Raw genomic sequence first — 54,190 nt, forward strand, 5'->3', positions numbered from 1 at the left:
CTCCCCATGTGAGAGTAGGTCATCGTCAAGCACCTACACCAAAACCCCCGATCAGGAAACTGGTCGGGGGTTTTACTTTGGGCACAGAAAATTAAGTCGCGCGGCCAAGCCTTGATAGGCAACCAAACTGTGCGTCGTTATCATGCGTGCCTTATTGCGTGGCGGAACTCAAATGCTTGCATTGTTAAGGCTTCTTCAAGATGGGCGCTTCCACTCTGGTGAGGCGCTCGGCGCGGCTTTGGGTGTTAGTCGTTCGGCAGTTTGGAAGCAGCTGCAGGTGCTTCAGGCCGAGTTGTCGCTGCCGGTACACAAGGTGCGTGGGCGCGGCTACCGGCTAGAAACTCCCTTGCAGTTGCTCGATGAGGATTGGCTGAATGCTCAAGTAGGTGCGCCGCAGTGGCACGCTTGCGTGATGCCAAGCGTCGATTCGACTAATGCAGAGGCGTTGCGTCTTCTTCCTTCGGCCGCCTCGCTACCGTTCTATGTGTTGGCTGAGCGGCAAACGAGTGGGCGAGGGCGGCGAGGGCGTAGTTGGATCAGTCCTTTCGGTGAAAACCTCTATTACAGCCTGGTCGTTCGTGTTGAGGGCGGTGTTCGTCAGCTTGATGGCATGAGTTTGGCTGTTGGCTTGGCGCTGCTCAATGTTATCCATTGCTTTGGTGTGACTGAGGCTGGGCTCAAATGGCCAAATGATGTGCTGGTTGGTGATCGTAAGCTGGCCGGTATTTTGTTGGAGCTCTCAGGGGACCCGGCTGATATTTGTCATGTGGTCATCGGCATCGGTTTGAATGTGAATATGCTTGTGTCTGAAGCGGGGGCTATTGGGCAGCCGTGGACGTCGATGCGTGCTGAGTTGGCGTGTCTGTTAAACCGAAATGAGCTAGTGACTGAGTTAAACAAGCAGCTGTCACGCTATCTAGACATACAGCGTCGGGATGGTTTCGCCGCATTACAGGATGAGTGGCACGCTAATCATCTATGGCAGGGTCGATCTGTTGCGTTAACGGCAGGCGCTGCTCCTGTGGAAGGAAAGGTTTTAGGGGTGGATCACTCGGGTGCCATTCGTCTAAGTGTTGATGGTGTTGAGCGTGTCTTTAGTGGTGGTGAGCTCAGTTTGAGGTTGCGTGATGATTCTTGAGCTCGACTGCGGTAATACGCTTATAAAGTGGCGTTTGCTTTGTGGCGACAGTGCTATGGCGATTGCCGGTGGGGTTTTTGAGTCGGATCAAGCGCTGATAGCTGTTGTGCGCGAGCAAAACGTGTTGTTGCGTGCCTGCCGTTTAGTGAGTGTGCGCAGTGATGAAGAAACGGCGCAGTTAATTGCGCTCATTGAGCAGGCCTTTGCTGTTGAGTGTCGGGTTGCGCGCTCCGCAACGTTTTTGGCGGGGGTGCGTAACGGTTATGGTCAATACCAGCGCCTTGGGCTTGATCGTTGGCTTGCTGTGGTGGGGGCCTATCAGCTGTCGCGCAAGGCTGCGTTGGTTATCGATCTAGGTACTGCGGTTACTTCCGATTTTGTAAGTATGGAAGGCGAGCACTTGGGTGGCTTTATTTGTCCAGGCTTGCCTTTGATGCGCACGCAGCTGCGTACCCATACGCGGCGGACTCGCTATAACAGTGAAGAAGCTACGCGTGCGCTCAAAGACCTGGTGCCGGGGCGCGCAACTGCAGAGGCTGTTGAGCGTGGTTGTGTGCTGATGCTGCGTGGGTTCGTCAGCACTCAAGTAGCTATGGCTGCAGAGTTCCTGGGGGAGGATTTTGATGTTTTCCTCACCGGAGGGGATGCGCCCTTGGTCGTCGATGTCGTGCCGGGTGTGCGGGTTGTACCGGATCTGGTTTTTATAGGCTTGGCGATCGCTTGCCCGGTCAATTGAGGTCATGCATGCGCTGGATGTTCTTGTGGTTCATTGTGCTGAATTTATTCTATTACGTTTGGCATCAGCAGCAGGCCCCGCTAAGGGTTACAGAGGTTGCTCCGCTCAATTTGGCGCAAGGCAGTAAGCGGGATATTCGTCTGCTGAGTGAGTCGAGTGCGCCGATACGACGAAATGTTGCCGAGGTTCAGCCGGTTGAGGCGGTGTGCTTGTTTCTTGGCGGTTTTGAGTCGAGAGCGGATGCGTCAGCGGTCGAGCAGCGGTTGCTGAGCCTGGATATTCAGTCGCGGGTGCAAAGTATGGATGCGGCGGGTGGTGTCGACTACTGGGTCTACCTGCCACCTTTGGCTTCACGGCAAGCTTCGCTGCGCCAGTTGCGTGAGCTGCAGGCGCGAAAAATTGACAGCTACATTATTACTCAGGGTGATCTGGCCAACGGCATATCGCTGGGCATCTTTCCGCGCAGTGATTCCGCGCAAAGTGTTATTCAGCGCTTGCAAAGCGCTGGTTATGAGCCATCGCTTCGCGAACTGACTCGTGCGCATCGCAGTTTTTGGGTGCGTATCTCCCCGCAAAGTAGGCGTTTGGCGGATGATTCCGTGCTGCAGCGTTTAGCTTTTGACTTCAATGGCTTAGAACAGCAAATAATGCCGTGCGAGGGGGTTGCAAGGGGGCTTTAGAATGCATAGAATGGCGCCCGCTCAGCAGGGTGGCGCTTACAAGTGCTCTGCAGAGTTGCTGTCAATGTAGCTAACCTCAGGTTTTATAATGAGAAATTGCTTGACAGTAGGTCGGCATCGAATGAGAATGCCGCCCCGTTTGGAGGGATTCCCGAGTGGCCAAAGGGATCAGACTGTAAATCTGACGTCATCGACTTCGAAGGTTCGAATCCTTCTCCCTCCACCAGATTTAGCAAGAGTTGTAGATTGAGCGGGTATAGTTTAGTGGTAGAACCTCAGCCTTCCAAGCTGATGATGCGGGTTCGATTCCCGCTACCCGCTCCAGTTTTACTGCTCTTGCGTCGTGTTTTGCTCATGTAGCTCAGTTGGTAGAGCACACCCTTGGTAAGGGTGAGGTCAGCGGTTCAAGTCCGCTCATGAGCTCCATAATAATAAAGGCAGATATGCAAGTATCTGCCTTTGTTTTATGGCGGTGATGCTGGGTCAATTCTTCTCTCGGAGGCAGTCAAAATGGCTAAAGAAAAGTTTGAGCGTAACAAGCCGCACGTCAACGTAGGCACAATCGGTCACGTTGACCACGGTAAGACCACGCTGACTGCTGCTTTGACTCGTGTCTGCTCTGAGGTTTTTGGCTCGGCGCGCGTTGATTTCGATAAGATCGACAGCGCTCCTGAAGAAAAGGCTCGCGGTATCACTATCAATACTGCGCACGTAGAGTATGACTCTCTGATTCGTCACTACGCGCACGTCGATTGCCCGGGCCACGCTGACTATGTGAAGAACATGATCACTGGTGCGGCGCAGATGGATGGCGCTATCCTGGTTTGCTCGGCCGCTGATGGTCCGATGCCGCAAACTCGTGAGCACATCTTGCTGTCCCGTCAGGTTGGTGTTCCGTACATCGTTGTCTTCCTGAATAAGGCTGACATGGTTGACGATGTCGAGTTGCTGGAGTTGGTTGAGATGGAGGTGCGTGACCTGCTCAGCACTTACGACTTCCCGGGTGACGATACGCCAATCATTATCGGTTCTGCGCTGATGGCGCTGAACGGTCAAGATGATAATGAAATGGGTACTACCGCTGTTAAGAAGCTGGTAGAGACGCTGGATACTTATATTCCTGAGCCGGTTCGTGCGATCGATAAGCCGTTCCTGATGCCGATTGAGGATGTGTTCTCGATCTCTGGTCGCGGCACTGTTGTGACTGGTCGTATCGAGCGCGGTATCGTCAAGATCCAGGAAGAAATCGAGATCGTTGGTCTGCGTGACACTATCAAGACGACCTGTACGGGTGTTGAGATGTTCCGCAAGCTGCTTGATGAAGGTCGTGCTGGTGAGAACTGTGGTGTACTGCTTCGTGGTACTAAGCGTGACGACGTTGAGCGTGGTCAGGTTCTGGTTAAGCCGGGTTCTGTTAAGCCGCACACTACCTTCACTGCTGAAGTATATGTGTTGGGTAAGGAGGAGGGTGGTCGTCATACTCCCTTCTTCAAGGGTTATCGTCCTCAGTTCTACTTCCGTACAACTGACGTGACGGGTAACTGCGAGTTGCCGGAAGGCGTTGAGATGGTAATGCCAGGTGACAATGTGCAGATGACAGTCACGCTGATCAAAACCATCGCAATGGAAGAAGGTCTGCGTTTCGCCATTCGTGAGGGCGGTCGTACCGTCGGCGCTGGCGTCGTAGCAAAGATCATCGCTTAATCGATTGATCTGTTTTAGTCAGGCCGGCATAATGGTCGGCCTGATTCAGTTTTTAGGTCAGTAGCTCAATTGGCAGAGCGACGGTCTCCAAAACCGTAGGTTGGGGGTTCGATTCCCTCCTGACCTGCCATATTCAAATGAATTTGGCGCGTCTTTTTACAGGATACTAGTAGATGAATGTTAAGGCTGAAGCCAAAGACTCGCGCTTTGATCTAGTGAAGTGGCTCCTGGTCGCTGCTCTAGTGATTGCAGGTGTGGTCGGTAATCAGTACTTCTCTGCTGAGCCTATCTTGTATCGTGTTCTGGCGCTGCTGGTGGTTGCCGCGGTTGCTGGTGTGATTGCTTTGCAGACATCAAAAGGCCAAGCCTTTTGGGTGCTGGCAAAAGAAGCGCGCGTTGAAATTCGTAAGGTCGTTTGGCCTACTCGTCAGGAAACCACGCAGACAACATTGATTGTTGTGGCTGTTGTTCTGGTTATGGCGTTGATGTTGTGGGGGCTTGATTCCCTGCTTGGTTGGCTTGTTTCGTTGATTGTCGGTTAAAGGTGTCCCGTGGCTAAGCGTTGGTACGTTGTGCATGCTTACTCGGGTTACGAGAAGCATGTGATGCGCTCGTTGGTCGAGCGTGTGAAGCTCGCTGGTATGGAAGATGTTTTTGGCGAAATTCTGGTCCCTACTGAAGAAGTAGTCGAGATGCGGAATGGTCAGAAGCGCAAGAGCGAGCGCAAGTTTTTCCCAGGTTATGTCCTGGTGCAGATGGAAATGAGTGAGGCGACTTGGCATTTGATCAAGAATACGCCTCGCGTCATGGGCTTCATCGGTGGTACCGCTGATAAGCCGGCGCCAATCACTGAGAAAGAAGCTGAGGCTATCTTGCGTCGTGTGGCTGATAGTGGTGATAAGCCGAAGCCTAAGACGTTGTTCGAGCCGGGTGAGATGGTGCGCGTGACTGATGGTCCGTTTGCCGATTTCAGTGGTGTGGTTGAAGAAGTTAATTACGAGAAAAGCCGTATCCAGGTAGCTGTGACTATTTTTGGTCGCTCTACCCCGGTAGAGCTGGAGTTCAGTCAGGTCGAAAAGGCGTAACTGAAATAAGCATCCCTTACCCCGCAGCCCTGGGCTGCGGGGTTTTGTCGTCACTGGGATAAACAGGTAATAACTGGGGAGCCGCAAGGCGTTAGAACCCAATATTGGAGTAGCTCATGGCTAAGAAAATTACGGCTTATATCAAGCTGCAAGTAAAGGCTGCGCAAGCCAACCCGTCGCCACCCGTCGGTCCAGCTCTGGGTCAGCACGGCGTGAACATCATGGAGTTCTGTAAGGCGTTCAATGCCCGTACTCAGGGTATCGAGCCAGGCCTGCCGACTCCAGTGATCATCACTGTATATAGCGACCGTAGCTTCACCTTTGAAACCAAAAGCACCCCGGCTGCCGTTCTGTTGAAGAAGGCTGCTGGTCTGACTAGCGGTTCGGCTCGTCCGAACACCGTTAAGGTCGGCACTGTGACTCGTGCTCAGCTGGAAGAGATCGCCAAGACTAAGCAGTCTGATCTAACTGCCGCTGATATGGACGCGGCTGTGCGTACTATCGCCGGCTCCGCTCGCAGCATGGGCCTCAACGTGGAGGGTGTGTAATGGCTAAGTTGACTAAGCGTCAAAAGGCGATCGCTGAGAAAGTTGAAGCTGGTAAGGCTTATAACTTTGTTGAAGCAGCTGCTCTGCTGGCTGAGCTGTCGGCCGTCAAGTTCTCTGAGTCGGTAGATATCGCCGTCAACCTTGGTGTTGATCCGCGTAAATCTGACCAGGTTGTTCGTGGCGCTACTGTGCTGCCGAATGGCTCGGGCAAAAGCGTTCGCGTTGCCGTGTTCACCCAGGGTCCAGCTGCTGAAGCCGCTCTGGCTGCCGGCGCTGACCGCGTAGGTATGGACGATCTGGCTGCCGAAATGAAAGGCGGCGACCTGAACTATGACGTAGTAATTGCTTCCCCGGATGCAATGCGCGTTGTTGGTCAGCTGGGTCAAGTGCTCGGCCCGCGTGGTCTGATGCCAAACCCGAAAGTCGGTACCGTGACGCCTGACGTTGCGACTGCTGTGAAGAATGCCAAAGCTGGTCAAGTGCGTTTCCGTACTGACAAGAACGGCATCATCCACGGTTCTGTTGGCAAGGTTGGCTTTGACGCTGAGAAGCTCAAGCAGAACGTTGAAGCGCTGATTTCTGACCTTAAGCGTCTGAAGCCATCGACTTCGAAAGGTATCTACGTTAAGCGCGTAACCCTGAGCACCACTATGGGCCCAGGTTTGATCATTGATCAAGGCTCGCTGGACGCGTAACACATAGAGGTGGCGCGAGTGATTGCGCCGTTTCGACATTTTGGGGTCCCTGCTTTGCGGGGGCTATCCAAGACCGTAGGTGGCGCAAGTCTTAAACTTAAAGCCTACGCAGATGGTGCTCCCGGTTCCTTACCGAATCAGACACCAAAACGACATCGGGCTTCGGCCAGATGAAACGGTAACAAGCAGGAGTTAAACCCGTGGCAATTAAACTCGAAGACAAGAAGGCCATCGTCGCTGAAGTCAACGAGGCTGCCAAAGTCGCTCTGTCCGCTGTTGTGGTTGATGCCCGCGGTGTGACTGTAAGCGCTATGACCGGACTCCGTAAAGAGGCCCGCGAGGCTGGTGTATACGTGCGTGTTGTACGTAATACCCTGCTCAAGCGCGCTGTTGAGGGCACTGATTATGCTGTCCTCAATGACGTGTTCAAAGGCCCGACCCTGATTGCATTCTCCAAGGAACATCCGGGCGCTGCTGCTCGTATTTTCAAAGAGTTCGCAAAGGGTCAGGATAAGTTCGAGATTAAGGCAGCTGCGTTTGAGGGCAAGTTCCTCGCAGCAAACGAGATCGACGTGTTGGCTTCGCTGCCAACTCGCGACGAAGCCATTGCGAAGCTGATGAGCGTGATTCAAGGCGCTACCAGCAAGCTGGCTCGTACTCTGGCGGCCATTCGCGACCAGAAAGAAGCTGCTGCTGCCTAAGGCATCGTCAGCTCTTTCAAAATCATATGTTTAATTTGATGGCTGCGTAGGCTGTCACCCCAATACAGGATTTAAAGTCATGTCTCTGACTAACGAGCAAATCATCGAAGCAATCGGCCAGAAAACTGTTCTGGAAGTTGTTGAGCTGATCAAAGCAATGGAAGAAACCTTCGGCGTTACCGCTGCTGTTGCCTCTGCTGGCCCAGCTGCTGCTGCCGCTGTTGTTGAAGAGCAAACCGAATTCAACGTGATGTTGCTTGAAGCCGGCGAGAAGAAAGTAAACGTGATCAAGGCAGTTCGTGAGCTGACCGGTCTGGGCCTGAAAGAAGCCAAGGCTGTTGTTGACGGCGCTCCTGCCATGGTTCTGGAAGCTGTTGCGAAAGACGCAGCTGACAAAGCCAAGGCTACCTTGGAAGAAGCTGGCGCCAAAGTCGAGCTCAAGTAAGCGACGACCTTGCGTCTACAGCCCGAGCGACTCGCGTAAGGCTGATGGCTGGTGGCTTTTGCCACCGGCCTTTTTCCGTTCTAGGTCGGCTAATCGTAGGCTGGCCTGGGGCGTGAAAACCCCGCCCGAAGTGGCGGCGCAAACTTAGGGTTTGCAAGAGTTTCTGGCAACTCCCGTCGGAGGGGCCAAATAAGCAGGTGACCAAGCTGGGGAACGCTGATGGCTTACTCATATACTGAGAAAAAACGTATCCGCAAGGACTTTAGCAAGTTGCCGGATGTCATGGATGTGCCTTATCTCCTGGCCATCCAGCTGGATTCGTATCGCGAATTCCTGCAGGCAGGAGCGACCAAGGACCAGTTCCGCGACATTGGCCTGCATGCGGCCTTCAAGTCTGTTTTCCCGATCATCAGCTATTCCGGCAATGCTGCTCTGGAGTATGTCGGTTATCGCCTGGGCGAGCCGGCTTTTGATGTCAAGGAATGTACGCTGCGTGGCGTAACCTACGCCGTGCCGTTGCGAGTCAAAGTCCGTCTGATCATTTTCGACAAAGAGTCGTCGAATAAAGCGATCAAGGACATCAAAGAACAAGAAGTGTACATGGGCGAAATTCCGCTCATGACCGAGAACGGTACCTTTGTTATTAACGGTACCGAGCGCGTTATCGTTTCCCAGCTGCACCGTTCCCCAGGCGTGTTCTTCGACCACGACCGTGGTAAGACGCACAGCTCGGGCAAGCTGCTGTACTCGGCGCGCATCATTCCTTACCGCGGCTCCTGGTTGGACTTTGAGTTCGATCCGAAGGACGCCGTGTTCGTGCGTATCGACCGTCGTCGCAAGCTCCCAGCTTCCGTGCTGTTGCGTGCACTGGGCTACAGCACAGAAGAAGTGCTGGACGCGTTCTATGCGACCAACGTGTTCCACGTTAAGGGCGAAACCCTCAACCTGGAATTGGTCCCGCATCGCCTGCGCGGTGAGATTGCTGTCTTGGATATCCTGGACGACAAAGGCAAGGTCATCGTTGAGCAAGGCCGTCGGATTACCGCGCGCCACATTAACCAGTTGGATAAGGCAGGTATTACCGAGCTGCAAGTACCGATTGATTACCTGATCGGTCGTACCTCGGCTAAGGCTATCGTGCATCCGGCTACCGGCGAAATCATCGCTGAGTGCAACACCGAATTGAGCGTCGAGATCCTGGCCCATGTGGTTAAGGCTCAGGTTGTACGCATCGAAACGCTGTACACCAACGACATCGATTGCGGTCCGTTCATCTCCGATACCTTGAAGATCGACAGCACCACCAATCAGTTGGAAGCGCTGGTCGAGATTTACCGCATGATGCGTCCTGGCGAGCCGCCAACCAAGGATGCAGCCGAGACCCTGTTCAACAACCTGTTCTTCAGCCCAGAGCGTTACGATCTGTCGGCTGTAGGTCGGATGAAGTTCAATCGTCGTATCGGTCGTACCGAGATCGAAGGTTCGGGCGTGCTGAGCAAAGAAGATATCGTTGCGGTCCTCAAGACCCTGGTCGATATCCGTAACGGCAAAGGCATCGTCGATGACATCGACCACCTGGGTAACCGTCGTGTTCGCTGCGTTGGCGAGATGGCCGAGAACCAGTTCCGCGTTGGCCTGGTACGTGTAGAGCGTGCGGTCAAAGAGCGTCTGTCGATGGCTGAAAGCGAAGGCTTGATGCCGCAGGACCTGATCAACGCCAAGCCGGTCGCGGCTGCCGTTAAAGAGTTCTTCGGTTCCAGCCAGCTTTCGCAGTTTATGGACCAGAACAACCCGCTCTCCGAAATCACCCACAAGCGCCGTGTTTCGGCTCTTGGCCCGGGCGGTCTGACACGTGAGCGTGCTGGCTTCGAAGTCCGTGACGTACACCCGACTCATTACGGCCGCGTGTGCCCGATCGAGACGCCTGAAGGTCCGAACATTGGTCTGATCAACTCGTTGGCAGCCTATGCGCGCACCAACCAGTACGGCTTTCTTGAGAGCCCGTACCGTGTGGTGAAAGACACCCTGGTGACTGACGAAATCGTCTTCCTGTCCGCCATTGAAGAGGCCGATCACGTGATCGCCCAGGCTTCGGCGACCATGAACGACAGCGGTCAGCTGGTTGATGAGTTGGTGGCCGTACGTCACCTCAACGAATTCACCGTTAAAGCGCCTGAAGACGTCACCCTGATGGACGTATCGCCCAAGCAGGTAGTTTCGGTTGCTGCTTCGTTGATTCCGTTCCTCGAGCACGACGACGCCAACCGTGCGTTGATGGGTTCGAACATGCAGCGCCAAGCTGTACCGACACTGCGTGCTGACAAGCCGCTGGTAGGTACCGGTATGGAGCGCAACGTAGCGCGTGACTCCGGCGTTTGCGTCGTGGCACGTCGTGGCGGTGTGATTGATTCGGTTGATGCCAGCCGTGTGGTAGTTCGCGTCAATGACGACGAAGTTGAAACTGGCGAAGCCGGTGTCGACATCTACAACCTGACCAAATACACCCGTTCCAACCAAAACACCTGCATCAACCAGCGTCCGCTGGTGAGCAAAGGTGACAAGGTTGAGCGCAGCGACATCCTGGCCGACGGCCCGTCCACCGATATGGGTGAACTGGCTCTGGGTCAGAACATGCGCGTCGCGTTCATGCCGTGGAACGGTTACAACTTCGAAGACTCCATCTGCCTCTCTGAGCGCGTGGTGCAAGAAGATCGTTTCACCACCATCCACATTCAGGAACTGACCTGTGTGGCGCGTGATACCAAGCTTGGTTCGGAAGAAATCACTTCCGACATCCCGAACGTTGGTGAGTCCGCACTGAACAAGCTGGACGAAGCAGGCATCGTGTATGTCGGTGCTGAAGTCGGCCCTGGCGACATTCTGGTAGGTAAAGTGACGCCGAAAGGCGAAACCCAGCTGACCCCAGAAGAGAAGCTGTTGCGTGCGATCTTCGGTGAGAAGGCGTCTGACGTTAAAGACACTTCCCTGCGTGTGCCGACTGGCACCAAAGGTACCGTTATCGACGTGCAGGTCTTCACCCGCGACGGCGTTGAGCGTGATGCGCGCGCCCTGTCGATCGAGAAGAGCCAGCTCGATGAGATCCGTAAGGACCTCAATGAAGAGTTCCGCATCGTTGAAGGTGCCACCTTCGAGCGTCTGCGTTCTGCTCTGGTGGGTAAGAAAGCCGAAGGCGGCGCTGGCCTGAAGAAGGGCGCAGAAGTCACCGACGAGTTCCTCGACGGCCTCGAGCACGGCCAGTGGTTCAAACTGCGTATGGCTGATGATGCGCTGAACGAGCAGTTGGAAAAGGCTCAGGCCTATATCTCCGACCGCCGTCACTTGCTCGACGACAAGTTCGAAGACAAGAAGCGCAAGCTGCAGCAGGGCGATGACCTGGCACCAGGCGTACTGAAGATCGTCAAGGTTTACCTGGCTATCCGTCGTCGCATCCAGCCGGGTGACAAGATGGCTGGTCGTCACGGTAACAAGGGTGTGGTCTCGGTGATCATGCCGGTTGAAGACATGCCGCACGACGTCAACGGTACGCCGGTCGACATCGTTCTCAACCCGCTGGGCGTACCGTCGCGTATGAACGTTGGGCAGATCCTCGAAACTCACCTTGGCCTCGCGGCTAAAGGCCTGGGCGAGAAGATCAACCGCATGCTCGAAGAGCAGCGCAAGGTCGCCGAGCTGCGTAAGTTTATGCAGCAGATCTACAACGAGATTGGCGGTCGTCAGGAAAGCCTGGATGAACTGAGTGATCAGGAAATCCTGCGTCTGGCGCACAACCTCAAAGGCGGTGTGCCGATGGCCACGCCGGTGTTTGACGGCGCCAAGGAAACTGAGATCAAGGCCATGCTCAAGCTGGCAGATCTGCCAGAGAGCGGTCAGATGCAGCTGGTTGACGGTCGTACCGGCAACTTGTTCGAGCGTCCGACCACCGTTGGCTACATGTACATGCTGAAACTGAACCACCTGGTGGACGACAAGATGCACGCGCGTTCCACGGGTTCCTACAGCCTGGTTACTCAGCAGCCGCTGGGTGGTAAGGCGCAGTTCGGTGGTCAGCGCTTCGGGGAGATGGAGGTCTGGGCATTGGAAGCCTATGGCGCCGCCTACACCCTGCAGGAAATGCTGACCGTGAAGTCGGACGACGTGAACGGCCGTACCAAGATGTACAAAAACATCGTGGACGGTGATCACCGTATGGAGCCGGGCATGCCCGAGTCCTTCAACGTACTGATCAAAGAGATCCGTTCGCTGGGTATCGACATCGATCTGGAAACCGAATAACACGTGACGCGAATCGAGAGCGTGGCTGTATAGCCCGCTCTCTGCTCCGCCAGGAGGAAAGGCCTTGAAAGACCTACTGAATTTGCTGAAAAACCAGGGTCAAGTCGAAGAGTTCGACGCAATCCGTATTGCGTTGGCGTCGCCTGAGATGATCCGTTCGTGGTCGTTCGGTGAAGTTAAAAAGCCGGAAACCATCAACTACCGTACGTTCAAGCCTGAGCGTGACGGCCTGTTCTGCGCCAAGATCTTTGGCCCAGTAAAGGATTACGAGTGCCTGTGCGGTAAGTACAAGCGCTTGAAGCATCGCGGCGTAATCTGCGAGAAGTGCGGCGTTGAAGTGGCCCTGGCCAAGGTTCGTCGTGAGCGCATGGCGCACATCGAACTGGCTTCGCCGGTTGCCCACATCTGGTTCCTCAAGTCGCTGCCAAGCCGTATCGGTTTGCTGATGGACATGACCCTGCGTGATATCGAACGCGTTCTCTACTTCGAGAGCTATGTCGTTATCGATCCGGGCATGACCACCCTTGAAAAAGGCCAGCTGCTGAACGACGAGCAGTACTTCGAAGCCCTCGAAGAGTTCGGTGATGACTTCGACGCCCGCATGGGTGCTGAAGCCGTTCGCGAACTGCTGCACGCGATCGACCTGGAGCACGAGATTGGCCGTCTGCGCGAAGAAATTCCGCAAACCAACTCGGAAACCAAGATCAAGAAGCTGTCCAAGCGTCTGAAACTGATGGAATCTTTCCTCGGTTCGGGCAACCTGCCTGAGTGGATGGTGTTGACCGTTCTGCCGGTTCTGCCGCCAGATCTGCGTCCGCTGGTTCCGCTCGACGGTGGCCGCTTCGCGACTTCGGATCTCAACGATCTGTATCGCCGCGTGATCAACCGTAACAACCGCTTGAAGCGCCTGCTGGATCTGTCCGCGCCGGACATCATCGTGCGCAACGAAAAGCGCATGCTGCAAGAAGCGGTCGACGCCCTGCTCGACAACGGCCGTCGCGGTCGCGCCATCACTGGCTCGAACAAGCGTCCGCTGAAGTCGCTGGCCGACATGATCAAAGGTAAGCAAGGTCGCTTCCGTCAGAACCTGCTCGGTAAGCGCGTGGACTACTCCGGTCGTTCCGTTATTACCGTGGGTCCGACCCTGCGTCTGCACCAGTGCGGTCTGCCGAAGAAGATGGCTCTCGAGCTGTTCAAGCCGTTCATTTTCGGCAAGCTGGAAATGCGTGGTCTGGCGACCACCATCAAGGCTGCCAAGAAGATGGTCGAGCGTGAGCTGCCAGAGGTTTGGGACGTTCTCGCCGAAGTGATTCGCGAACACCCCGTGCTGCTCAACCGTGCGCCGACCCTTCACCGTCTGGGCATCCAGGCGTTTGAGCCGGTTCTGATCGAAGGTAAAGCGATTCAGCTGCACCCGCTGGTCTGCGCCGCGTACAACGCCGACTTCGACGGTGACCAGATGGCCGTGCACGTTCCGCTGACCCTCGAGGCTCAGCTCGAAGCGCGCGCGCTGATGATGTCGACCAACAACATCCTGTCGCCTGCCAACGGTGAGCCGATCATCGTACCGTCCCAGGACGTGGTTCTGGGTCTGTACTACATGACCCGTGAAGCCGTGAACGCCAAGGGCGAAGGTCGTGTATTTGCCGACCTGCAGGAAGTTGACCGGGTGTTCCGTGGCGGTGAAGCCTCGCTGCATGCGCGGGTAAAAGTGCGCATCAACGAAACCATCAAGGAAAAAGACGGCTCGATCACCAAGAACACCCGCATCGTCGACACCACTGTCGGCCGCGCGCTGCTGTTCCAGATCGTACCGGCCGGCCTGTCGTATGACGTGGTCAACCAGTCGATGAAGAAGAAGGCGATCTCCAAGCTGATCAACCAGTGCTACCGCACCGTTGGCTTGAAAGACACCGTGATCTTCGCTGACCAATTGATGTACACCGGTTTTGCCTATTCGACCATCTCGGGTGTGTCGATCGGTGTGAACGACTTCGTCATCCCGGATGAGAAGGCGCGCATCATTGACGCCGCCACCGACGAAGTTAAAGAGATCGAATCGCAGTACGCCTCCGGCCTGGTCACCCAGGGCGAGAAGTACAACAAGGTGATCGACCTCTGGTCCAAGGCCAACGATGAAGTCTCCAAGGCGATGATGGCCAACCTCTCGAAAGAGGCGGTTGTTGATCGCGAAGGCAAGACTGTCGAGCAAGAGTCCTTCAACTCGATGTACATGATGGCTGACTCCGGTGCGCGGGGTTCTGCTGCGCAGATCCGTCAGCTCGCCGGTATGCGTGGTCTGATGGCCAAGCCGGACGGCTCGATCATCGAAACGCCGATCACCGCGAACTTCCGAGAAGGTCTGTCGGTTCTGCAGTACTTCATCTCTACTCACGGTGCGCGTAAAGGTCTGGCGGATACCGCACTGAAGACCGCGAACTCCGGTTACCTGACTCGTCGTCTGGTGGACGTGGCGCAGGATCTGGTCGTGACTGCAATCGATTGCGGTACCGAGCATGGTCTGCTGATGACGCCGCACATTGAAGGCGGTGACGTTGTAGAGCCGCTGGGTGAGCGTGTACTGGGTCGTGTTATCGCCAAGGATGTATCGAAGCCGGGCAGCGATGAGGTCATCGTTCCGGCCGGTACCCTGGTTGACGAGCAGTGGGTTGAGTTCATCGAGCGCAACAGCATCGACGAGGTGATCGTGCGTTCGCCGATCACCTGTGAAACCCGCTACGGCATCTGCGCCAAGTGCTACGGTCGCGACCTGGCTCGTGGTCACCAGATCAACATCGGTGAAGCGGTCGGTGTTATCGCTGCCCAGTCGATCGGTGAGCCGGGTACCCAGCTGACCATGCGTACGTTCCACATCGGTGGTGCGGCAAGCCGTACTTCGGCTGCCGACAGCGTCCAGGTGAAAAATGGTGGTGCTGTGCGTCTGCACAACCTCAAGCACGTCGAGCGTCTGGACGGCAACCTGGTCGCGGTATCGCGTTCCGGCGAGCTGGCGATTGCCGACGAGTTCGGTCGTGAGCGTGAGCGCTACAAGTTGCCTTACGGTGCTGTTATCTCCGTGAAGGAAGGTGACAAGGTCGACGCTGGCGCCATCGTTGCCAAGTGGGACCCGCACACCCACCCGATCGTGACCGAAATGAAAGGTACCGTGACCTATGTGGGCATGGAAGAAGGCATCACCATCAAGCGCCAGACCGACGAACTGACCGGTCTGACCAACATCGAAGTCCTCGATCCGAAGGATCGTCCGGCTGCCGGCAAGGACATCCGTCCTGCGGTGAAGATGGTTGGCGAAGATGGCAAGGATCTACTGCTGCCAGGTACTGACGTAATGGCTCAGTACTTCCTGCCGGCTAACGCCCTGGTGGGTGTGGCGAACGGTGCGAAGATCGCGATCGGTGATGTTATCGCGCGTATCCCGCAAGAAACGTCGAAGACCCGTGACATCACCGGTGGTCTGCCGCGTGTTGCCGACTTGTTCGAAGCCCGTCGTCCGAAAGAAGCGTCGATCCTGGCGGAAATCAGCGGCACCATCTCGTTCGGTAAAGAGACCAAAGGCAAGCGCCGTCTAGTCATCACGCCGACCGATGGTAGCGATCCGTACGAAGAGCTGATCCCGAAATGGCGTCACCTGAACGTGTTCGAGGGTGAGCAGGTCAACAAGGGTGAGGTTATCTCCGACGGTCCGAGCGATCCGCACGACATCCTGCGTCTGCTGGGCGTCAGCGCGCTGGCCAAGTACATCGTCAACGAGATCCAGGACGTATACCGCCTGCAGGGCGTGAAGATCAACGACAAGCACATTGAGACCATCCTGCGCCAGATGCTGCGTAAGGTCGAAGTGGCTGAGTCGGGCGACTCCAGCTTCATCAAGGGCGATCAGATGGAACTGACCGCGGTGCTGGGCGAAAACGAGCGTCTGGCTTCAGAAGACAAGTTCGTCGCCAAGTACACCCGCGTATTGCTGGGTATCACCAAGGCGTCGCTGTCCACCGAGTCGTTCATCTCGGCGGCCTCCTTCCAGGAAACCACTCGCGTTCTTACCGAGGCGGCGGTGACTGGCAAGCGCGACTACCTGCGTGGCCTGAAAGAAAACGTGGTCGTGGGTCGTCTGATCCCAGCCGGTACCGGTCTGGCTTACCACGCTGAGCGTAAGCGCAAGCGTGAAGCTGACAAGCCGGTACGGGTTAGCGCCAGTGAAGTGGAAGCGGCACTGACCGAAGCGCTGAACTTTAGCGGCAATTAAGTACAAAGCCTCGCTACTTCGGTAGCTGGGCTTTGTCTTGACTGGGGCGGTGAGTCTCATTAGACTCATGCACCCCTAAATTTGGCAGGGCACGTGCTCTGCCATTTTGTTTAGTAGGGTAATAGCGTCGCAAGACAACAGTGGAGCTTAAGATGGCAACTATCAACCAGCTGGTACGTCAGCCGCGTAAGCGTATCGTCGAGAAATCCGACGTGCCTGCGCTGCAGAACTGCCCGCAGCGTCGTGGTGTGTGCACTCGCGTGTATACCACTACGCCGAAAAAACCTAACTCGGCACTGCGTAAAGTATGCCGTGTGCGCCTGACCAACGGTTTCGAGGTTTCCTCGTACATCGGTGGTGAAGGTCACAACCTGCAAGAGCACAGCGTCGTACTGATCCGTGGCGGTCGTGTAAAAGACTTGCCAGGTGTTCGTTACCACACTGTGCGCGGTTCGCTGGATACCTCCGGCGTTAAAGACCGTAAGCAGGGTCGTTCGAAGTACGGTACCAAGCGTCCGAAGTAATCGGTGCTTGTACTGAAAAACGAGTTTCTATTTTTCTGAGTCGATAAGAGTAAGGTCGGGCATCCATCCTTAGCGGGTGCAGTCCCGGGCTAACCTGAAGACCGTTTGAGGGCTTATCAAATGCCAAGACGTCGTGTAGCAGCCAAGCGCGAAGTGCTTGATGATCCAAAGTACGGAAGCCAAATCCTGGCCAAGTTCATGAACCACGTGATGGAGAGCGGTAAGAAAGCCGTTGCCGAGCGTATCGTTTATGGCGCCCTGGACAAGGTTAAAGAGCGTAAGAACAGCGATCCCCTGGAAATCTTCGAGAAAGCTCTCGACGCCATCGCTCCGCTGGTCGAAGTGAAGTCGCGCCGTGTAGGCGGTGCTACTTACCAGGTTCCGGTCGAAGTTCGTCCGTCCCGTCGTAATGCGCTTGCCATGCGTTGGTTGGTAGATTACGCCCGTAAGCGTGGCGAGAAGTCTATGGCTCTGCGCTTGGCTGGCGAGTTGCTGGATGCCGCTGAAGGCAAAGGTGCTGCAGTTAAGAAGCGTGAAGACGTGCACCGTATGGCTGAGGCCAACAAGGCTTTCTCGCACTACCGCTTCTAATTTTTGCGCTTCTAAATTTGCGAGGGCTTTATGGCTCGTATTACCCCGATTAGCCGCTACCGTAATATTGGTATCTGCGCCCACGTGGACGCCGGTAAGACCACTACTACAGAGCGTGTCCTGTTCTATACAGGCAAAAGCCACAAAATGGGCGAGGTGCATGACGGCGCCGCGACCACAGACTGGATGGTGCAGGAGCAGGAGCGTGGTATTACCATTACTTCTGCTGCTATCACCGCCTTCTGGAAAGGTTCCGAGAAGCAGTACAAAGACGAGCATCGCTTCAACGTTATCGATACCCCTGGCCACGTAGACTTCACCATTGAAGTTGAGCGTTCGCTGCGTGTACTCGACGGTGCTGTCGTTGTGTTCTGCGGTACTTCGGGCGTTGAGCCTCAGTCGGAAACCGTATGGCGTCAGGCCAACAAATACGGCGTTCCGCGTCTTGTTTACGTAAATAAGATGGACCGTGCCGGTGCTGACTTCCTGCGTGTAGTTGAGCAGATCAAAAAGCGTCTGGGTCACACCCCAGTGCCGATCCAGCTGGCTATCGGTTCTGAGGACAACTTCCAAGGCCAGATCGATCTGATCAACATGCAGGCTGTTTACTGGGACGACGCTAACAAGGGTACCGTCCCTGTTCGCAAGGATATCCCGGCTGAGCTGTTGGCAGACGCTGAGAAGTGGCGCAGCAACATGGTTGAGGCTGCGGCCGAAGCCAATGAAGAACTGATGAACAAGTACCTCGAGGGTGAAGAGCTCACCATCGCGGAAATCAAGGGCGCTCTACGTCAGCGTACTATCGCTGGTGAAATCGTTCTGGCTGTTTGCGGTTCTTCGTTCAAGAACAAGGGTGTTCCCCTGGTTCTCGACGCTGTTATCGACTTCCTGCCTGCGCCTAGCGATATTCCAGCCATCAAGGGTACTGACCCGGATGACGAGACTATCGAGTTGGAGCGTCATGCTACCGACGACGAGCCGTTCTCGGCGCTGGCGTTCAAGATCGCTACTGACCCATTCGTGGGTACTTTGACCTTCGTCCGTGTTTACTCGGGCGTGTTGAACTCCGGTGACGGCGTGATCAACTCGGTTAAGGGCAAGAAAGAGCGTGTGGGTCGTATGGTGCAAATGCACGCAAACGCCCGTGAAGAGATCAAAGAAGTTCGCGCTGGTGACATCGCGGCGTTGATCGGCATGAAGGACGTCACCACCGGTGAGACTTTGTGCAACGCTGACAAGCCAATCATCCTGGTTCGCATGGACTTCCCGGAGCCGGTTATTTCGGTTGCCGTAGAGCCTAAGACCAAGGACGATCAGGAAAAAATGGGTATTGCACTGGGCAAGCTTGCTCAGGAAGATCCATCTTTCCGCGTCAAAACCGATGAAGAGACAGGTCAGACGATCATCTCCGGCATGGGTGAGTTGCACCTGGATATCCTGGTCGACCGCATGCGCCGCGAGTTCAACGTTGAAGCCAACATCGGTAAGCCTCAGGTTTCCTATCGTGAGCGCATCACGAAGAATTGCGAAATCGAAGGCAAGTTCGTTCGTCAGTCCGGCGGTCGTGGTCAGTTTGGTCATTGCTGGGTGCGCTTCTCGCCTGCCGATGAAGGCCAGGAAGGTCTGCAGTTCGTCAACGAGGTTGTGGGCGGTGTGATTCCTAAGGAATACATCCCGGCTATCCAGAAGGGTATCGAAGAGCAGATGAAGAACGGTGTTGTTGCCGGCTATCCGCTGATCGGCCTGAAGGCTACCGTGTTCGATGGTTCTTACCATGACGTCGACTCTAACGAGATGGCGTTCAAGGTGGCGGCTTCGATGGCAACCAAGCAGCTGGCCCAGAAGGGCGGCGGTGAGTTGCTCGAGCCGATCATGGCGGTAGAAGTTGTTACCCCTGAAGACTATATGGGTGACGTGATGGGCGACCTTAACCGCCGTCGCGGCATGATCTTGGGTATGGAAGACACGGTCTCCGGTAAGGTTATTCGCGCCGAAGTTCCGCTGGGTGAGATGTTCGGTTATGCAACCGACGTTCGTTCCATGTCTCAGGGTCGCGCAAGCTACTCTATGGAATTCAAAAAATACAATACAGCTCCGTCGCATATCGTCGAATCTGTAACCAAAAAACAAGGCTGATTCAGCCCTTTAGGCAAGGAGTTAATTGTCGTGGCTAAAGAAAAATTTGATCGTTCCCTACCGCACGTCAACGTTGGCACCATCGGTCACGTTGACCATGGTAAAACCACGCTGACTGCAGCGTTGACCCGTGTTTGCTCCGAGGTTTTCGGCTCGGCTGTTGTTGACTTCGACAAGATCGACAGCGCGCCAGAAGAAAAAGCTCGTGGTATCACCATCAACACCGCGCACGTTGAGTACAACTCGAACATCCGTCACTACGCTCACGTTGACTGCCCAGGTCACGCTGACTATGTGAAGAACATGATCACCGGTGCTGCGCAGATGGATGGCGCTATCCTGGTTTGCTCGGCCGCTGATGGTCCGATGCCGCAAACCCGTGAGCACATCCTGCTGTCCCGTCAGGTTGGCGTTCCGTACATCGTGGTCTTCCTGAACAAGGCTGACCTGGTAGACGACGCTGAGCTGTTGGAGCTGGTGGAAATGGAAGTGCGCGACCTGCTCAGCACTTACGATTTCCCAGGTGATGACACTCCGATCATCATCGGTTCCGCGCGTATGGCGCTGGAAGGTAAAGACGACAACGAAATGGGCACCACTGCCGTTCGTAAGCTGGTTGAAACTCTGGACAGCTACATCCCAGAGCCAGTTCGTCTGACCGACAAGCCATTCCTGATGCCAATCGAAGACGTATTCTCGATTTCGGGTCGTGGTACCGTTGTGACTGGCCGTATCGAGCGTGGCATTGTTCGCGTTCAAGATCCGCTGGAAATCGTTGGTCTGCGTGACACCACCGTCACCACCTGTACTGGTGTTGAGATGTTCCGCAAGCTGCTCGACGAAGGTCGTGCTGGTGAGAACTGCGGCGTTTTGCTGCGTGGCACCAAGCGTGACGACGTTGAGCGTGGCCAGGTTCTGGTCAAGCCAGGTTCGGTTAAGCCGCACACCACCTTCACTGCCGAAGTGTATGTGTTGAGCAAAGAAGAAGGCGGCCGTCACACTCCGTTCTTCAAAGGCTACCGTCCTCAGTTCTACTTCCGTACAACTGACGTAACTGGTAACTGCGAACTGCCGGAAGGCGTTGAAATGGTAATGCCAGGTGACAACATTCAGATGACTGTCACTCTGATCAAGACCATCGCAATGGAAGAAGGTCTGCGTTTCGCCATTCGTGAAGGCGGTCGTACCGTCGGCGCCGGCGTCGTAGCCAAAATCATCGCGTAAGTGATGATTTAAGAAAAGCCTCCGCTTGCGGGGGCTTTTTTATTGGGTTGACACCTGCTAGGGGCGTCTATAGAATAACGCCTCCTTTTAACGGGCGTATTGCGCTCGTTGGGAATAGCAGCTTGGAATCTGAGGTCAAAATGCAAAACCAACAAATCCGTATTCGGTTGAAGGCTTTTGACCATCGCCTGATCGATCAATCTACCCAGGAAATCGTGGAAACCGCGAAACGTACTGGTGCTCAGGTGCGTGGTCCTATTCCTCTGCCTACCCGCAAAGAGCGGTTCACCGTACTGACCTCGCCACACGTCAACAAAGACGCGCGTGATCAGTTCGAGATCCGTACTCATAAGCGTGTTCTGGACATCGTCCAGCCAACGGATAAAACCGTTGACGCGCTGATGAAGCTTGATCTTGCGGCTGGTGTGGAAGTGCAGATCAGCCTCGGCTAAGACCGCTTTAGGTTTTAGTCGTGTAACGCTCTGAAATGGGCGGCCATAGCGGGTGAAAGCCCCGTACACTCATGAGGTTACAACATGACTATTGGTGCAGTCGGACGTAAGTGCGGTATGACCCGCATTTTCACCGAAGAAGGTGTCTCCATTCCGGTTACGGTCATTGAGATCGAACCGAATCGCGTCACTCAGTTTAAAACTGAAGAGACCGATGGCTATCGTGCAGTGCAAGTCACTGTCGGTGAGCGTCGCGCTTCTCGTGTCAGCAAGGCGCAAGCCGGTCACTTCGCTAAGGCGAATGTCGCGGCAGGTCGTACTGTTATGGAGTTCCGTCTTGAAGAAGGCGAGTACCAGGCAGGTGATCTGATCAACGCTGAAATATTCCAAGCTGGTCAACTGGTGGATGTCACCGGTCAGTCCAAAGGTAAAGGCTTTGCCGGTACCATCAAGCGTTGGAACTTCCGCGGCCAAGACAACACTCACGGTAACTCCGTGTCCCACCGTGTTCCGGGTTCCATTGGCCAGTGCCAGACTCCGGGTCGCGTATTCAAGGGCAAGAAAATGTCCGGTCACATGGGTGCTGAGCGCGTGACTGTGCAGTCCCTAGAAGTAGTGCGCGTCGATGCTGAACGCAACCTGCTGCTGGTCAAGGGTGCCGTTCCTGGCGCTACTGGCGGCAACCTGGTTGTCCGTCCGGCAGCCAAGGCTCGCGGTTAAGGGGAAGCTGACATGCAATTAAATGTAAATGGCGCTCAAGCAATCGAAGTATCCGAAGCCACTTTTGGCGGCGCATACAACGAGACCCTGGTTCACCAAGCAGTTGTGGCCTACATGGCCGGCGGCCGTCAGGGCAGCAAGCAGCAGAAGACTCGTTCCGACGTATCCGGTGGCGGTAAGCGCCCATGGCGTCAGAAGGGTACCGGTCGTGCTCGTGCAGGTACCACTCGTGGTCCGATCTGGCGTGGCGGTGGTGTAACCTTCGCGGCTCGTCCGCAGAATCACGATCAAAAGCTGAACAAGAAGATGTATCGCGCGGCTATCCGCTCGATTCTTGCTGAGCTGGTTCGCACTGATCGTATGATCGTTGTCGAGGACTTCAGTGTTGAAGCGCCGAAGACTAAAGATCTGCTGAACAAGTTGAATGGCATGGGCCTGACCGACGTACTGATCGTGTCCGATGCTATCGATGAAAATCTGTACCTGGCTGCACGTAACCTGCCGCACGTTGAAGTTCGCGATGTGCAGGGTTCCGATCCAGTCAGTCTGATCGCGTACGAGAAGGTGTTGGTTACCGTATCTGCCGTGAAGAAATTCGAGGAGCTGCTGGGATGAACCAGGAACGCGTATTTAAAGTGCTGCTTGGCCCGCACATCTCCGAGAAGGCAACACTTCTGGCTGATAAAAAAAGCCAATTCGTTTTCAAGGTTGCAATTGATGCAACCAAGCTGGAAATCAAGAAGGCCGTCGAAAGCCTGTTCAGTGTGAACGTTGCTGCTGTCAATACCGTGAATGTTCTCGGTAAGACTAAGCGCACCGCTCGTGGTCTGGGCAAGCGTAACGACTGGAAGAAAGCGATCATTTCGCTTGAGCCAGGCCAAGATCTCGATTTCGCCAGCAGTGCTGAGTAAGGAAGGGGTGCATCATGGCAATCGTTAAATGCAAACCGACTTCCCCTGGCCGCCGTTTTGTGGTCAAGGTGGTCAATCAGGAGCTGCATAAAGGCGCTCCTTACGCTCCGCTGCTTGAAAAGAAGTCGAAGACTGGCGGTCGTAACAACAATGGTCGTATTACCACCCGTCATATCGGTGGTGGCCACAAGCAGCATTACCGTCTGGTCGATTTCCGTCGCAACGACAAAGATGGCATTCCAGCCACTGTCGAGCGTATTGAATACGATCCAAACCGTACTGCGCACATCGCGCTGATGCTTTATGCAGATGGCGAGCGTCGCTACATCATCGCCCCTAAAGGCGTGAGCGCTGGCGATCAGCTGATTGCGGGCATCATGGCTCCGATCAAGCCGGGCAACAGCATGCAACTGCGTAATATTCCAGTTGGTAGCACGGTGCACGGTATCGAGTTGAAGCCGGGTAAAGGCGCACAAATCGCACGTTCCGCTGGTGCTTCGGCTCAGCTGATTGCGCGTGAGGGTGTCTACGTGACCCTGCGTCTGCGTTCCGGTGAAGTGCGTAAAGTCCTGGCTGAATGCCGTGCGACCTTGGGCGAAGTCTCGAACTCCGAGCACAGCCTGCGTTCGCTGGGTAAAGCTGGTGCTAAGCGCTGGCGTGGCGTTCGCCCAACCGTTCGTGGTGTTGCCATGAACCCGGTTGACCACCCACACGGTGGTGGTGAAGGTCGTACCTCTGGTGGTCGTCATCCGGTGTCTCCATGGGGCTTCCCGACGAAGGGCGCGAAGACTCGTGGTAACAAACGCACCGACAACATGATCGTCCGTCGTCGCAAGTAAATAGAGGGATACGACAGTGCCACGTTCTCTGAAAAAAGGTCCTTTTATTGATCTTCACCTACTGAAGAAGATCGAAGTGGCGGTGGAAAAGAACGATCGCAAGCCGGTGAAAACCTGGTCGCGCCGTTCGATGATCCTGCCGCAAATGGTCGGTCTGACCATCGCTGTACATAACGGTCGTCAACATGTCCCAGTTCTTGTGAACGAAGACATGGTCGGTCACAAACTGGGCGAATTTGCCGGCACTCGTACCTATCGTGGGCACGTGGCTGACAAGAAAGCCAAGCGTTAAGGGGTAGGGAAATGGAAGTAGCCGCTAAGTTGTCGGGCGCTCGCATCTCCGCCCAGAAAGCCCGCTTGGTCGCCGACCAGATCCGCGGGAAGAAGGTGGGCGAAGCGCTCAACCTCCTGGCTTTCAGCAGTAAGAAAGCCGCCGAGATCATCAAGAAAGTGCTGGAGTCGGCTGTAGCCAACGCCGAGCACAACGAAGGCGCAGACGTTGATGACTTGAAGGTCAGTACCGTTTTCGTCAACGAAGGGCGTTCGCTGAAGCGCATCATGCCGCGTGCCAAAGGCCGCGCTGATCGCATCGTCAAGCGGTCTTGCCATATCACTGTCAAGGTTGCGGACAAGTAACGGAGTCGATCAGATGGGTCAGAAAGTACATCCCATTGGCATTCGCCTGGGAATCGTCAAGGAGCACACCTCCGTCTGGTACGCCAGCGGTCGGACTTATGCGGACTATTTGTTCGCTGATCTGAAGGTGCGTGAGTATCTCCAAGACAAACTAAAAAGCGCGTCCGTAAGCCGTATCGACATTGCTCGCCCGGCTCAGACTGCACGTATCACCATACACACTGCTCGTCCCGGTATCGTTATCGGTAAGAAAGGTGAAGATGTTGAGAAGCTGCGTCAGGACCTGACCAAGCAAATGGGTGTGCCTGTGCACATCAATATCGAAGAGATCCGTAAGCCGGAACTCGACGGTATGCTGGTTGCGCAGAGCGTAGCTCAGCAGCTGGAGCGTCGTGTGATGTTCCGTCGCGCTATGAAGCGCGCTGTACAGAACGCCATGCGTATTGGTGCCAAGGGCATCAAAATCCAAGTGAGCGGTCGTCTCGGCGGTGCTGAAATTGCACGTACCGAATGGTATCGCGAAGGTCGTGTGCCGTTGCACACCCTGCGTGCTGATATCGACTATGCCACGTACGAAGCGCACACCACTTATGGTGTGATCGGTGTCAAGGTTTGGATCTTCAAAGGCGAAGTAATTGGTGGCCTTAAAGAAGAACTGAAACCACAAGCACCTGCGCCTCGTAAAAAAGCTGCTAAGTAAGGGGTACGCCAAATGTTGCAACCAAAGCGTACGAAGTTCCGTAAGCAGATGACCGGCCACAACCGTGGTCTGGCTCAGCGCGGTAGCAAAGTCAGCTTCGGCGAGTTCGCGCTGAAGTCTGTTGCCCGCGGTCGTCTCACCGCCCGTCAGATTGAGTCCGCTCGTCGTGCTCTGACTCGTCACGTTAAGCGTGGCGGGAAAATCTGGATTCGCGTTTTCCCGGACAAGCCTGTTACCAAGAAGCCTCTCGAAGTGCGGATGGGTAAAGGTAAGGGTAGCGTTGAATATTGGGTAGCTCAGATCCAGCCAGGCAAAGTCCTGTATGAGATCGAAGGCGTTTCCGAAGAGTTGGCGCGTGAGGCTTTTGCCCTGGCTGCTGCAAAGCTGCCGCTCGCCACCACTTTTGTTAAGCGGACGGTGATGTGATGAAGGCGAATGAACTTCGTGAAAAATCAGCACAGCAGCTGAACGAGCAACTGCTCGGCCTGCTGCGCGACCAGTTCAATCTGCGTATGCAGAAAGCAACTGGCCAGTTGGGGCAGTCTCACCTGCTCTCGCAAGTTAAGCGCGACATCGCTCGTGTGAAAACTGTGCTCAACCAGCAGGCAGGTAAGTGATCATGGCTGAAGCCGAAAAAACAGTCCGTACGCTGACCGGCCGTGTCGTCAGCGACAAGATGGACAAGACCATCACCGTATTGATCGAGCGTCGCGTTAAGCACCCGATCTACGGCAAATATGTCAAGCGTTCGACCAAGCTGCACGCGCACGACGAAACCAATCAGAGCAAGATCGGCGACAAAGTTTCCATTCGTGAAACGCGTCCCGTAGCCAAGACTAAGTCTTGGGCGCTGGTTGAGATCCTCGAACGCGCAGTGGAAGTCTAAGGGCTAAGGGTCGGAGAAATTATATGATTCAGACTCAATCCATGCTCGACGTCGCTGACAACAGCGGTGCTCGTCGCGTTATGTGTATCAAGGTGCTTGGTGGTTCCCACCGTCGTTACGCTGGCATCGGCGATATCATCAAGGTGACCGTTAAGGAAGCAATTCCTCGCGGTAAAGTGAAGAAAGGCCAAGTGATGACTGCTGTAGTAGTCCGCACTCGTCACGGTGTTCGTCGCCCTGATGGCTCGATCATTCGCTTCGATGGCAACGCTGCTGTTCTGCTGAACAACAAGCAAGAGCCAATTGGCACTCGTATTTTTGGGCCAGTGACTCGTGAGCTTCGTAATGAGAAGTTCATGAAGATCGTCTCGCTCGCCCCTGAAGTGCTCTAAGGAGATCCGACATGCAAAAGATTCGTCGTGACGACGAGATCATCGTGATCGCCGGTAAAGACAAAGGTAAGCGTGGCAAGGTGCTGAAGGTGCTCGCTGACGACCGTTTGGTCGTTGGTGGGATCAACCTGGTGAAGCGCCATACCAAGCCGAACCCGATGTCGGGCGTTCAGGGCGGTATCATCGAGAAAGAAGCGCCTCTGCACGCTTCTAACGTTGCCATTTTCAATGGCGAAACCAGCAAGGCTGACCGCGTTGGTTTCAAAGTTGAAGACGGTAAGAAAATTCGTGTCTTCAAGTCGACCCAAAAAGCGGTTGATGCTTGAACACTGCTAGGTAGAAGACCATGGCACGACTAAAAGAGATTTACCGGAAAGAAATCGCGCCGAAGCTTAAGGAAGAACTTAAGCTCGCGAACGTGATGGAAGTTCCGCGCATCACCAAGATCACCCTTAACATGGGCCTGGGCGAAGCAATCGGTGACAAGAAAATCATCGAGCACGCTGTAGCCGACCTGGAAAAGATCACCGGTCAGAAAGTCGTTGTGACTTATGCCCGTAAGTCGATTGCAGGCTTCAAGGTTCGTGAGGGCTGGCCGATTGGCGTCAAAGTTACTCTGCGTCGCGAAAAGATGTATGAGTTCCTGGATCGTCTGCTGTCTATCTCCCTGCCGCGCGTGCGTGACTTCCGCGGCCTGAATGCCAAGTCCTTCGATGGTCGTGGCAACTACAGCATGGGCGTTAAAGAGCAGATCATTTTCCCGGAAATTGACTACGACAAGATCGACGCTCTGCGTGGTTTGGACATTACCCTGACCACCACCGCTCGTTCGGATGATGAAGGTCGCGCCTTGTTGCGTGCTTTCAAATTCCCGTTCCGCAACTGATTGGAGTTGGATCATGGCCAAAACCAGCATGAAAAACCGTGAGCTGAAGCGTCAGCAAACGGTAGCAAAGTACGCTAAGAAGCGTGCTGAGCTGAAAGCTACCATCGCCGATCTGAACGCCAGTCCAGAAGCGCGTTGGGAAGCTCAGGTGGCGCTGCAGAAGCAGCCGCGTGACGCGAGCGCTTCGCGCCTGCGTAATCGCTGCCGCATTACCGGTCGTCCGCACGGCGTTTATCGCAAGTTCGGTCTGTCGCGTATCAAGCTGCGTGAAGCTGCAATGCGTGGTGATGTACCAGGTCTGGTTAAAGCCAGCTGGTAAAAAGCAGAGCCGGCCTAGTGCCGGCTTTGTCTTATCTGTGAATCAAGCCCCTTTGGGGCTTGATTCATTTTTGATCAGTCTCTAGAATGCTCGGCTCGCCTGAGCCTGGCTTGATTTTTTCAAGAATTCTCAGCGACTGTAGCCGCAAGGCTAATTCTTTTTGTATCAGGAGCGTCTAGCCCATGAGTATGCAGGACCCGTTAGCGGACATGCTAACTCGTATCCGTAATGCCCAGATGGCTGAAAAGTCCGTCGTAAGCATGCCGTCTTCCACGTTGAAGGTGGCTGTAGCCAAAGTTTTGAAAGACGAAGGTTATATTGCGGGTTATCAGATCAGCGGTGAAGTTAAGCCGCAGCTGTCCATCGAGCTGAAGTACTTCGAAGGCCGTCCGGTTATCGAAGAAGTTAAGCGCGTAAGCCGCCCAGGCCTTCGCCAATATAAATCCTCTGATGATCTGCCGAAAGTTCGTGGCGGTCTCGGGGTTTCCATCGTCTCCACCAATAAAGGTGTGATGACGGACCGCGCTGCGCGCGCTGCCGGTGTCGGCGGCGAAGTGCTTTGCACAGTGTTCTAAGGGGGGAATAAGCATGTCTCGCGTTGCTAAGAACCCCGTTACGCTGCCAGCTGGTGTTGAGGTCAAACTCGCCGGCCAACAGCTTTCGGTAAAGGGTGCCAAGGGCACTCTCGAACTGAATGTTCACTCGTCCGTTGAAGTCCTGCATGAGGCCGGTGAGCTGCGTTTCGCTGCTCGCAATGGTGATCAGCAGACTCGCGCCATGGCCGGCACTACTCGTGCTCTGGTCAACAATATGGTGATCGGCGTCCACGCTGGCTTTGAGCGTAAGCTTCAATTGGTCGGCGTTGGTTACAAGGCGCAAGCCAAAGGTCAGGTGTTGAGCCTCTCTCTGGGCTACTCCCATCCGATTGAGTACGAATTGCCGGAAGGCATCGTGGCTGAGACTCCCAACCAGACCGAGATCCTGATCAAGGGTACGGACAAGCAAGTGGTTGGTCAGGTCGCTGCGGAGATTCGTGACTTCCGTCGTCCTGAACCTTATAAGGGCAAAGGTGTTCGTTACGCTGACGAAGTCGTCCGCCGTAAAGAAGCCAAGAAGAAGTAGGGCATAGCAAATGACCGACAAAAAAGTTACTCGACTGCGTCGCGCTCGCAAAGCACGCCTGAAAATGCACGAGCTAGAAGCTGTGCGTCTCTGCGTGTATCGCTCTTCGCAGCACATCTATGCCCAGGTCATTTCGGCCGACGGCAGCAAGGTTCTGGCCAGTGCCTCTACCTTGGACAAAGCACTGCGTGACGGCGCCACTGGCAACGTTGACGCGGCCAAGAAAGTTGGCGAGCTGGTTGCCGAGCGTGCGAAAGCCGCTGGTGTAACTCAGGTTGCATTCGACCGTTCTGGCTTCAAGTACCACGGCCGCGTCCAGGCGCTGGCTGATGCTGCTCGTGAAGGCGGGCTGGAGTTCTAAGTTATGGCAAATAACGACCAAAAGCGCGACGAAGGCTATATCGAGAAGCTGGTACAGGTAAACCGCGTTGCTAAAACCGTTAAAGGTGGCCGTATCTTCACTTTCACCGCGTTGACCGTGGTGGGTGATGGTAAGGGTCGCGTCGGTTTTGGCCGTGGCAAGTCCCGTGAAGTGCCAGCTGCCATCCAGAAGGCGATGGAAGCTGCTCGTCGCAACATGATCCAGGTAGACCTGAACGGTACCACCTTGCAGTACGCCATTAAGTCTAACCATGGCGCTTCTAAGGTGTACATGCAGCCTGCTTCTGAAGGTACCGGTATCATTGCCGGCGGCGCTATGCGTGCTGTTCTGGAAGTGGCTGGTGTGCAGAACGTTTTGGCTAAGTGCTACGGCTCGACTAACCAAGTAAACGTGGTTTACGCCACTTTCAAAGGTTTGAAAGCAATGCAGTCGCCAGGTTCTATTGCGGCTAAGCGTGGCAAGAGCGTCGAGGAGATTCTCTAATCATGGCTACCGTAAAAGTTACGCTGATCAAAAGCATGACCGGCCGTATCCCCAACCATAAACTTTGCGTTAAAGGTTTGGGTCTGCGTCGCATCGGTCACACCGTAGAAGTTTTGGATACTCCCGAGAATCGCGGGATGATCAACAAGGCTTACTACATGCTGCGAGTCGAGGGTTAATACATGTACCTGAACGATCTGAGTCCTGCGCCGGGTTCCCGTCGCGAGAAGCACCGTCCGGGCCGTGGTATCGGTAGCGGTTTGGGTAAGACTGGTGGCCGTGGCCACAAAGGTCAAACCTCCCGTTCCGGTGGCACCATTGCTCCGGGTTTCGAAGGCGGTCAGCAGCCTCTGCACCGTCGTCTGCCAAAGTTCGGTTTCGTTTCTTTGAAAGCTATGGACCGTGCGCAAGTGCGTACTTCCGAGCTGAATAAAATCGAAGGCGGCATTGTTACTCTGCAGTCGCTGAAGGATGCCAACCTGATCAACCAAAACGTACAGCGTGTGAAAGTCATGCTGTCCGGTGAAGTTACTCAGGCAGTCACCCTTAAAGGTATCGCCGTCACCAAAGGTGCGCGCGCGGCTATCGAAGCAGCTGGCGGTAAGTTCGAGGAATAAATGGCTAAGCAAGGTGCTCTCTCAGCGCTCAGCAATGGCGGGTTATCCGAGCTCTGGGCTCGTCTGCGCTTTCTGTTAATGGCGATTATCGTCTATCGGATAGGTGCACACATCCCGGTTCCCGGTATTAATCCTGATCGGCTGGCGGACCTGTTTCGACAGAATGAGGGGACCATTCTTAGCTTGTTCAACATGTTTTCCGGCGGCGCGTTGGAGCGCATGAGCATATTTGCACTGGGGATCATGCCGTATATTTCGGCGTCGATCATCATGCAGCTCATGACAGCTGTTAGCCCGCAGTTGGAGCAGTTGAAGAAGGAAGGTGAAGCTGGCCGTCGTAAGATTAGCCAGTACACCCGCTACGGCACCCTCGTCCTGGCTATTGTCCAAGCAGTCGGCATGTCCGTCGGGTTGGCCAGTCAGGGCGTAGCGTTTACGGTCGATTTCGGCTTCCACTTCGTTGCAGTCACCACGTTTGTGGCGGGTGCGATGTTTATGATGTGGCTGGGCGAGCAAATCACTGAGCGTGGTGTTGGCAACGGTATTTCGATGCTGATCTTTGCAGGCATCGTGGCCGGTCTGCCGTCGGCGATTGGGCAGTCTTTCGAGTCTGCTCGTCAGGGTGATATCAATATCTTTGCCTTGATCGCCATCGGTTTGCTGGCAGTAGCGATTATCGGTTTCGTGGTGTTCATTGAGCGTGGTCAGCGTCGCATTGCGGTGCATTACGCCAAGCGTCAGCAGGGCCGCAAGGTCTTTGCTGCGCAGACAAGCCACTTGCCGTTGAAGGTGAATATGGCAGGGGTTATCCCGGCTATTTTCGCCAGCAGCCTTCTGTTATTCCCGGCTTCGCTGGGTGCCTGGTTTGGTCAGTCTGAGGGTATGGGCTGGCTGCAGGATATTTCACAGGCTATCGCTCCTGGTCAGCCGTTGAACATTTTGCTGTTTAGTGCAGGGATCGTATTTTTCTGCTTCTTCTATACAGCGCTGATGTTCAACCCGAAAGACGTAGCGGAGAACCTGAAGAAGTCCGGTGCCTTTATTCCCGGTATCCGTCCAGGCGAGCAGTCGGCGCGCTATATCGATGGCGTGTTGACGCGTTTGACCATGTTCGGTGCTCTGTACATGACGGCCGTATGCTTGTTGCCCCAGTTTCTGGTGGTGGCTGCCAACGTACCGTTCTATCTTGGCGGGACTTCGTTGCTGATCGTGGTAGTGGTTGTGATGGACTTCATGTCGCAAGTACAATCGCACCTCGTTTCGCACCAGTACGAATCCCTGATGAAGAAAGCCAACCTGAAGGGCTACGGCAGCGGCATGCTGCGCTGAAGTCCATAAGGTTCGAGGAGTTGGTGATGAAAGTTCGTGCATCGGTGAAAAAGCTGTGCCGTAACTGCAAAATTGTTCGTCGCGAAGGTGTTGTTCGCGTTATTTGCAGTGCGGAGCCGCGTCACAAGCAGCGCCAAGGCTGATTGTGAAGAAGTGATAAGCCCGGCAGCTAGTGCGCTGCCGGGTTGATTATTTGTTTTTACAGCGTTAATATCTCGCGCCCTATTTCTTGGCTTCCGGGGCGTAGGTAGCTGTCAATTGGAGTTCCACTGAATGGCCCGTATTGCAGGCGTTAACATTCCGGATAACAAGCACACTGTTATCTCGTTGACCTACATCTATGGTGTTGGTCGCACTACTGCACAGAAAGTCTGTGCTGCCGCCGGCGTTAATCCGGCTGCAAAAATCAAAGATCTCTCTGATGAGCAGATCGAGCAGCTGCGTGGCGAAGTAGCCAAGGTGAATACCGAAGGCGACCTGCGTCGTGAAGTGAACATGAAAATCAAGCGTTTGATGGACCTGGGTTGCTTCCGTGGTCTGCGTCATCGTCGCGGTCTGCCGGTTCGCGGTCAGCGTACCAAGACCAACGCGCGTACCCGTAAGGGCCCGCGTAAGCCGATCCGCAAGTAATCGCATTCGCGCATCGACAGGAATTTAGTCATGGCAAAACCTGCTGCTCGTACTCGTAAGAAAGTCAAAAAGACAGTGGTTGATGGCATCGCCCACATCCACGCTTCGTTCAACAACACAATCGTGACCATTACTGACCGTCAGGGCAATGCTCTGTCCTGGGCTACCTCTGGTGGTTCGGGTTTCCGCGGCTCGCGTAAAAGCACCCCGTTCGCCGCCCAGGTGGCTGCAGAACGTGCTGGTCAAGCTGCGCTGGAATACGGCCTGAAGAACCTCGACGTTAACGTTAAGGGTCCCGGTCCGGGTCGTGAGTCCGCTGTCCGTGCTTTGAACGGCTGTGGTTATAAGATCGCCAGCATCACCGATGTGACGCCTATCCCGCACAACGGGTGCCGTCCTTCGAAGAAGCGTCGCGTGTAATCAGGAGACAGTGAGAAATGGCTCGTTACATTGGTCCCAAATGCAAACTGTCTCGTCGTGAAGGCACAGATCTTTTCCTGAAAAGCGGTGTACGCGCTCTGGAATCGAAGTGCAACATCGAAGCAGCCCCAGGTATTCACGGTCAGCGTCGTGGTCGTCAGTCCGACTACGGTACTCAGCTGCGTGAAAAGCAAAAAGTTCGTCGTATCTACGGTGTGCTTGAGCGTCAATTCAGCGGTTATTACAAAGCAGCTGCCGGCAAGAAAGGCGCTACTGGTGAGAACCTGCTGCAACTGCTCGAGTGCCGTCTGGATAACGTGGTTTATCGTATGGGCTACGGCTCTACTCGCGCTGAATCCCGTCAGCTGGTATCGCATAAGTCGATCAGCGTAAACGGCAATACTGTAAACGTTCCGTCCTACCAGGTTAAAGCTGGCGACGTCGTTGCAGTTCGCGAGAAGGCGAAGAATCAGCTGCGCATTGTTCAAGCTCTCGAGCTGTGTGCTCAGCGTGGCCGCGTTGAATGGGTAGATGTAGACACTGAGAAAAAGTCTGGCGTTTTCAAAAGCGTTCCGGCTCGCAGTGATCTCTCCGCCGACATCAACGAAAGCCTGATTGTCGAGCTCTACTCCAAGTAAGGGCTAGAAAATAGGTGCATCCATGCAGATTTCGGTAAATGAGTTCCTGACCCCCCGTCACATTGATGTGCAGGTGGTCAGTCCGACCCGCGCCAAGATCACTCTCGAGCCTCTCGAGCGTGGCTTTGGCCACACCCTGGGCAACGCGCTGCGACGCATCTTGTTGTCCTCTATGCCTGGCTGTGCAGTAGTTGAGGCCGAGATTGACGGTGTACTCCATGAGTACAGCGCCATCGAAGGTGTTCAGGAAGATGTCATTGAAATCCTGCTCAACCTGAAAGGTCTGGCTGTCAAACTGCACGGTCGTGACGAAGTGACACTGACTCTGGCGAAGAAGGGCTCGGGCGTAGTTACCGCTGCCGATATTCAGCTGGATCACGATGTCGAAATCGTCAATGGCGACCACGTAATCGCCAATATGGCTTCCACTGGCGCGCTGAACATGAAGCTGACCATCGCTCGTGGTCGCGGCTATGAGCCGGCTGACGCTCGTCAGAGCGATGAAGATGAAAGCCGCAGCATTGGTCGCTTGCAGCTGGATGCTTCGTTCAGCCCGGTACGCCGTGTGTCGTATGTGGTGGAAAACGCTCGTGTTGAGCAGCGTACTAACTTGGACAAGCTGGTTATCGACCTAGAGACCAACGGTACTCTGGATCCTGAAGAGGCTATTCGCCGCGCTGCAACCATCCTGCAACAGCAGCTGGCTGCGTTCGTCGACCTCAAAGGTGACAGTGAGCCTGTTGTTATCGAGCAGGAAGACGAGATCGATCCGATCCTTCTGCGTCCGGTTGATGACCTGGAATTGACTGTTCGTTCGGCTAACTGCCTCAAGGCAGAAAACATTTACTACATCGGTGATCTGATTCAGCGCACCGAAGTGGAACTGTTGAAAACGCCGAACTTGGGCAAGAAGTCCCTGACTGAAATCAAGGATGTTCTGGCTTCTCGCGGTCTTTCCCTCGGTATGCGCCTCGACAACTGGCCGCCGGCAAGTCTGAAGAAAGACGATAAGGCGACTGCCTGATCGTCATCATCACCGAACGTGAGTTTGGTAAGGAATTGAACCATGCGTCATCGTAAAAGTGGCCGTCACCTCAGCCGCACCAGCGCACACCGCAAGGCCATGTTCCAGAACATGGCGGTATCGTTGTTCGAGCATGAGCTGATCAAAACTACTCTGCCGAAAGCCAAAGAGCTGCGTCGCGTTGCCGAGCCGCTGATTACTCTGGCTAAAGAAGACAGCGTTGCCAATCGTCGTCTGGCCTTCGACCGTACACGTTCGAAAGCTATCGTTGGTAAGCTGTTCAACGACCTGGGCAAGCGCTATGCCACCCGTCAGGGCGGTTACCTGCGTATTCTCAAGTGCGGTTTCCGCGCTGGCGACAATGCTCCAATGGCTTATGTTGAGCTGGTTGACCGTCCGGTCGCTGGTGCAGCTGTAGACGCTGAGTAAGTTGTAGGTTGCATAAAAAAACCGGGCCTTGGCCCGGTTTTTTTATGTGTGAAATAAGCGTCGCCCACCTGCTGTACTGAGCGCCGCTAAGCACCTGTGGTCGTCTAGATTCTAGCTTTGTGCTTGACCCATGCGCTGCGTGAGGCCAGCATTAACGCCTGTACCGCTCGTTTAAGGAAATGCCCCGTGAAAGGCCATGTAGAAGTCATCGATTACCTGAAAATGCTGCTTAAAGGTGAGCTGGCGGCACGTGATCAATATTTCGTGCATTCGCGCCTGTATGAGGATTGGGGCTTCAAAAAGTTGTACGAGCGCATCAACCATGAAATGGAAGAGGAGACCCAGCACGCCGATGCCATCCTCAAGCGGATTCTGTTTCTCGAAGGTACGCCGGACATGGTTCCGGATAGCTTCCGTTTTGGCCAAGCAGTGCCTGAGATGCTCAATCTCGACTTGGCGCTGGAATATCACGTGCGCGCCGCACTGAGCAAAGGTATTGCTCTGTGCGAGCACCATCAGGATTATCAGACCCGCGACATCCTGCTGGTGCAACTCAAGGACACGGAAGAAGATCATGCGTACTGGCTGGAAGTGCAGCTAGGACTGATCGACAGGATTGGTCTAGAGAACTACCTGCAGGCGCAGATGTAAGGTTGCAACTGATAATAAAAAGCCCCGCTTGTGCGGGGCTTTTTTGTAGTGTGCGAGGTTAGTCGCGATCACGCTCCAGTAGCGGTTTGAGGAAGTAACCCGTATGCGACTGCGCCATTTCGGCGATTTCCTCGGGTGTACCGACCGCAATAATCTGACCGCCCTTGGAGCCGCCTTCTGGGCCGAGATCCACCAGCCAGTCGGCGGTCTTGATCACGTCCAAATTGTGCTCGATCACCACCACGGTGTTGCCGTGGTCGCGCAGGCGGTGCAGCACGTCGAGTAGTTGCTGGATATCGGCGAAGTGCAGGCCGGTGGTTGGCTCATCAAGGATGTACAGCGTCTTGCCGGTGTCGCGCTTGCTTAGCTCGCGACTCAGCTTGACGCGCTGCGCCTCGCCGCCGGACAGGGTGGTCGCGCTCTGCCCCAGCTTGATATAGGACAGGCCAACATCCATGAGGGTTTGCAGCTTGCGCGCCAGCGCCGGCACAGCATCGAAGAACAGTCGCGCTTCCTCAATAGTCATGTCGAGTACTTCGGTGATGCTTTTACCCTTGTACTTCACTTCCAGGGTTTCACGGTTGTAGCGTTTGCTCTTGCACACATCGCAAGGCACATAGATGTCCGGCAGGAAGTGCATCTCCACCTTGATCAAGCCGTCGCCCTGGCAGGCCTCGCAGCGCCCGCCCTTGACGTTGAAGCTGAAGCGCCCAGGCCCGTAACCGCGCGAGCGCGACTCCGGCACGCCCGCGAACAGTTCGCGGATCGGTGTGAACAGGCCGGTATAGGTCGCCGGGTTCGAGCGTGGCGTGCGGCCGATCGGGCTTTGGTCGATGTCGACCACTTTATCTAAATGCTGCAAGCCATCGATGCTGTCGTGGGCGGCGGCTTCTAGGGTAGTGGCGCCGTTGAGCGCAGTGGCACTCAGCGGATAAAGGGTGTTGTTGATCAGTGTCGATTTGCCCGAGCCGGATACACCTGTCACGCAGGTCAGCAAGCCAATCGGGATCTCCAGGTCGACATTGCGCAGGTTGTTGCCGCGCGCGCCCTTAATCTTCAGCGAAAGGGTGTTGTCTCGTGGCGTGCGTTTGGCCGGTACGGCAATTTTTACGCGGCCCGAGAGATACTTGCCGGTCAGCGAGTCCGGGTGGGCCATGACTTCAGCGGCGGTGCCCTGGGCGACGATCTGGCCGCCGTGCACGCCAGCGCCTGGGCCAATATCGACCACGTAATCGGCCATGCGAATGGCGTCTTCGTCGTGCTCGACCACGATCACCGTGTTGCCGATGTCACGTAGGTGGCGCAGTGTGCCGAGCAGGCGCTCATTGTCGCGCTGATGCAGGCCAATAGAGGGTTCGTCGAGGATGTACATGACCCCGACCAGGCCGGCGCCGATCTGGCTCGCCAGGCGAATGCGTTGCGCTTCGCCGCCGGACAGGGTGTCGGCGCTGCGGTCCAGGGTCAGGTAATCGAGGCCGACGTTGACCAGAAACTGCAGGCGCTCGCGAATTTCCTTGAGGATTTTTTCGGCAATTTCACCGCGCCGGCCAGGCAAGGCCAGGCTGCCGAAGTACTCGGTGGCGTCACCGATCGGCATGCCGCTCACGGAGGGCAAGGTTTTCTCGCCGACCCACACGTGCCGCGCTTCGCGGCGCAGGCGCGTACCGCGGCAGTCCTGGCAGGCTTGAGTGCTGAGGAACTTGGCCAGCTCCTCGCGCACGCTGGTGGATTCGGTTTCGCGGTAGCGCCGCTCCAGGTTCGGCACGATGCCTTCGAATGGGTGCGAGCGTTTGACGATATCGCCACGGTCGTTGAGGTACTTGAAGTCGACGTTATGCGCGCCGCTGCCGAACAGGATGCACTTCTGGTGTTCGGCGCTGAGCTCATCAAACGGTACTTCCAGGCTGAATCCGTAATGCGCAGCGAGGGAGCCGAGCATTTGGAAGTAATAGACGTTACGTCGGTCCCAGCCGCGGATTGCACCCTCGGCCAGGGTCATCTCGCCGTTCACCAGGCGTTTGATGTCGAAGAATTGCTTAACGCCCAGGCCGTCACAGGTCGGGCAGGCGCCAGCCGGGTTGTTGAACGAGAACAGCTTGGGTTCAAGCTCACTGATTGAGTGGCCACAGGTCGGGCAGGCGAAGCGCGCAGAGAAAATGATTTCTTCACCGCTCTCGCCTTCCATTGGGGCGATCAACGCCAGACCGTCGGCCAGCTTCAGTGCCGTCTCGAACGACTCGGCGAGACGCTGCTGCAAGTCGCCGCGCGCTTTGAAGCGGTCGACCACCGCATCAATGCTGTGCTTCTTTTGCTTGTCGAGTTTCGGCAGCTCGTCCAGCTCATAAATTTTGCCGTTGACCCGCACACGCACGAACCCCTGTGCGCGCAGTTCATCGAATACCGCCAAGTGTTCGCCCTTGCGCTCGCGAATAATCGGCGCCAGCAGCATCAGCTTGCTGCCTTCGGGCAGGGCCAGCACTTGATCGACCATCTGGCTGACGGTTTGTGCCTCAAGCGGCAGGTCATGGTCCGGGCAGCGCGGAACACCGGCGCGGGCGTAGAGCAGGCGCAGGTAGTCGTAGATCTCGGTGATGGTGCCGACGGTGGAGCGCGGGTTGTGTGAGGTGGATTTCTGCTCGATGGAAATCGCCGGCGAGAGGCCTTCGATGGTGTCGACATCGGGCTTTTCCATCATCGACAAAAATTGCCGAGCGTAGGCCGAGAGTGATTCGACATAGCGGCGCTGGCCCTCGGCGTAGAGGGTGTCAAAAGCCAGTGATGACTTGCCGGAGCCAGACAGGCCGGTAATCACGATCAGCTTGTCGCGCGGCAGGGTCAGGTCGATATTCTTCAGGTTATGGGTGCGGGCACCCCGGATCAGAATCTTGTCCACAAACAGCGGCCTCGCATGGCGGGCGGAAAACCACCGAGTATACGGGGCCAAAGGCGAACGCGGCAAAGCGTCACTGCTGTGCCGCATCGATTGAGTGCTGGTAGAATCGCCGCCTCTTTATTCAGGGTCTTTCCCATGCATGATCCGCACAGCGAGCGTATGAGCGGCAGTGAAACCCGCGCGGCCGGTGGCCTTGCGCTGGTGTTCGCGTTCCGCATGCTCGGTATGTTTATGGTGCTGCCCGTGCTGGCGACCTATGGCATGGAATTGCAGGGCAGTACGCCGGCGCTAATCGGCCTGGCCATCGGTGCCTATGGGCTGACACAGGCGTTTTTGCAGATTCCTTTTGGCATGCTCAGTGACCGTATCGGTCGCCGTCCGGTGATCTATGCGGGGCTGGTGATATTTGCCGCCGGTAGCCTGCTGGCGGCCAATGCCGATTCGATCTACGGGGTGATTGCCGGGCGTGTGCTGCAGGGAGCTGGCGCGATTTCTGCGGCGGTGATGGCGTTGCTCTCCGACCTTACCCGCGAGCAGCACAGGACTAAGGCCATGGCGATGATCGGCATGAGCATCGGCCTGTCCTTTGCCGTGGCGATGGTGGTGGGGCCGCTGCTAACCCGCGCCTTTGGTTTGTCGGGGTTGTTTCTTGCCACCGCCGCCATGGCGCTGCTGGGTATTGTTATTGTCGCGGGGCTCGTGCCTTCTTCCGCCGGGCCGTTGCAGCATCGCGAGTCCGGGGTGAATAAGCGGGCGTTAGTGCCGACCCTTAAAAATGCGGACTTGTTGCGCCTGGACTTCGGCATTCTGGTGCTGCATGCAATCTTGATGGCTAGTTTTATCGCCTTGCCCTTGGCATTGGTGGAGCAGGGCGGGTTGGCCAAGGAAGAGCACTGGTGGGTCTATCTGACGGCGCTGCTGGTGGGTTTCTTCGGCATGGTGCCGTTTATCATTTATGGCGAGAAAAAACGCCGGATGAAGCATGTGCTACTCGGTGCGGTGATGGTGCTGCTGCTGTGTGAGCTGTTCTTCTGGTGGTTCGGCACCAGTCTGCGCGCGCTGGTGCTCGGTACGGTGGTGTTCTTCACGGCATTCAACCTGCTGGAAGCTTCGTTGCCGTCGCTGATCAGCAAGGTTGCACCGGCTGGCGGCAAAGGGACGGCGATGGGCGTGTATTCCACTAGCCAGTTCCTTGGCGCGGCTATCGGCGGCATCCTTGGTGGTTGGCTGTATCAGCACTACAGTCTGTCGGGCGTGTTTGCGGGCTGTGCCTTACTGGCTCTTTTTTGGCTAGCCTTTGCTGTTACTATGCGCGAACCGCCGTATGTAACCAGCCTGCGCCTGCCGCTTTCAGCGGCAGCGTTGCAAGAAGCTGGACTGGCCGAGCGTTTACAGGCAGTGCCCGGAGTGGCGGATGCCGTAGTGGCGCGCGATGAAGCGGCCATCTATATCAAAGTGGATACCCAACAATTGGATCGTACGTCCCTCGAGCGCCTCCTAGAGCCGGCGCCGGCGACGTGCTGAAAGCTTAGGAGAACGTTATGGCCCGTGGGGTTAACAAAGTCATTCTGGTCGGCACCTGCGGACAGGACCCGGAAACCCGCTACCTGCCAAACGGCAACGCGGTTACCAACCTGAGCCTGGCCACCAGCGAGCAGTGGACCGACAAGCAAACCGGGCAGAAGGTCGAAAAGACCGAATGGCACCGCGTTTCGATGTTCGGCAAGGTCGCGGAGATCGCCGGCGAATACCTGCGCAAAGGTTCGCAGGTCTATATCGAAGGCAAACTGCAAACCCGCGAGTGGGAAAAAGACGGCATCAAGCGTTACACCACTGAAATCGTTGTGGATATGCAGGGCACCATGCAGCTGCTGGGCGGCCGTCCAGACAACACCGGTGGTGATTCTGCTTCGCGTCAGCAGCGTCCTGCTGCGCCGCAGCGCGCACCACAGCAAGCCGCTCCGCGTCCGGCACCACAACCGGCGGCTCAGCCTGCGCCGGATTTCGACAGCTTTGATGACGATATTCCGTTCTGATTAGCTGAGTCAGCGCTCAATTATGCGTATGCGGCTGATGCTGCTAGGTGGCGGTAATGCGCTGGGGCAGGCGTTAATCCGTCTCGGCGCCGAAGAAGACATTAGTTTTCTCGCGCCCAAACCGCCTGAGTCAGGCTGGGATCCTGCCAGCCTGACTCAGTTGCTGGACGAGAACCGGCCCGATGCCCTGATCAACCTTGCTTACTACTTCGACTGGTTCCAGGCCGAAGCCGTAAGCGAGGCGCAGTTTTCTGCCCAAGAGCGCTCCGTGGAGCGCCTTGCCGAGCTGTGTCAGCACCACCAGATACGCTTGCTGCAACCGTCCAGTTACCGCGTTTTCGATGGTGTACGCGCGACGGCCTACAGCGAGAAGGAGGAGCCGCAGCCGCTTGGCGTGCGTGGGCAGGCACTGTGGCGTTTCGAGCAGCACGTGCGCGCCATCTGTCCGCGCCATGTGTTGTTGCGTTTTGGCTGGCTGCTCGACGACAGCGCCAATGGTTTGCTGGGGCGCTTCCTGGTTCGTGCTGCCGAGGATTCGCCGCTGTTGTTGGCGGATGACCGGCGGGGCAATCCGACGCCGGTTGATGATGCCGCTCGCGTGATTATTGCCGTGCTGAAACAACTGGATTGCCAAACGCCCTTGTGGGGTACTTACCACTATGGTGGGCATGAGGCGACGACATCGTTGGCGCTCGGGCAGGCGGTGCTCAGCGAGGCGCGCAACTTCCGTAGCAATCTCATCGAAGAGTTGAGCCCCCAGGCCCACAGCGCGCGTGTGGATGCCGCTGAAGAGCCGCAACATGCGGTGCTGTCGTGTAAGAAAATTCTGCACACCTTCGGTATTAAACCGCGCGCTTGGCGCTCGGGCTTGCCGAGCCTGCTGGATCGTTATTATCGCCATGTCTGATTCCCGACCTATTTTGATTACAGGTGGCGCCGGCTTTATCGGTTCGCACTTGGTTGATGCCTTGTTGGCACAAGGACGCTGCGTACGCGTGCTGGACAACCTGTCGATGGGCAGGTTGGCCAACCTGCCGCTGGATAATCCCCGGTTGCAGTTTATCCAGGGCGATGTAGCCGACGCGGCTATCGTGGCCCAGGCGGTGGCGGGTTGCGCTGCGGTGGCGCACTTAGCGGCGGTTGCTTCAGTGCAAGCCTCGGTGGACGACCCAGTGAGCACTCACCAGAGCAATTTTGTCGGCACCCTAAATGTCTGCGAGGCGATGCGCTTGCATGGCGTTAAGCGCGTGCTGTTCGCCTCCAGTGCGGCGGTCTATGGCAATAATGGCGAAGGCCAGGCTATTGATGAAAATACGGCCAAGGCCCCGCTGACGCCCTATGCGGCTGATAAGTTGGCCAGTGAGCATTACTTGGATTTCTATCGTCGCCAGCATGGTTTGGAGCCAGCGATCTTTCGCTTCTTCAATATCTTCGGGCCGCGCCAGGATCCGTCTTCGCCGTACTCGGGCGTCATCAGCATCTTCACTCAGCGCGCCCAGCAGGGTTTGCCGATTAGTGTGTTTGGTGATGGCGAGCAGACCCGTGATTTCTTCTTTGTCGCCGATCTGGTGATACTGCTGATGCAGGCGCTGAATGCACCGCACGTGGTGGCGGGGGCGGTAAATGTCGGCTGGAACCAGGCCGTTAGCTTGAACCAGTTGCTGGCCGAAATTGGCGAGCTGTGCGGTGGCTTGCCTGCCGTTAGTTACCAGGCGGCGCGTGCGGGCGATATTCGTCATTCGCGGGCTGATAATCAGCGTTTGCAAGCGCACTATCAGCTGCCGTCAGCTACTTCGATACGCGAGGGTTTACGTCGATTGTTGGCGCAGCCTTGACGCCTCGCTAAACGAAAAAAACCGGCCATCAAGGCCGGTTTTTTTATGGTGCTCAGGCTTAGAACTTATAGCCCAGGCCGACCATGTAGACCCAGGGATCAATATCAACATCGACTTTAACTTTGCCGAGCGCCGAGTCTGCTGTTGCAGTGGTGTCAATATCGATATAGCGAACTTGAGCGTTAAGCATCAGGTTGTCGCTGAGCATGTAGTCCATACCCACTTGCGCGGCCAAGCCCCAAGAGTCTTTTAGCTTCAGGTTCGAGAAGGTGGCGGATTTTGCTTCACCACTGAGGTCTTCATCAAAAAAAGTGGTGTAGTTGATCCCGATACCCACATAAGGATTGAACGCTGAGTTGCCATCCATTGGGTAGTAAATTGCACTCAGGGTTGGTGGTAAGTGCTTGATGTCTGCAAGTTTGCCACTAGGCACAAGGTTTTCTACCACAGTGCCCTTGACGCCTACTGTATGGCTGAAGGGTGTTGCAGCCAGCAGTTCAATACCAATCTGGTTGGTGACCATATAAGCGAAGTTCAGGCCCAGCTGTGTGTCGCTATCCAGTGTGGCTTTATTTCCAGCCAGCGAGCCAGTAGCTGCAGTGCTGATATTGCTGCTGCTTTCGTTAGGAGCAACAGTAATCGCGCCGGCACGCACGATGATATCGCCAGCCTGGTGCGCATGCGCCAGTGGGGCGGCAATAGCCAGGGCCAGCAGTGAGGCGGTAAAGAGTGAAGTGCGCATGGTGTGCTCCCATAAAGCGTCGGTTCGTATTCGCTGGGTGTGATTTTAAGGCGCGAGAAAAAGCGGCTGTTGATCCAGCTCAATAAAGTAGTTAGCTACCTAAATTTGCCGACAGTTATTCAGGTGCGTCGCTTACGCTTTGCGGATGAGCGTGCGATTGGCCTCAACGCGGCTTGCTTGAAGATGGAGATGCAGTTGATAATGCTTCTCTTTATGTTCAGTCTCTTCACAAGGAATGCCTTCATGACCCCTCTGCCGAAGCGCCTGCTGGCAGCCGCTCTGGTTCTGGCCAGCGCGCCACTTGCGGCGACACCTCTGGATGCCGCCTTGGATGAAAGCCAGCAGCTAGCTGTCGAAGCCAAGGCCTCGCAGGCGCGTGTTGAGCAGCTTGATGACGCCAGTCGGGAAATGCTGACCGAGTACCGCAATGCGTTGCAGCAAGCTGAAGCCTTGCAGGGCTATAACGCCCAGCTGCGTGAGTTAGTGGCGGCGCAGCGCAAAGAATTGGCGGGTTATCAGCAGCAGTTGGATGGCATTGAGCGCACTCAGGAGGCGGTAACGCCGCAGATGCGCCGTATGGTCGAGGTATTGGAGGAGTTCATCGCCGCCGATCTGCCGTTCTTGCCGGACGAGCGCAGTGATCGCCTGGCGCAGTTACAAGACCTGCTGCCGCGGGCGGATGTCAGCTTGGCCGAGAAATACCGCCGTATTCTTGAGGCCTACCAAGTGGAAAGCGATTACGGTCGCACCCTCGAAGCCTGGCGCGGTGAGCTGCCAAGCGACGGCACCTCGCGCAGCGTTGAGTTCCTCCGCCTAGGCCGGGTCATGTTGTATTTCCAAACCCTCGATGGCCATGAAAGTGGTTGGTGGAACCCGCAAGCGCGCAGCTGGCAAATCCTTGATGGCAGTGCCCGCCGTCCGTTGCGCCAGGCCATTGCCATTGCCCGCCAGGAGCAGGCGCCTGCCCTGCTTGACCTGCCCGTGAAGACTCTGGCGCTGGAGGCCAAGCCATGAATCGTCGTGTTCTCGCTTTCACCTTGGCTCTTTTGCCCGCTCTGGCGGGTGCGGCCGAGCCGTTGAGCCCTGACCAATTGTTGCAGCGCATCCGCAGTGAGCGTGCCGCTGAAGTCAGTGCCATGCACAGCCGCGAACAGGCGTTTATTGCTGAGCGCAGCGAGCGTGCCCAGTTGCTGGCCAGCGCGCGCCGTGCCCTGGCCACGCAGAAAGCCGAAGCCGAACAGCTGAAAGCCGAGTTTGACCGCCAGGAGAGCCAGTTGGCCGAGCAGGAAAAACTACTGACTCAGCGCGTCGGTCATCTTGGCGAGCTATTTGGCGTGGTGCGTCAGAGTGCTGGTGATGTCGCCGGCCAGTGGCAGGACAGCCTGCTCAATGCTCAATACCCCGAGCGTCTGGCGCGTCTCAAGGCATTGGCTGAAAGCCGCACGCTGCCGTCGGCCGCTGACCTCGATGGCTACTGGATGCTGCTGCTCGAAGACCTGACCGCCAGTGGCCGTGTAGAGCAGCTGCAGCTACCGGTGGTGGCCGCAGATGGTACGCGCACGCCACAAAACGTGCTGCGTGTAGGCGCGTTCTCGGCCTATGGCGACGATGCCTTCCTGCGTTATGACGCCGACGCTGCTGAGCTGCTGGCGCCCCCGCGTCAGCCGTCCGGGCTGGGCCAGGTGGCGGATTACCTGGCTAGCAGTGAGGCGGTTGCCAGCCTGCCGATCGACCCGAGCCGTGGCACCTTGCTGGCGCAGTTACAGCGTCAGCCGGGGCTGTGGGATCGTGTACAGCAAGGTGGTTTGGTCGGCGGGGTGATTCTCGCTCTGGGTCTGTTTGGTCTGTTGCTGGCAATCTGGCGCATGGTTTATCTGACCCGTGTGGGCCGTGGCGTCAACGCGCAGATGCATGACCTCAGCGCGCCGCGGGCGGATAACCCACTGGGGCGGATTATCGGCGTGCTGGGGCCTAAGCCGCAGTTATCGGATCTGGAAACCCTGGAGCTGAAACTCGACGAGGCGATCCTGCAGGAAACCCCGCCGCTGGAAAAAGGCCAGGGCCTGCTCAAACTGGTGAGCGCCGTGGCACCGCTGCTCGGCCTGCTCGGAACCGTGACCGGGATGATCGTCACCTTCCAGGCCATCACCCAAGGCGGTGGCGGTGATTCGCGACTGATGGCCGATGGTATCTCGCAAGCGCTGGTGACCACGGTGTTGGGCCTGGTGGTGGCGATTCCGCTGCTGTTCCTGCACACCCTGCTGGCCAGCCGCAGCAAGGGCCTGATTCAGCTGCTGGAGCAGCAAAGCGCCGGGCTGATTGCCCTGCACCTGTCCGGGGCGCCGCGTCGTGACTGATTGGCTGGCGCTGTGGTTGCGCCTGGTGGATAGCGGCCACGCCTTGCTCGATTTCATGAGCGCCGGCGGCGTGGTGATGTGGGCGTTGGCCGGGCTGTGCGTGGTGTTCTGGACCCTGGTGTTTGAGCGCTTCTGGTACATGCGCCGGGTGTTTCCGGAGTGGGTGCGTGAACGCCGCCAAGCCTGGCAGCAGGTGATCGGTGATGACACCGGTAACTGGCAGCGCGCAGTGCGCAGTGCCTGGCTGGCGCAGGCGCAGCAGCATTTGCTCGGGCCACTGCGCCTGAGCAAGACCCTGGTGGCGATGTATCCGCTGCTGGGCTTGCTTGGTACGGTCAGCGGCATGGTCGCGGTGTTCGACGTGCTGGCCATCAATGGTACCGGCAACCCGCGCGGCATGGCGGCGGGCGTCTGGCAGGCGACCCTGCCGACCATGGCCGGCATGGTGCTGGCGATTACTGGATTGTTCAGCTTGGCGCGTCTCGAACGTGATGCGCGCCGGGCTTTAGAGCGGCTGGCTGACCAGCTGCGACACGACTGAGATTCAACACATGAGAATGCGCCGTCACCACCAGCAAGACGAAGACACTGGCATCGACCTGACGCCGATGCTCGACGTGGTTTTCATCATGCTGATCTTCTTCATCGTCACCAGCTCCTTTATCAAAGAAGCCGGCGTCGAAGTGCAGCGCCCGCAAGCGCAAACCGCCAGCCCGCAAGACAAAGGTAATATCCTCATCGCCATCACCGCCGACGGGCAGGTGTGGATGGACAAGAAAGTGGTCGATGTACGCAGCGTGCGCGCCCATGTTGAGCGTATGCGCGTCGATCAGCCGGATGGCGCCGTGGTGGTGCAGGCCGATCAAGATGCACGTACCGGCTTGGTGGTGCAGGTAATGGACCAGGCGCGCCTGGCGGGCGTGCAGGATGTTGCCTTGGCCGCTACGGCGGGAGCGCGTTGATGCGCCTGCCACTGTCTTTTGCCGCCGCCTGTGTGATGGCGTTGGCGCTGTTCGGCCTGATGCTTTATATGGTCGCGCCGCCGGCGAGTAAGCCGAGTGACGAGCCGCTGACGGTGGCCAATTTTGTGCGTTTGGACGGTAAGGCGAGCGATGCAGCGACGCGCACCCGCCAGCAGGCGCCGCAGCCACCGCAAGCACAGACGCCGCAGCCGCCAACCCCGCAGGCGCCGATGGCGGCCACCCCGAGCGCCAACCTACCAGCCCTGGATCTGCCAGTGCCGAGCCTGAGCGCGGGAATTGCGGTGAGCAGCGCACCGACGCCGAGTTTGACTGGCCTGGCAGCAGGCGCGGCAGCACCAAGCGTGGCGACGCCAGGCCCTACCGCCCCCAGCGATGCGGGCGGGCAGCCGGGTGGCCCGGAAAGTGAAGTCATGCCGCTTAATGATGTCAGCCCTAATTACCCGCGCTATGCCTTGCAGCGCGGTATCGAAGGTCACGTGAAATTGGCATTCACCATCAACCGCCAAGGCGCAGTGGAGAACCTGCGCGTTCTCGAAGCCAGTCCGCAGAATGTGTTCGAGCGTGAAGCGCGCCGCGCTGCGCTGCGCTGGCGTTTTGCGCCGCGCACCGAAGGTGGCCTAGCGGTGCCGCGCGAAGCGGTGAAAACCCTGTACTTCCGACTGGAAGGAGGTCGCTGATATGTATCGCTTACTGTTGCTGATCGCACTGTGTGGTGCGGGTATGGCTCAGGCGGCCGGGCAAAGCGTCGACCCGAGTGTGTTTCGCGCCCTGGATGCTGCGCAGACGGCGCAGAAGAACGGCGACTACGCCGCCGCACGACGTGCTCTGGAGGCTGCCAACGCTCAGCCGGGTAGCTTGGAGGAAGCGCTGCTGTGGCGCAGTCAGGGGTACCTGGCCTGGGCTGAAGGCAATAATGCCCAGGCCATCGAACTGCTCGATAAAGTGCTGAAAAGCGCCAAGCTGGATGCCGAGCTGCAGGCTGCTGAAGTGCTCAATCTGGCCCGCCTCAACCTTGTCGAGCGGCGCTATGCCCAGGTTGTAAGCCTGCTTGCGCCGGGGCAGGCGAAGGCTGATGAGGAGGTGCTGCAGATGCTGGTGCAGGCCTATCAGGGCCTTGGCCAGCCGGCGAAGGCGCTGCCCCTGGCTGAGCGTTATGTGCAGGCCAATCCGCAGGCGGCCGACAGCTGGTTGCAGTTTTTAGTCGCAATAAATGCGGACGTTAAACGCTACCCAGCCGCCGAGCGCTGGCAGCGGCAACTGCTGGCGCGCCAGCCGAACAATGCCCAGGGCTGGCGTCAGTTGGCGGCGTTGCAGCAGCTCAGCGGTAATCACGCCAAGTCCCTGGCAACCTTGCGTGCGGCCTACCAGAAGGGGCTGCGCTTCAGTGAAAGCGAACTGGACAATCTGGTACTGCTGGCCGGTGCGGCTGAGCAGCCCTGGCAAGGTGCCACACTGCTGGCCGGCATGCTCGATCAGGGCCTATTGCCGCGTACCGCCGCTCGTGAAGAACGCCTGGCGCTGCTCTGGTGGCAGGCGCGCGAGCGCAGTCAGGCTGCGCAGATTTTTCGTGAGCTCGCCAAGCGTTCGGGCAGTGCCAAACACTGGATGAATCTGGCCCAGTTGGAGATGGAGCAGGCACGCTGGCAGGCGGGGCTGGATGCCCTAGCCAAGGCCGAGCGAGCTGGCGCCGAGCGCAGCAAAGTGCGCAGCTGGCGGAACTGGGCGGAAAGTGAGTTGAGCTTCGAGCGGGAAAAGCGTGTGGCCAGCGCCGGCTAATCGACTGCCGGTTGTAGCAGCTAATAAAAAAGCCAGACCTAGGTCTGGCTTCTTTCTGGCTGGTCGCCGCGTAGAGCCTGGGTTACGCGCCGCGGCATGATCGTGTTCGGTTGATCGGTCGGCATGCTGCGTCGCTAGCCCACCCTACGGGGCAAGCGCTTAGCTGTCCGGCAGCTCGTAGGCGTAAATCTTCTGGGCCTGCATTTGATAACCGGCTTCGGCCAGCTCGCTGCTGGTCTGCTCGACCTTGAGCGGGCCTTCGATCCAGAACGGTTGATACAGCGCATCGAGCAGCACGCCCAGCTCGCTGGTGACGTGAACGATCTGATTCGACGGCGGTGGCGGTACGTGGATGCACGCGCCGAAGTACGGCACCAGCAGGAATTCAGTCACCCGGCCTTCATCGGTGACATCCAGCGGCACGATATATCCGGGCAGTTTTACCGCTTGGCCATCCAGCGCCTGCACCACTGGGGCGGCGGGCGATTGCTGCTGGCTGGCGGGCCCGGACTCGGCCAGGGCGTTTGCCAGCTGCGACAGGTCGTGGATCGGTGCCGGCTCAACTACTTGCGGCGGTGCATCGGCGGGGACCATTTCCGACCAGGTCAGCTCGCGCACCTCGGCAGCCGCCAGGGGCAGGGCCAGGGTGAACAGCAGGGTGGCGAGCAGGGAGCGGTGCATGCAAAAAAGCCTCATAAACGGATCGATAAGCCATCGGCCAGGGATTGGCGATACGCACGCCAGGCCGGTACACAGCCCATCAACAGGGCGGCACTCAGGATAGCGCCGAGCAGCGTCCACTCATAGCGGGTTGGCAGATTCAGCGGCAGGTAAAGGCCGTAATTCGCCTGCACATAGCCCTGCGCGCCCGCGATACCCAGGTACAACAACAACACACCAAGCAGCACGCCGGCCAGGGCCAGGGCAAAGGCTTCTACGATCAGCAGGCTTGCGATATGCCAAGGCCGCGCGCCGACCGAGCGCAGAATTGCCATTTCCCGGCGGCGTTCGTTAAGGCTGGTCAGAATTGCCGTGAGCATGCCGATCAGCCCCGTCAGCACCACGAACAGCGAGACCACAAACAGCGCTTTCTCGGCGGTGCCCATCAGGCTCCACAATTCCTGCAGCGCCACGCCGGGCAGGATCGCCAGCAGCGGCTCGCCGCGAAACTCGTTGATCTCGCGTTGCAGGCTGAAGGTGGCGATCTTGCTGTTCAGGCCGAGCAGCACGGCGGTGATCTGCTTGGGCTGTAGGTCCATAGCCCGTGCTTGTTCCACGCTGACCTTGGCCGCGCCGCGCGCTGGCATGCCGTTTTGCCAGTCGACGTGCAGGGCCTCCATACCGGCCAGCGAGATGTGCAGGGTGCGGTCAACCGGGGTGCCGGTGCGTTTGAGAATGCCGACCACCTTGAACGGTTTGTCGTCATGTTTGACCAGGCTGATGGTGGCTACGCCATGGGCCAGCACCAGTTCCTGATCAAGCTGATAGTTAAGCGCTTGGGCTACTTCCGCGCCGAGCACCACTTCGAATGGGTCATCGGCAAAGGCGCGGCCGCTGCTCAGTTGCAGTTGTTGGGTGCGGGCGTAGCGGTAGTGCTCGAAATACGCCGGGCTGGTGCCCATCACCCGGTAGCCACGGTGTGAGTCACCCAGGGAGATCGGGATGGCCCACTTGACCTGACGATGCTCGGCGAAGTACTCGAAGCTGTCCCAGCGGATGTTGTTGGTGGCGTTGCCGATACGAAACACCGAGTACAGCAGCAGGTTCACGCTGCCCGAGCGCGCACCAACAATCAGGTCAGTGCCGCTGATGGTGTTGGCAAAGCTGGCGCGGGCTTCGGTGCGCACCCGCTCGACCGCGAGCAACAAACACACGGAAAGCGCGATGGCGAACACTGTCAGCCACGCAGTAAAGCGGCGGTTGCCCAGGCTGGCCAGGGCGAGACGCAGTAGGTACATCGTTAAATCTCCGCCAAACGGGTGGCTTTGTTCAGTTCGGCGAGCGACACGCTGCGGTCGAATAGGCGCGCCAGGCTTTGGTCGTGACTGACAAACAGCAGGCTGGCGCCGGCGGCACGGCACTCGGCGAACAGCAGTTCTAGGAAGGCTTCGCGGGCGTCGGCATCCAGCGCCGAGGTGGGTTCGTCGGCGATTACCAGTTCCGGCTGGCCGATCAGCGCGCGGGCGGCGGCGACGCGCTGTTGCTGGCCGATCGACAGGTCGCCAGCGCGGCGTTGCAGCAGTTCCGGCTGGTGCAAGCCAAGGTGGGCGAGCAGCGCTTTGGTGGCCTTGGCCACGCTGCCATGGCGCTGCACCGCGCGGCTGGCGCGCAGTTTGGAGAAGTGGCAGGGCAGTTCGACGTTTTCACGCACTGAAAGAAACGGCAGCAGGTTGAACTGCTGGAAGATATAGCCGGTGTGATCGACGCGAAAGCGGTCGCGGGCACCGGCGGACAGTGTGCTCAGATCCTGATCGAGCAAACGGATGCTGCCACGGTTGGGCTTCTGCACCCCGCCGAGCAAGCCCAGCAAGGTGGTCTTGCCGCTGCCGCTGGGGCCTTTGAGAAACAGGCTTTCGCCGCGTTGCAGGGTGAAGCTGTCGATGTCTAGCAGTTCGGGCTGGCCGGGCCAGGCAAAGCCGAGGTTAGACAGTTGGATCAGGGCTGTGCTCATAAAATAAGCGGCCGGGTTGCCCCGGCCGTTCTGCTGCAAAATAAGTGATTAAAAGCTCAGAGTCGGCTGCGCGGGCGTTAGTTCTAAGCCTTGCTGACCATTTGGGCCGATCAGTTGTACCTGAATTTTCTCGGTGGCGGGGAAGCGCTTGAACAGCTCAGCCAGATCAAGTTGCTTGAGTTGGTCGGGCGCCTGGCAGTCGAGGGTGTAGTGCGCGTCGATATCACTGTGAGCGTTGTCATGCTCATGTGCTTCAGCCTGCCCAGCAAACAGCGGGCTGTGTAATTCCGTTTGGCTGAGGCTGCAGTCGCCGGCATTCACGCCGAACAGCAGCGTTGGCTGTTCCAGCTGGCTACGCGCTGCGGCGACCTTGGCTTTGTCCGCATCCGTCTCGGCGTTATGTTCGAAACCCACCAGGTTCATGGCCGGGCTTTCCAGTTGTAGTTCCAGCACTTTGCCGTCGAGCACCACGTTGAGTTGCGCGGCGCCGTGCGCGTGGGCATCCAGGCTGCTGTGTTCGGCATGTTCGTGCTGATGTTCATCGTGTTCATGATTGTGTTCGGCAGCACTGGCGGCAAGCGGCAGCAGGGCAAAAGGCAGGGCAAGTAGCAGGCGGCGCATGGTGGTCTCCGGTTCGAAGTAATTACTTGTTACGTTATAACAACTTTATGGGGCGCGTGACCAGTCTTCCTTGGCGTGCTCGTTGTGGCGTGGGAGCATGGCGGCTGATCTTTAGAGGGGCAGGGTGATGGTGCGAATTCGTGGGCAGATCGGCGCCTGGCCGGTAGACCTGACGGTTGAACTGGATGCGCAGGATTGGGCGCAACTGGCTCAGCATGTGACCCTGGATGTGCCGACTGCGCCGGCAGCGGCTACCGCACCGGTGGCCAATGATGCGCTGTGGCAGACCACGCTGGCGTTATTGCGTGAGGCCGGGCAGCTCGAAGGGCCGCACTTGCTTGGGCAACTGGCGGGACTGGCAGGCGGGGAGGCAGCAGGCAAGCGCCTGTTGGTGCGCTTGCGTCATTGCGCGCAGGTGCGAGTGGAGGCGGGCGCCGATGCGGCCATTTATCACTGGGTGGATTAATGGGCGGCGCCGGGGCGTTGCTGCGCGGCGTTATCTTACGATTAATCTGTCGCGGCTAAAGCCTCTCCCTCGGAGTCACTGTGCGCGTGAGAGGGGCTTTAGTAGCGAGATCCGCACCGAACGGCAGATAGGGTTTAGTAAATCGCTTGATACAGCTTGCGCCGGTAGGCCGTGACCAGTGGGTGGTCATTGCCGAGCAGGTCGAAGACTTGCAGCAGTGTCTTGTGCGGCAGGCCGTCGGCGTAGTTACGGTTGCGGATAAACAGTGCGAGCAGGGCATCTAATGCTGGCTCGTAATGCTGGCGCGCCAACTGCTGTACGGCTAGCTGATAGCAGGCTTCATCATCTTCCGCGTTTTGCCCCAGACGGGTTTTCAGGCTGGCAACGTCGGGCAGTGCGCTGGCCTGGCGCAGAAAGGTCAGCTGCGCGCGGGCGCCGGCCAGGGCTTGTTTGTGCTCATCGCCTTTGACGGCGCCTAACACGGCTTCGGCTTCGTCCAGTTCGCCGCGTTCGGCCAGGCAGCGCGCGTAGAGAATCAGCGCCGCAGCATGTTCATTGTTCTCCGTCAGCAACACCTTAAGTACGGCTTCGGCATCGGCAAAACGCCCTTCGCTGAACAGCGCTTGCGCGGCTTCCATCGGGTCGGCCCCCGCGGGGGCAGGCTCGGCCACATGGGGCTTGAGCATCTCGCGAATCGCCGATTCGGGCTGCGCCCCGGTAAAACCATCGACCGGTTTACCCTCTTTGAACAACACCACCGTCGGCAGGCTGCGAATGCCAAAGCGGGCGACGATATCTTGCTCGATGTCGCAGTTGACCTTGGCCAGCAGCAACTCGCCCTGATACTCCTCGGTGATCTTCGCCAGCAGCGGCATCAATGCTTTGCAGGGCGCACACCATTCAGCCCAAAAATCCACCAGGACGGGTTGCTGAAAGGAGTTTTCGATGACCAGCTGTTCGAAGCTGGCGCTGCCTGCGATATCAACAATATAAGGGGAGTCGCTCATGGTCGGTCTCGGCTGAAATGCAATGGGCTATAAATGCGGGCACGGCGCGCTGGATGCAAGGGGCGATTTAATCACGCTGCGCGTGGTACAGGCTGACGTGGCGAAACTCAGCCGGCTCGGCCAGGTCTGGCCAGGTGCACGCCTCGAGTATGCCAAGGCGCTGATACAGCGGGTGCTGGAAGTCGCGCACCCGTGAGTCGGCCACCAGCGCCTGACGGCCGCGACTGAGGAACTGGTCGAGCAGCGGCAGGTTGGCGCGGTCATACAACACGTCGGCGACGATGATCAGGTCGAAACGATCAGCCTCTGCGAAGAAGTCGGCTGAATAACTCAGCACCACATCATTCAGTGCAGCGTTGGCCTGGCAGGACGCAATCGCCAGCGGATCGAGATCGCAAGCTACCACTTCCAGCGCACCGGCCTTGGCCGCAGCAATCGCCGCCACGCCGGAGCCCGTACCGAAATCCAGTACGCGCTTGCCGCGCACCCACTCGGGGTGTTCGGCCAGCCAGCGGGCCAGTACCAGGCCGCTGGCCCAGCAGAAGCACCAGTAGGGCGGTTCTTCGAGGATCAGGCGAGTCTCTTCCGGGCTAAAACAGCGGTCCATGTTCGCCGGGTCGATCAGCCATAGCTTGATCGTGGTGCCGGGCAGGGTTTGCGCGCTGAGCTGGGCGTCACCCAGCAGTTCGCTGAGCGCGGCTTGCAGGGCTGCTTGTGGAGTCATGGTGCGGGCGCCAGGCGTAATTGGCCGAGGGTTTGGGTTTCGGCTTGGGTAATCGGCTGCGCGGGCAGGCGCAGAATCAGCCGGCCGGCCTGATTGGCGCGGCCGTGCAACTCGATGCGCGAGTGCTTGCTGAAGGTGTCTGGGTTGAACGGCAGGCGAAATGCCAACGGCTTACCGGTGCCGCGTAGCTGGATATTGCCCAGCAGCGCCTGCGGACGGCCGCGTTGATCGACGGCCAGCAGGGCGAGTTCGACATCTGCACCGCTTGGCACATTCAGCAGGCTGCCACTCAACTCGCGCTGATAGGCGGGTAGCGGCGCTGTTGCTGCCTGGGTTTGAGGCAGCGTGGTGGTCGTGGCGGGTGGACCATCGCGGGTGCAGGCCGCCAGGAGCGCGATCAGGCTCAATGCGATCAGCGATTGCAGCGGCGTACGGTTTTTCATCGAGGGCATCAACTCCGCTGGTTTGGGTGGGCGCTTGTATACCGCAAAGCCCTCGGTTTGTCTTGCCAGAGGGATGCGCTACCATGGTGCTTTCGTTCTAAGGCTGGCTTTATTTATGCACTGCCCTTTTTGCGCTGCCAATGACACCAAGGTGATCGACTCACGGCTGGTTGCCGAGGGCGGGCAGGTACGTCGTCGGCGCGAATGCGTGGCCTGTGAAGAGCGCTTTACCACCTTTGAAACCGCCGAACTGGTGATGCCGCGCCTGATCAAACAGGACGGCAGTCGTCAGCCATTCGATGAGGATAAGCTGCGTGCTGGCATGCAGCGTGCACTGGAGAAACGTCCGGTGAGCATCGAGCGCTTGGAAGCGGCCATCGCCCACATCAAACACAAGCTGCGTGCT

At 57.2% G+C, this 54,190-nt stretch carries 66 protein-coding genes and 4 tRNA genes (1 of these 70 cut by a window edge); 61 read left to right on the forward strand and 9 right to left on the reverse strand.

Translation table 11 applies throughout. From position 1 onward, the window contains the following. Nucleotides 1-172: 172 nt before the first annotated feature. The 49 genes from birA to bfr all read left to right on the forward strand — a co-directional run bounded on the left by birA (nt 173) and on the right by bfr (nt 35,230). Nucleotides 173-1,138: a bifunctional biotin--[acetyl-CoA-carboxylase] ligase/biotin operon repressor BirA gene (birA, locus tag N1078_RS08080; protein WP_274087692.1), complete on the forward strand. Its 966-nt coding sequence runs from the start codon at nt 173-175 to the stop codon at nt 1,136-1,138. After that, entirely contained in the window at nt 1,128-1,874 is a 747-nt protein-coding gene (locus N1078_RS08085; RefSeq protein WP_274087693.1) for a pantothenate kinase, read from the forward strand. Before birA ends, N1078_RS08085 begins: the two co-directional genes overlap by 11 nt. 8 nt (nt 1,875-1,882) lie before the next feature. Then, nucleotides 1,883-2,554 (forward strand): SPOR domain-containing protein, encoded by a 672-nt coding sequence (locus N1078_RS08090; RefSeq protein WP_274087778.1) that lies wholly within the window; start codon nt 1,883-1,885, stop codon nt 2,552-2,554. Nucleotides 2,555-2,695: 141 nt separating this feature from the next. Further along, nucleotides 2,696-2,780, forward strand: a tRNA-Tyr gene (locus tag N1078_RS08095). 24 nt (nt 2,781-2,804) lie between these two features. Then, a tRNA-Gly gene (locus N1078_RS08100) sits at nt 2,805-2,878 on the forward strand. Between the two features lie 26 nt (nt 2,879-2,904). Beyond that, a tRNA-Thr gene (locus N1078_RS08105) sits at nt 2,905-2,980 on the forward strand. 84 nt (nt 2,981-3,064) lie between these two features. Continuing rightward, nucleotides 3,065-4,258, forward strand: coding sequence for an elongation factor Tu (tuf, locus tag N1078_RS08110; protein ID WP_274087694.1), 1,194 nt, complete (start codon nt 3,065-3,067; stop codon nt 4,256-4,258). Nucleotides 4,259-4,312: 54 nt separating this feature from the next. Next, nucleotides 4,313-4,388: transfer RNA gene (locus tag N1078_RS08115), tRNA-Trp, on the forward strand. A gap of 43 nt (nt 4,389-4,431) precedes the next feature. After that, nucleotides 4,432-4,800, forward strand: a complete 369-nt coding sequence (secE, locus tag N1078_RS08120) for a preprotein translocase subunit SecE (RefSeq protein ID WP_274087695.1) — start codon at nt 4,432-4,434, stop codon at nt 4,798-4,800. Nucleotides 4,801-4,809: 9 nt separating this feature from the next. Then, a complete protein-coding gene (gene nusG, locus N1078_RS08125; RefSeq protein ID WP_274087696.1) occupies nt 4,810-5,343 on the forward strand; it encodes a transcription termination/antitermination protein NusG in 534 nt (177 codons plus the stop codon). Between the two features lie 116 nt (nt 5,344-5,459). Beyond that, nucleotides 5,460-5,891, forward strand: a complete 432-nt coding sequence (rplK, locus tag N1078_RS08130) for a 50S ribosomal protein L11 (RefSeq protein ID WP_274087697.1) — start codon at nt 5,460-5,462, stop codon at nt 5,889-5,891. Continuing rightward, on the forward strand, nt 5,891-6,586 hold the full coding sequence (gene rplA / locus N1078_RS08135) for a 50S ribosomal protein L1 (RefSeq protein WP_274087698.1): 696 nt from the start codon (nt 5,891-5,893) through the stop codon (nt 6,584-6,586). Before rplK ends, rplA begins: the two co-directional genes overlap by 1 nt. Before the next feature lie 200 nt (nt 6,587-6,786). Continuing rightward, the gene (rplJ, locus tag N1078_RS08140; protein WP_274087699.1) at nt 6,787-7,287 is read left to right on the forward strand and encodes a 50S ribosomal protein L10; all 501 of its coding nucleotides are present in this window, start codon (nt 6,787-6,789) and stop codon (nt 7,285-7,287) included. Nucleotides 7,288-7,366: 79 nt separating this feature from the next. Beyond that, nucleotides 7,367-7,732, forward strand: a complete 366-nt coding sequence (rplL, locus tag N1078_RS08145) for a 50S ribosomal protein L7/L12 (RefSeq protein WP_274087700.1) — start codon at nt 7,367-7,369, stop codon at nt 7,730-7,732. Between the two features lie 219 nt (nt 7,733-7,951). After that, nucleotides 7,952-12,025 (forward strand): DNA-directed RNA polymerase subunit beta, encoded by a 4,074-nt coding sequence (gene rpoB, locus N1078_RS08150; protein ID WP_274087701.1) that lies wholly within the window; start codon nt 7,952-7,954, stop codon nt 12,023-12,025. 64 nt (nt 12,026-12,089) lie between these two features. Continuing rightward, entirely contained in the window at nt 12,090-16,289 is a 4,200-nt protein-coding gene (gene rpoC / locus N1078_RS08155) for a DNA-directed RNA polymerase subunit beta' (protein WP_274087702.1), read from the forward strand. A gap of 152 nt (nt 16,290-16,441) precedes the next feature. Then, the gene (gene rpsL / locus N1078_RS08160; RefSeq protein ID WP_003463319.1) at nt 16,442-16,813 is read left to right on the forward strand and encodes a 30S ribosomal protein S12; all 372 of its coding nucleotides are present in this window, start codon (nt 16,442-16,444) and stop codon (nt 16,811-16,813) included. Nucleotides 16,814-16,933: 120 nt separating this feature from the next. Continuing rightward, nucleotides 16,934-17,404: a 30S ribosomal protein S7 gene (gene rpsG / locus N1078_RS08165; RefSeq protein ID WP_073269011.1), complete on the forward strand. Its 471-nt coding sequence runs from the start codon at nt 16,934-16,936 to the stop codon at nt 17,402-17,404. A 30-nt stretch (nt 17,405-17,434) separates the two neighbouring features. Beyond that, complete coding sequence (gene fusA, locus N1078_RS08170) at nt 17,435-19,540, forward strand: elongation factor G (protein ID WP_274087703.1); 2,106 nt, start codon at nt 17,435-17,437, stop codon at nt 19,538-19,540. 30 nt (nt 19,541-19,570) lie between these two features. Further along, a complete protein-coding gene (tuf, locus tag N1078_RS08175; RefSeq protein WP_274087704.1) occupies nt 19,571-20,764 on the forward strand; it encodes an elongation factor Tu in 1,194 nt (397 codons plus the stop codon). 140 nt (nt 20,765-20,904) lie between these two features. Beyond that, nucleotides 20,905-21,216: a 30S ribosomal protein S10 gene (gene rpsJ / locus N1078_RS08180; RefSeq protein WP_010486970.1), complete on the forward strand. Its 312-nt coding sequence runs from the start codon at nt 20,905-20,907 to the stop codon at nt 21,214-21,216. A gap of 84 nt (nt 21,217-21,300) precedes the next feature. After that, a complete protein-coding gene (gene rplC, locus N1078_RS08185; protein WP_274087705.1) occupies nt 21,301-21,936 on the forward strand; it encodes a 50S ribosomal protein L3 in 636 nt (211 codons plus the stop codon). A 12-nt stretch (nt 21,937-21,948) separates the two neighbouring features. Next, the gene (rplD, locus tag N1078_RS08190; RefSeq protein ID WP_274087706.1) at nt 21,949-22,551 is read left to right on the forward strand and encodes a 50S ribosomal protein L4; all 603 of its coding nucleotides are present in this window, start codon (nt 21,949-21,951) and stop codon (nt 22,549-22,551) included. Further along, a complete protein-coding gene (gene rplW / locus N1078_RS08195; protein WP_274087707.1) occupies nt 22,548-22,847 on the forward strand; it encodes a 50S ribosomal protein L23 in 300 nt (99 codons plus the stop codon). The genes rplD and rplW overlap by 4 nt, the downstream gene beginning before the upstream one ends. 14 nt (nt 22,848-22,861) lie before the next feature. Then, entirely contained in the window at nt 22,862-23,686 is an 825-nt protein-coding gene (gene rplB, locus N1078_RS08200) for a 50S ribosomal protein L2 (protein ID WP_090243094.1), read from the forward strand. A 16-nt stretch (nt 23,687-23,702) separates the two neighbouring features. Continuing rightward, nucleotides 23,703-23,978, forward strand: a complete 276-nt coding sequence (gene rpsS / locus N1078_RS08205) for a 30S ribosomal protein S19 (RefSeq protein WP_010486981.1) — start codon at nt 23,703-23,705, stop codon at nt 23,976-23,978. Between the two features lie 11 nt (nt 23,979-23,989). After that, entirely contained in the window at nt 23,990-24,322 is a 333-nt protein-coding gene (rplV, locus tag N1078_RS08210; protein WP_003210077.1) for a 50S ribosomal protein L22, read from the forward strand. A gap of 13 nt (nt 24,323-24,335) precedes the next feature. Further along, entirely contained in the window at nt 24,336-25,022 is a 687-nt protein-coding gene (rpsC, locus tag N1078_RS08215; RefSeq protein WP_069519907.1) for a 30S ribosomal protein S3, read from the forward strand. Between the two features lie 12 nt (nt 25,023-25,034). After that, complete coding sequence (gene rplP / locus N1078_RS08220) at nt 25,035-25,448, forward strand: 50S ribosomal protein L16 (protein WP_042552939.1); 414 nt, start codon at nt 25,035-25,037, stop codon at nt 25,446-25,448. After that, nucleotides 25,448-25,639 carry a 50S ribosomal protein L29 gene (gene rpmC / locus N1078_RS08225; RefSeq protein ID WP_002555481.1) on the forward strand — a complete coding sequence of 64 codons (192 nt, stop codon included), beginning with the start codon at nt 25,448-25,450 and terminating at the stop codon, nt 25,637-25,639. Before rplP ends, rpmC begins: the two co-directional genes overlap by 1 nt. A gap of 2 nt (nt 25,640-25,641) precedes the next feature. Then, a complete protein-coding gene (rpsQ, locus tag N1078_RS08230) occupies nt 25,642-25,908 on the forward strand; it encodes a 30S ribosomal protein S17 (protein ID WP_090243097.1) in 267 nt (88 codons plus the stop codon). Between the two features lie 23 nt (nt 25,909-25,931). Continuing rightward, entirely contained in the window at nt 25,932-26,300 is a 369-nt protein-coding gene (rplN, locus tag N1078_RS08235; RefSeq protein ID WP_014854220.1) for a 50S ribosomal protein L14, read from the forward strand. Between the two features lie 11 nt (nt 26,301-26,311). Further along, complete coding sequence (gene rplX / locus N1078_RS08240) at nt 26,312-26,626, forward strand: 50S ribosomal protein L24 (RefSeq protein ID WP_274087708.1); 315 nt, start codon at nt 26,312-26,314, stop codon at nt 26,624-26,626. A gap of 20 nt (nt 26,627-26,646) precedes the next feature. After that, complete coding sequence (rplE, locus tag N1078_RS08245) at nt 26,647-27,186, forward strand: 50S ribosomal protein L5 (protein ID WP_274087709.1); 540 nt, start codon at nt 26,647-26,649, stop codon at nt 27,184-27,186. A 13-nt stretch (nt 27,187-27,199) separates the two neighbouring features. After that, the gene (gene rpsN, locus N1078_RS08250; RefSeq protein ID WP_090243102.1) at nt 27,200-27,505 is read left to right on the forward strand and encodes a 30S ribosomal protein S14; all 306 of its coding nucleotides are present in this window, start codon (nt 27,200-27,202) and stop codon (nt 27,503-27,505) included. A gap of 182 nt (nt 27,506-27,687) precedes the next feature. Beyond that, nucleotides 27,688-28,080 carry a 30S ribosomal protein S8 gene (gene rpsH, locus N1078_RS08255; protein WP_090243103.1) on the forward strand — a complete coding sequence of 131 codons (393 nt, stop codon included), beginning with the start codon at nt 27,688-27,690 and terminating at the stop codon, nt 28,078-28,080. A 13-nt stretch (nt 28,081-28,093) separates the two neighbouring features. Further along, on the forward strand, nt 28,094-28,627 hold the full coding sequence (gene rplF / locus N1078_RS08260; RefSeq protein ID WP_090243104.1) for a 50S ribosomal protein L6: 534 nt from the start codon (nt 28,094-28,096) through the stop codon (nt 28,625-28,627). Between the two features lie 10 nt (nt 28,628-28,637). Next, complete coding sequence (gene rplR / locus N1078_RS08265) at nt 28,638-28,988, forward strand: 50S ribosomal protein L18 (RefSeq protein ID WP_079204532.1); 351 nt, start codon at nt 28,638-28,640, stop codon at nt 28,986-28,988. Between the two features lie 3 nt (nt 28,989-28,991). Beyond that, entirely contained in the window at nt 28,992-29,492 is a 501-nt protein-coding gene (gene rpsE, locus N1078_RS08270) for a 30S ribosomal protein S5 (RefSeq protein WP_274087710.1), read from the forward strand. 2 nt (nt 29,493-29,494) lie between these two features. After that, nucleotides 29,495-29,671: a 50S ribosomal protein L30 gene (rpmD, locus tag N1078_RS08275; protein WP_003186033.1), complete on the forward strand. Its 177-nt coding sequence runs from the start codon at nt 29,495-29,497 to the stop codon at nt 29,669-29,671. A gap of 3 nt (nt 29,672-29,674) precedes the next feature. Then, the gene (gene rplO, locus N1078_RS08280) at nt 29,675-30,109 is read left to right on the forward strand and encodes a 50S ribosomal protein L15 (RefSeq protein ID WP_090243121.1); all 435 of its coding nucleotides are present in this window, start codon (nt 29,675-29,677) and stop codon (nt 30,107-30,109) included. Further along, nucleotides 30,110-31,438 (forward strand): preprotein translocase subunit SecY, encoded by a 1,329-nt coding sequence (gene secY, locus N1078_RS08285; protein ID WP_090243123.1) that lies wholly within the window; start codon nt 30,110-30,112, stop codon nt 31,436-31,438. It begins immediately after the preceding gene. Nucleotides 31,439-31,464: 26 nt separating this feature from the next. Further along, nucleotides 31,465-31,581 (forward strand): 50S ribosomal protein L36, encoded by a 117-nt coding sequence (rpmJ, locus tag N1078_RS08290; RefSeq protein WP_014854209.1) that lies wholly within the window; start codon nt 31,465-31,467, stop codon nt 31,579-31,581. Between the two features lie 130 nt (nt 31,582-31,711). Next, on the forward strand, nt 31,712-32,068 hold the full coding sequence (gene rpsM, locus N1078_RS08295) for a 30S ribosomal protein S13 (protein ID WP_274087711.1): 357 nt from the start codon (nt 31,712-31,714) through the stop codon (nt 32,066-32,068). 30 nt (nt 32,069-32,098) lie between these two features. Further along, complete coding sequence (gene rpsK / locus N1078_RS08300; protein WP_013789773.1) at nt 32,099-32,488, forward strand: 30S ribosomal protein S11; 390 nt, start codon at nt 32,099-32,101, stop codon at nt 32,486-32,488. A 17-nt stretch (nt 32,489-32,505) separates the two neighbouring features. Further along, nucleotides 32,506-33,126, forward strand: a complete 621-nt coding sequence (gene rpsD / locus N1078_RS08305; RefSeq protein WP_274087712.1) for a 30S ribosomal protein S4 — start codon at nt 32,506-32,508, stop codon at nt 33,124-33,126. 22 nt (nt 33,127-33,148) lie between these two features. Further along, the gene (locus tag N1078_RS08310) at nt 33,149-34,150 is read left to right on the forward strand and encodes a DNA-directed RNA polymerase subunit alpha (protein ID WP_136665573.1); all 1,002 of its coding nucleotides are present in this window, start codon (nt 33,149-33,151) and stop codon (nt 34,148-34,150) included. A gap of 42 nt (nt 34,151-34,192) precedes the next feature. Further along, a complete protein-coding gene (gene rplQ, locus N1078_RS08315; protein ID WP_160347644.1) occupies nt 34,193-34,579 on the forward strand; it encodes a 50S ribosomal protein L17 in 387 nt (128 codons plus the stop codon). 186 nt (nt 34,580-34,765) lie between these two features. Next, nucleotides 34,766-35,230 (forward strand): bacterioferritin, encoded by a 465-nt coding sequence (bfr, locus tag N1078_RS08320; RefSeq protein WP_274087713.1) that lies wholly within the window; start codon nt 34,766-34,768, stop codon nt 35,228-35,230. A gap of 58 nt (nt 35,231-35,288) precedes the next feature. Here the strand turns inward: bfr and uvrA are convergent, their stop codons facing one another. Then, nucleotides 35,289-38,123, reverse strand: coding sequence for an excinuclease ABC subunit UvrA (gene uvrA / locus N1078_RS08325; protein ID WP_274087714.1), 2,835 nt, complete (start codon nt 38,121-38,123; stop codon nt 35,289-35,291). 135 nt (nt 38,124-38,258) lie between these two features. Here uvrA and N1078_RS08330 point away from each other — a divergent pair, with 135 nt between their 5' ends. From N1078_RS08330 to N1078_RS08345, 4 genes are read left to right on the forward strand one after another with little or no spacing between them, the layout of a single operon-like run. Further along, nucleotides 38,259-39,647: an MFS transporter gene (locus N1078_RS08330; RefSeq protein ID WP_274087715.1), complete on the forward strand. Its 1,389-nt coding sequence runs from the start codon at nt 38,259-38,261 to the stop codon at nt 39,645-39,647. 17 nt (nt 39,648-39,664) lie between these two features. Continuing rightward, nucleotides 39,665-40,159: a single-stranded DNA-binding protein gene (locus tag N1078_RS08335; RefSeq protein ID WP_274087716.1), complete on the forward strand. Its 495-nt coding sequence runs from the start codon at nt 39,665-39,667 to the stop codon at nt 40,157-40,159. Nucleotides 40,160-40,181: 22 nt separating this feature from the next. Then, the gene (locus N1078_RS08340) at nt 40,182-41,066 is read left to right on the forward strand and encodes a sugar nucleotide-binding protein (RefSeq protein WP_274087717.1); all 885 of its coding nucleotides are present in this window, start codon (nt 40,182-40,184) and stop codon (nt 41,064-41,066) included. Further along, entirely contained in the window at nt 41,059-41,994 is a 936-nt protein-coding gene (locus tag N1078_RS08345) for an NAD-dependent epimerase/dehydratase family protein (protein WP_274087718.1), read from the forward strand. Before N1078_RS08340 ends, N1078_RS08345 begins: the two co-directional genes overlap by 8 nt. Nucleotides 41,995-42,052: 58 nt before the next feature. On the opposite strand, the gene N1078_RS08350 is transcribed toward N1078_RS08345, so the two are convergent. Then, nucleotides 42,053-42,736 carry an OmpW family outer membrane protein gene (locus tag N1078_RS08350; protein WP_274087719.1) on the reverse strand — a complete coding sequence of 228 codons (684 nt, stop codon included), beginning with the start codon at nt 42,734-42,736 and terminating at the stop codon, nt 42,053-42,055. A gap of 243 nt (nt 42,737-42,979) precedes the next feature. Here N1078_RS08350 and N1078_RS08355 point away from each other — a divergent pair, with 243 nt between their 5' ends. From N1078_RS08355 to N1078_RS08380, 6 genes are read left to right on the forward strand one after another with little or no spacing between them, the layout of a single operon-like run. Then, entirely contained in the window at nt 42,980-43,750 is a 771-nt protein-coding gene (locus tag N1078_RS08355) for a DUF3450 domain-containing protein (RefSeq protein ID WP_274087720.1), read from the forward strand. Continuing rightward, nucleotides 43,747-45,093: a MotA/TolQ/ExbB proton channel family protein gene (locus N1078_RS08360; RefSeq protein WP_274087721.1), complete on the forward strand. Its 1,347-nt coding sequence runs from the start codon at nt 43,747-43,749 to the stop codon at nt 45,091-45,093. The genes N1078_RS08355 and N1078_RS08360 overlap by 4 nt, the downstream gene beginning before the upstream one ends. Then, nucleotides 45,086-45,634 carry a MotA/TolQ/ExbB proton channel family protein gene (locus N1078_RS08365; RefSeq protein ID WP_274087722.1) on the forward strand — a complete coding sequence of 183 codons (549 nt, stop codon included), beginning with the start codon at nt 45,086-45,088 and terminating at the stop codon, nt 45,632-45,634. The genes N1078_RS08360 and N1078_RS08365 overlap by 8 nt, the downstream gene beginning before the upstream one ends. Before the next feature lie 10 nt (nt 45,635-45,644). Beyond that, entirely contained in the window at nt 45,645-46,055 is a 411-nt protein-coding gene (locus tag N1078_RS08370) for an ExbD/TolR family protein (RefSeq protein ID WP_274087723.1), read from the forward strand. Then, nucleotides 46,055-46,753 carry an energy transducer TonB gene (locus tag N1078_RS08375; RefSeq protein ID WP_274087724.1) on the forward strand — a complete coding sequence of 233 codons (699 nt, stop codon included), beginning with the start codon at nt 46,055-46,057 and terminating at the stop codon, nt 46,751-46,753. Before N1078_RS08370 ends, N1078_RS08375 begins: the two co-directional genes overlap by 1 nt. 1 nt (nt 46,754) lies before the next feature. Then, entirely contained in the window at nt 46,755-47,852 is a 1,098-nt protein-coding gene (locus tag N1078_RS08380) for a tetratricopeptide repeat protein (RefSeq protein ID WP_274087725.1), read from the forward strand. 159 nt (nt 47,853-48,011) lie between these two features. Here the strand turns inward: N1078_RS08380 and N1078_RS08385 are convergent, their stop codons facing one another. The 4 genes from N1078_RS08385 to N1078_RS08400 are packed head-to-tail and all read right to left on the reverse strand — an operon-like array spanning nt 48,012 to nt 51,144. Continuing rightward, on the reverse strand, nt 48,012-48,533 hold the full coding sequence (locus tag N1078_RS08385) for a DUF3299 domain-containing protein (protein ID WP_274087726.1): 522 nt from the start codon (nt 48,531-48,533) through the stop codon (nt 48,012-48,014). A gap of 11 nt (nt 48,534-48,544) precedes the next feature. Next, nucleotides 48,545-49,810 (reverse strand): ABC transporter permease, encoded by a 1,266-nt coding sequence (locus N1078_RS08390; RefSeq protein WP_274087727.1) that lies wholly within the window; start codon nt 49,808-49,810, stop codon nt 48,545-48,547. Nucleotides 49,811-49,812: 2 nt separating this feature from the next. Then, nucleotides 49,813-50,523 carry an ABC transporter ATP-binding protein gene (locus N1078_RS08395; RefSeq protein WP_274087728.1) on the reverse strand — a complete coding sequence of 237 codons (711 nt, stop codon included), beginning with the start codon at nt 50,521-50,523 and terminating at the stop codon, nt 49,813-49,815. Between the two features lie 48 nt (nt 50,524-50,571). Next, nucleotides 50,572-51,144 (reverse strand): DUF2796 domain-containing protein, encoded by a 573-nt coding sequence (locus N1078_RS08400; RefSeq protein ID WP_274087729.1) that lies wholly within the window; start codon nt 51,142-51,144, stop codon nt 50,572-50,574. Nucleotides 51,145-51,271: 127 nt separating this feature from the next. Here N1078_RS08400 and N1078_RS08405 point away from each other — a divergent pair, with 127 nt between their 5' ends. Continuing rightward, a complete protein-coding gene (locus N1078_RS08405; protein ID WP_274087730.1) occupies nt 51,272-51,610 on the forward strand; it encodes a hypothetical protein in 339 nt (112 codons plus the stop codon). A gap of 134 nt (nt 51,611-51,744) precedes the next feature. On the opposite strand, the gene trxA is transcribed toward N1078_RS08405, so the two are convergent. The 3 genes from trxA to N1078_RS08420 all read right to left on the reverse strand — a co-directional run bounded on the left by trxA (nt 51,745) and on the right by N1078_RS08420 (nt 53,784). Continuing rightward, entirely contained in the window at nt 51,745-52,617 is an 873-nt protein-coding gene (gene trxA / locus N1078_RS08410) for a thioredoxin (RefSeq protein ID WP_274087731.1), read from the reverse strand. 67 nt (nt 52,618-52,684) lie between these two features. Then, on the reverse strand, nt 52,685-53,341 hold the full coding sequence (locus N1078_RS08415; RefSeq protein WP_274087732.1) for a class I SAM-dependent methyltransferase: 657 nt from the start codon (nt 53,339-53,341) through the stop codon (nt 52,685-52,687). After that, on the reverse strand, nt 53,338-53,784 hold the full coding sequence (locus N1078_RS08420; protein ID WP_274087733.1) for a YbaY family lipoprotein: 447 nt from the start codon (nt 53,782-53,784) through the stop codon (nt 53,338-53,340). The genes N1078_RS08415 and N1078_RS08420 overlap by 4 nt, the downstream gene beginning before the upstream one ends. Nucleotides 53,785-53,899: 115 nt before the next feature. On the opposite strand from N1078_RS08420, the gene nrdR reads away from it, so the two are divergent. Then, on the forward strand, nt 53,900-54,190 hold the 5' portion of the coding sequence (gene nrdR, locus N1078_RS08425; RefSeq protein ID WP_167376767.1) for a transcriptional regulator NrdR. The gene runs 174 nt beyond the window's last position; 291 of the gene's 465 nt are visible here — the first part of the coding sequence; the start codon lies at nt 53,900-53,902; its stop codon lies beyond the right edge, outside the window.

It is taken from the genome of Pseudomonas sp. MIL19, assembly GCF_028680365.1.
In the GTDB taxonomy this organism is placed as follows: domain Bacteria; phylum Pseudomonadota; class Gammaproteobacteria; order Pseudomonadales; family Pseudomonadaceae; genus Aquipseudomonas; species Aquipseudomonas spirodelae.

Bases quoted from the DNA above. Each gene is read 5' to 3' on its own strand.
- birA (WP_274087692.1), top strand. From the start codon at position 173: ATGCTTGCATTGTTAAGGCTTCTTCAAGATGGGCGCTTCCACTCTGGT.
- N1078_RS08085 (WP_274087693.1), top strand. From the start codon at position 1,128: ATGATTCTTGAGCTCGACTGCGGTAATACGCTTATAAAGTGGCGTTTG.
- N1078_RS08090 (WP_274087778.1), top strand. From the start codon at position 1,883: ATGCGCTGGATGTTCTTGTGGTTCATTGTGCTGAATTTATTCTATTAC.
- tuf (WP_274087694.1), top strand. From the start codon at position 3,065: ATGGCTAAAGAAAAGTTTGAGCGTAACAAGCCGCACGTCAACGTAGGC.
- secE (WP_274087695.1), top strand. From the start codon at position 4,432: ATGAATGTTAAGGCTGAAGCCAAAGACTCGCGCTTTGATCTAGTGAAG.
- rplK (WP_274087697.1), top strand. From the start codon at position 5,460: ATGGCTAAGAAAATTACGGCTTATATCAAGCTGCAAGTAAAGGCTGCG.
- rplA (WP_274087698.1), top strand. From the start codon at position 5,891: ATGGCTAAGTTGACTAAGCGTCAAAAGGCGATCGCTGAGAAAGTTGAA.
- rplL (WP_274087700.1), top strand. From the start codon at position 7,367: ATGTCTCTGACTAACGAGCAAATCATCGAAGCAATCGGCCAGAAAACT.
- rpoB (WP_274087701.1), top strand. From the start codon at position 7,952: ATGGCTTACTCATATACTGAGAAAAAACGTATCCGCAAGGACTTTAGC.
- rpsL (WP_003463319.1), top strand. From the start codon at position 16,442: ATGGCAACTATCAACCAGCTGGTACGTCAGCCGCGTAAGCGTATCGTC.
- rpsG (WP_073269011.1), top strand. From the start codon at position 16,934: ATGCCAAGACGTCGTGTAGCAGCCAAGCGCGAAGTGCTTGATGATCCA.
- fusA (WP_274087703.1), top strand. From the start codon at position 17,435: ATGGCTCGTATTACCCCGATTAGCCGCTACCGTAATATTGGTATCTGC.
- rpsJ (WP_010486970.1), top strand. From the start codon at position 20,905: ATGCAAAACCAACAAATCCGTATTCGGTTGAAGGCTTTTGACCATCGC.
- rplC (WP_274087705.1), top strand. From the start codon at position 21,301: ATGACTATTGGTGCAGTCGGACGTAAGTGCGGTATGACCCGCATTTTC.
- rplD (WP_274087706.1), top strand. From the start codon at position 21,949: ATGCAATTAAATGTAAATGGCGCTCAAGCAATCGAAGTATCCGAAGCC.
- rplW (WP_274087707.1), top strand. From the start codon at position 22,548: ATGAACCAGGAACGCGTATTTAAAGTGCTGCTTGGCCCGCACATCTCC.
- rplB (WP_090243094.1), top strand. From the start codon at position 22,862: ATGGCAATCGTTAAATGCAAACCGACTTCCCCTGGCCGCCGTTTTGTG.
- rplV (WP_003210077.1), top strand. From the start codon at position 23,990: ATGGAAGTAGCCGCTAAGTTGTCGGGCGCTCGCATCTCCGCCCAGAAA.
- rpsC (WP_069519907.1), top strand. From the start codon at position 24,336: ATGGGTCAGAAAGTACATCCCATTGGCATTCGCCTGGGAATCGTCAAG.
- rplP (WP_042552939.1), top strand. From the start codon at position 25,035: ATGTTGCAACCAAAGCGTACGAAGTTCCGTAAGCAGATGACCGGCCAC.
- rpmC (WP_002555481.1), top strand. From the start codon at position 25,448: ATGAAGGCGAATGAACTTCGTGAAAAATCAGCACAGCAGCTGAACGAG.
- rpsQ (WP_090243097.1), top strand. From the start codon at position 25,642: ATGGCTGAAGCCGAAAAAACAGTCCGTACGCTGACCGGCCGTGTCGTC.
- rplN (WP_014854220.1), top strand. From the start codon at position 25,932: ATGATTCAGACTCAATCCATGCTCGACGTCGCTGACAACAGCGGTGCT.
- rplX (WP_274087708.1), top strand. From the start codon at position 26,312: ATGCAAAAGATTCGTCGTGACGACGAGATCATCGTGATCGCCGGTAAA.
- rplE (WP_274087709.1), top strand. From the start codon at position 26,647: ATGGCACGACTAAAAGAGATTTACCGGAAAGAAATCGCGCCGAAGCTT.
- rpsN (WP_090243102.1), top strand. From the start codon at position 27,200: ATGGCCAAAACCAGCATGAAAAACCGTGAGCTGAAGCGTCAGCAAACG.
- rpsH (WP_090243103.1), top strand. From the start codon at position 27,688: ATGAGTATGCAGGACCCGTTAGCGGACATGCTAACTCGTATCCGTAAT.
- rplF (WP_090243104.1), top strand. From the start codon at position 28,094: ATGTCTCGCGTTGCTAAGAACCCCGTTACGCTGCCAGCTGGTGTTGAG.
- rplR (WP_079204532.1), top strand. From the start codon at position 28,638: ATGACCGACAAAAAAGTTACTCGACTGCGTCGCGCTCGCAAAGCACGC.
- rpsE (WP_274087710.1), top strand. From the start codon at position 28,992: ATGGCAAATAACGACCAAAAGCGCGACGAAGGCTATATCGAGAAGCTG.
- rpmD (WP_003186033.1), top strand. From the start codon at position 29,495: ATGGCTACCGTAAAAGTTACGCTGATCAAAAGCATGACCGGCCGTATC.
- rplO (WP_090243121.1), top strand. From the start codon at position 29,675: ATGTACCTGAACGATCTGAGTCCTGCGCCGGGTTCCCGTCGCGAGAAG.
- secY (WP_090243123.1), top strand. From the start codon at position 30,110: ATGGCTAAGCAAGGTGCTCTCTCAGCGCTCAGCAATGGCGGGTTATCC.
- rpmJ (WP_014854209.1), top strand. From the start codon at position 31,465: ATGAAAGTTCGTGCATCGGTGAAAAAGCTGTGCCGTAACTGCAAAATT.
- rpsM (WP_274087711.1), top strand. From the start codon at position 31,712: ATGGCCCGTATTGCAGGCGTTAACATTCCGGATAACAAGCACACTGTT.
- rpsK (WP_013789773.1), top strand. From the start codon at position 32,099: ATGGCAAAACCTGCTGCTCGTACTCGTAAGAAAGTCAAAAAGACAGTG.
- rpsD (WP_274087712.1), top strand. From the start codon at position 32,506: ATGGCTCGTTACATTGGTCCCAAATGCAAACTGTCTCGTCGTGAAGGC.
- N1078_RS08310 (WP_136665573.1), top strand. From the start codon at position 33,149: ATGCAGATTTCGGTAAATGAGTTCCTGACCCCCCGTCACATTGATGTG.
- rplQ (WP_160347644.1), top strand. From the start codon at position 34,193: ATGCGTCATCGTAAAAGTGGCCGTCACCTCAGCCGCACCAGCGCACAC.
- N1078_RS08330 (WP_274087715.1), top strand. From the start codon at position 38,259: ATGCATGATCCGCACAGCGAGCGTATGAGCGGCAGTGAAACCCGCGCG.
- N1078_RS08335 (WP_274087716.1), top strand. From the start codon at position 39,665: ATGGCCCGTGGGGTTAACAAAGTCATTCTGGTCGGCACCTGCGGACAG.
- N1078_RS08340 (WP_274087717.1), top strand. From the start codon at position 40,182: ATGCGTATGCGGCTGATGCTGCTAGGTGGCGGTAATGCGCTGGGGCAG.
- N1078_RS08345 (WP_274087718.1), top strand. From the start codon at position 41,059: ATGTCTGATTCCCGACCTATTTTGATTACAGGTGGCGCCGGCTTTATC.
- N1078_RS08350 (WP_274087719.1), bottom strand. From the start codon at position 42,736: ATGCGCACTTCACTCTTTACCGCCTCACTGCTGGCCCTGGCTATTGCC.
- N1078_RS08355 (WP_274087720.1), top strand. From the start codon at position 42,980: ATGACCCCTCTGCCGAAGCGCCTGCTGGCAGCCGCTCTGGTTCTGGCC.
- N1078_RS08360 (WP_274087721.1), top strand. From the start codon at position 43,747: ATGAATCGTCGTGTTCTCGCTTTCACCTTGGCTCTTTTGCCCGCTCTG.
- N1078_RS08370 (WP_274087723.1), top strand. From the start codon at position 45,645: ATGAGAATGCGCCGTCACCACCAGCAAGACGAAGACACTGGCATCGAC.
- N1078_RS08375 (WP_274087724.1), top strand. From the start codon at position 46,055: ATGCGCCTGCCACTGTCTTTTGCCGCCGCCTGTGTGATGGCGTTGGCG.
- N1078_RS08380 (WP_274087725.1), top strand. From the start codon at position 46,755: ATGTATCGCTTACTGTTGCTGATCGCACTGTGTGGTGCGGGTATGGCT.
- N1078_RS08385 (WP_274087726.1), bottom strand. From the start codon at position 48,533: ATGCACCGCTCCCTGCTCGCCACCCTGCTGTTCACCCTGGCCCTGCCC.
- N1078_RS08390 (WP_274087727.1), bottom strand. From the start codon at position 49,810: ATGTACCTACTGCGTCTCGCCCTGGCCAGCCTGGGCAACCGCCGCTTT.
- N1078_RS08395 (WP_274087728.1), bottom strand. From the start codon at position 50,523: ATGAGCACAGCCCTGATCCAACTGTCTAACCTCGGCTTTGCCTGGCCC.
- N1078_RS08400 (WP_274087729.1), bottom strand. From the start codon at position 51,144: ATGCGCCGCCTGCTACTTGCCCTGCCTTTTGCCCTGCTGCCGCTTGCC.
- N1078_RS08405 (WP_274087730.1), top strand. From the start codon at position 51,272: ATGGTGCGAATTCGTGGGCAGATCGGCGCCTGGCCGGTAGACCTGACG.
- trxA (WP_274087731.1), bottom strand. From the start codon at position 52,617: ATGAGCGACTCCCCTTATATTGTTGATATCGCAGGCAGCGCCAGCTTC.
- N1078_RS08415 (WP_274087732.1), bottom strand. From the start codon at position 53,341: ATGACTCCACAAGCAGCCCTGCAAGCCGCGCTCAGCGAACTGCTGGGT.
- N1078_RS08420 (WP_274087733.1), bottom strand. From the start codon at position 53,784: ATGAAAAACCGTACGCCGCTGCAATCGCTGATCGCATTGAGCCTGATC.